Consider the following 57189-nt stretch of genomic DNA (forward strand, 5'->3'; position numbering starts at 1 on the left):
AACGGACGCTTCCTTCGGACCGCCTTCCAGCGGACCCTCCGGGCTTCGTTCTTTCGTGTTTCCAGCTTACCAGATGTTTTCCGCTCCGTTTCCGGCGCTTCGTTCATCCAACTCGCTGGTGTCTTCTGCGGCTTGACGCCCCGTCCGACGTTTCAAACTCTAGCCGATCCCCGCTCCGAAAAGCGAATCCGACCGCAACCCAATAAAACGAGCACGCCGAATAAGCACCAGCCGTGACGCGAAAAGCGACAACAACCGGCACGAACCGAGAAGTGGTGTTTCAGAGGATTGGCCGCCCCGGGACCGTCCGCGCCGATGCGTGTCCGGTGCTCCCTGCCAGGCAGCTCGAAGAACTGTACGCGCTCCGGCGACCGGATGCAAACGTCGTGCAAAGACCGCCGGCCGGACCCCGGGGGGAGGGGTCCGGCCGGCGAAGCCGTGCGGATCAGCTGTTGGTGGGGAAGCCCAGGTTGATGCCGCCGTGCGACGGGTCCAGCCAGCGCTGGGTGACGGCCTTGCCCCGGGTGAAGAACTGCACGCCGTCCGGGCCGTACGCGTGGGCGTCGCCGAACAGCGAGGCCTTCCAGCCGCCGAAGGAGTAGTAGGCGACCGGGACCGGGATCGGCACGTTGATGCCGACCATGCCGACCTCCACCTCGAACTGGAAGCGCCGGGCGGCGCCGCCGTCGTTGGTGAAGAGGGCGGTGCCGTTGCCGTACGGGTTGGCGTTGATCAGCTCCAGGCCCTCCTCGTACGACGCGACGCGCACCACCGAGAGGACCGGGCCGAAGATCTCGTCGTTGTAGACGGACATGCCGGGCTTCACGTGGTCGAACAGCGTGGGGCCGAGCCAGAAGCCGTCGGCCGTCGGGGAGCCGTTGCGGTCCTCGGCGGTGACCGGGTGCTTTCGGCCGTCCACGGCCAGCTCGGCGCCGTCGGCGACCCCGGACTCCACGTAGGAGGTGACCTTGTCGCGGTGCTGGCCGGTGACCAGCGGGCCCATCTCGGAGTCGCCGTTGCACCCCGGACCGACCTTCAGGGTGGCGATCCGCTGCTTGATCTTCTCGACCAGTTCGTCGCCGATCGGGTCGACCGCGACCAGCACGGACACCGCCATGCAGCGCTCGCCGGCCGCGCCGAAGCCGGCGTTGACGGCGGCGTCGGCGGCGAGGTCGAGGTCGGCGTCCGGCAGGACCAGCATGTGGTTCTTGGCGCCGCCCAGGGCCTGCACGCGCTTGCCGTAGCGGGTGCCGGTCTCGTAGACGTAGCGGGCGATCGGGGTGGAGCCGACGAAGCTGACGGACTTGACGTCCGGGTGCTCCAGCAGGCGGTCGACGGCCGCCTTGTCGCCGTGCACGACGTTGAAGACGCCGTCCGGAAGGCCGGCCTCCTTCCACAGCTCGGCGAGGAAGTTGGCGGCGGACGGGTCCTTCTCGGAGGGCTTCACCACCACGGTGTTGCCGGCCGCGATGGCGATCGGGAAGAACCACATCGGCACCATGGCCGGGAAGTTGAACGGCGAGATGATCGCGACCGGGCCGAGCGGCTGGCGGATCGAGTAGACGTCGACGCCGCTCGAGGCCTGCTCGGTGAAACCGCCCTTGATCAGCTGCGGGATGCCGCAGGCGTACTCCACGACCTCCAGGCCGCGGGCGATCTCGCCCAGCGCGTCGGAGTGCACCTTGCCGTGCTCCGCCACGATGATCGAGGCCAGCTCGTCGCGGCGGGCGTTCAGCAGCTCGCGGAAGGCGAAGAGCACCGTGGTCCGCTTGGCGATCGAGGCGGTGCGCCACCCGGTGAAGGCCGCGGCGGCGGCGGCCACCGCCTGGTCGACCTCGGCGATCTCGGCGAAGTCGACCTGGCCGGAGACCTGGCCGGTGGCCGGGTCGAAGATCTCACCGCGACGGGGGGCCGCACCGGCGGTGGCGACCGGCTTGCCGCCGATCCAGTGAATGATGTGCTTGCTCAAGGTCCGTCTGCCTCCGAAGTCCCGGGCGGCGTCCTGCCACCGGTCCGCTCTGGCGCCGCCCGCGGAGGGCCTGGCGCCGGGAAATCACGGGGCTACCGCGTTCGTCTTCCAGTCTGGTGGCAGGTTCGGCCCGGCTCAACGAACAGGCTGACGGGGATCGTGGATTCAGCCTTACAGGTCGTCCGGTCACACGGCCGAACGGGCGACACCATCGGGCGGCATTACCGTCGACAAGCACCGGGCGCCTCCACCGGGCGGGGTCTCAGGGCTCCCCGTCCTCCGGCTCCTCCAGGTACGGGTCGTGCAGTCCGTCCGCCGCCTCCCGGGTCTCCAGCAGGTCCAGCCGCAGGTCCTGCGCCCAGGCGAGTGCCCACCGCTTCCGGTCGTCCACCTCCCCGGCCGGAACGCCGCGGGCGCGGAACCGCCCGTCGGCCGCCTCGGCGAGCGTCTCCAGCCGGTCGGCCAGTGCCGTGGGCTGGAAGTCCTGGTCCAACTCCCCTGCCAGCGCGATCAGTTCGCCTTCGCGGTAGCAACGGGTGAGGGCGTGCACGTCGATCAGGTCGCGCGGCATGCCCCGGTCCACGAGCAGCGCGGTGGTCAGCGCGGCCGCGTCCTCCAGGGCGACGACCGGCAGCACCACCGGCGGCTCGTCCGGCCCGGGCGCACCGAGGTCGAGGCGGACCGGACGGTGGCCCAGCGGCTCCTTGCGCAGTTCCACCGAGTGCGACCGCCCGCCGAGCGCCAGCCGGACGGTGAGCTGTTCCAGCCGCGGTGTGCCCGGCCGCTCGACGGCCTGGCCGCCCACCGCCCGGTAGGCCTCGGCCAGTGCGGCGGCCACCTCCGGCAGGTCGGCGCCGCCGGTGACCAGGGTCAGCCCGTCCTGCGGGCAGGCCGCGACGCCGTGGGCGCGCAGCGCGTGCCCGCCGGCCAGCGCGAGGCCGTACCGGTCGCAGACGGGTGCGGCCGCCGCGGCCAGGCGCAGCTGGGCGGGGCCCGGGCGGAGGGACGCGTCGACGGCGTGCGGGACGGTGGTCACGCCTCCAGTCTGACGCGACCGACCGCCCGGCGCGCCACCACCGCCGGGCGCCCCCGCGCACGCCGTACACCCCGTGCAGCCCTTGCAGCCCGTGAAGCCCGGATAGCCCGTGAAGCCCGGATAGCCCGGGCGACGCCCGGCCAAGCGCCCGGAAGGCTCACCAGCCGCTGAGCCTCGCCACCGCCTCGTGCAGGGCGAGCTCCAGCAGCACCGGGTCGTTGAGCCGCCCGGAGCCGTCGGGCGGGACCAGCCAGCGCACGCCCCGGCTGCTGCGCTCGGGGTGCGGGACGACGATCCAGGTGCCCTCCCCCGCGCTGCGCACGCCGGTGCCGATCCAGCGGGCCGCCGTGCCGACGGGCACCAGGAAGCTGACCTGCTCGCCGCCGAAATCGGTCAGGACCGGACCGCGGGTGCGCGGGTCCGTGATCTCCAGGGCCGGGCGCCCGAGCCGCCCGGGGACGGAGAGGACGTCCCAGCGTCGGCCGGCCGGCAGCAGCACCAGGCCCAGCCCGGTGCTCTCCCACTGCTCCCGGAAGGACTCCGGGTCCGGTGCCACCTGGGCGAGCCAGTGCAGTCCGGTGGTCTCCATGTCGTGTCCCCGCTTCTTGCCGTTCGATCCGTTCGGAGACGGCGGGAGGAACGAGACCCGCCGTCACCAGGGAGAGGCGGACGGCGGGTCCCGATTACACGACTTGCACGACTTACACGAACTCAACGACCGGGAGTGCCCGGCTGGAGGCGGTCACGCTTCAGCTGTCGAAGCCGAGCCCCAGCCGGTCGAGGGTGCGCAGCCAGAGATTGCGGTGGCCGCCGTTGCGGTCCGCCCGTTCCAGCGACCGGGTGGTGAGTTCGATCCCGGCCCAGCGCACCGGCTCGGGCGGGAACGGCAGCGGCTTGCTGCGCACCATGTCCAGCGAGGTGCGCTCGGTGCGCTCGCCGGTGAGCAGGTCGAGCATCACCTCGGCGCCGAAGCGGGTCGCGCCGACGCCGAGCCCGGTGTAGCCGACCGCGTAGGCGACCTTGCCCCGGTACCCGGTGTCGAAGAACGCCGAGAACCGGCTGCAGGTGTCGATCGCGCCGCCCCAGGCGTGGGTGAAGCGCAGGCCCTCCAGCTGGGGGAAGCAGCGGAAGAAGTGGTTGGCCAGGGTGCGGAAGGTCTCCGGCCGCTGGTCGTACTCGTGCCGGACGTGGCCGCCGAAGTGGTAGACCGCGTCGTAGCCGCCCCAGAGGATGCGGTTGTCGGCGGAGAGCCGGAAGTAGTGGAACTTGTTGGCGCTGTCGCCGAGGCCCTGCCGCCCGCGCCAGCCGATCGAGGCGAGCTGCTCGTCGGAGAGCGGCTCGGTCATCAGCGCGTAGTCGTACACCGGGACGACGTACGGGCGGACCCGCTTGAGCAGCGACGGGAACACGTTGGTGCCGAGGGCGACCTTGCGGGCGAAGACCCGGCCGTACGGGGTGCGGACGGCCATGCCGCTGCCGTGCTCCCGCAGGTCGGTGGCCCGGGTGTGCTCGTGGATCCGCACGCCCTGGCCCAGGCAGGCGTCCTTGAGGCCCCAGGCGAGCTTGGCGGGGTGGACCATCGCCACGCCCTCCTTGTCCCAGAGGCCGCCGAGGAAGGTCGGCGAGTCGACCTCGGCGCGCAGCTGGTCGGCGTCCAGGACGGTGATGTCGAAGCCGTACCGGGCGACCGCCTCGGCGATCTCGTGGAGCTCCTCGACCTGGTGGGGCTGGGTGGCGACGTCGATCTCGCCGGTGCGCTCCCACTCGGCGTCGATGCCGTAGCGCTTGAGGGTGGCCTCGATGCCGTCGAGGTTGGCGGCACCGAGGCGTTCCAGCTGGGCCAGTTCGGACGGCCAGCGGTCCAGGCCGTTGCCGAAGCCGTGGGTGAGGCTTGCCGCGCAGAATCCGCCGTTGCGCCCGGACGCGGCCCACCCGACCTCGTTGCCCTCGACCAGCACGACGTCCAGCGAGGGGTCGCGCTCCTTGGCGATGAGGGCGGTCCACAGGCCGGAGTAGCCGCCGCCGACGACCAGCAGGTCGCAGGTGGTGTCGCCGACCAGGGCGGGCAGCGCCGCCGGCCGGCCGGGATCCTCCAGCCAGAAGGGGGTGGGCCTGGCGTCACTGAGTGCGCGGGCGGAATCCATGCATTATCAGCCACTTTCTACGAATAGATGACGGTATGACGTGCCACCGCTGTCGACCGTACGTCAGGCGGTGGCCTTCCGACGGTTGCCCAGCCACTGGCCGACGACCGTCAGCACGACGGCGGCGAGGAACATCGCGGTGCCGATGACGTTCACCTGCACCGGGATGCCGCGCTGCGAGGCGCCCCAGACGAACATCGGGAAGGTGACCGTGGTCGGCCCCGAGTTGAACTGGGTGATGATGAAGTCGTCGAAGGAGAGCGCGAAGCTGAGCAGCGCGCCCGCCGCGATGCCGGGCGCCGCCAGCGGCAGGGTGACCCTCAGGAAGGTCTGGGTGGGGGTCGCGTAGAGGTCCTGGGCGGCCTGTTCGAGCCTCGGGTCCATGCTCATCACGCGTGCCTTGACCGCCGTCACCACGAAGCTGAGGCAGAACATGATGTGCGCGATGAGGATGGTGGTGAAGCCGAACGGGATGCGCATGTTGAGGAAGAGCGTCCCCAGCGAGGCGGCCATGACCACCTCGGGCATGGCCATCGGCAGGAAGATCATCGCGGTGGTGGCCGACCGGCCGCGGAAGCGGTAGCGGGCCAGCGCGAAGGCGACCATGGTGCCGAGCACGGTGGCGCCGATGGTGGCGAGCACCGCGATCTGCAGGCTGAGCGAGAGCGACTGGCACATGTCGGCCACGCCGCAGGGGTTGGTCCAGGCGTCGGTGGAGAACTCGTTCCACTCGTAGTTGAACTTGCCCACCGGCTTGTTGAACGAGAAGGCGAGCACGACCAGGTTGGGCAGCACCAGGTAGGCGAGGGCCAGCAGGCCGGCCAGCACCACCAGGTGGGCGCGGATCCACTTGAACATCCGGGACATCAGACCAGATCCTCCGTCCCGGCCTTGCGCATGTAGACCGTCACCATGCCCAGGATCAGGGCCATCAGGATGAAGCTCAGCGCGGCCGCCGTGGGGTAGTCGAGCACGTTCAGGAACTGCTTCTGGATGCCGTTGCCGACCATCTGCTCGCTCGGCGAGCCCAGCAGCTGGGCGTTGATGTAGTCGCCGGAGGCGGGGATGAAGGTCAGCAGGGTGCCCGCGACCACGCCCGGCAGCGAGATCGGGAAGGTGACCTTGCGGAAGGTGGTGAACGGCCGGGCGTAGAGGTCGCCGGCCGCCTCGTGCAGGCGCGGGTCGATCCGCTCCAGCGAGGTGTACAGCGGCAGGATCATGAACGGCAGGAAGTTGTAGGTCAGGCCGCAGACCACCGCGAGCGGCGTGGCCAGCACCCGGTCGCCGTCGGTCAGGCCGAGCAGGTTGGTGACGTCCAGGACGTGCAGCGCGTTCAGCGCGCCGACCACCGGGCCGCCGTCGGACAGGATGGTCTTCCAGGCCAGCGTGCGGATCAGGAAGCTGGTGAAGAACGGCGCGATGACCAGGATCAGGATGACGTTGCGCCAGCGCTTGCTCGCCTTGAAGGCGATCGTGTACGCGAGCGGGTAGCCGACGGCCAGGCAGAGCACGGTGGCGACGGCCGCGTAGGAGAACGAGCGCAGGAAGTGCCACTTGTACTCGACCAGGGCGTCCCAGTAGGTCGAGAAGTGCCAGGTGACCTTGAAGCCCTCCTCGAGCGAGCCGGTCTGCAGCGAGGTCGACCCCTGGTAGAGCATCGGGACGGCGAAGAAGATCACCAGCCAGGCGATGCCGGGCAGCAGCAGCCAGTACGGGGTGAGCTTGCGCCGGGGCTTCGACGCCGGTTGCTCCAGGGGGCTGCCGTCGGGGGGTATCGCCTGGGACGGCGCGGCCGGGGCGGTGGCGGTCATGCGGCCTCCTCCCCGGTGCCCGCGTCGATCGCCTGCGCGGCGTCCAGCGCGAAGGAGTGCGCCGGGTTCCAGTGCAGCTGGACGGCGGCGCCGGGGACGATCCGGGCGTCGCGCTCCATGTTCTGCTCGAAGACGGTGACCTCCTGGCCGCCGTCGGTGCGCACCACGTACTGGGTGGAGACGCCGATGAAGCTGGAGTCGAGCACCGTGCCGGTCAGCCGGTTGCGGCCGTCGGCGACCTGCTCGGAGGCGTGGGTGATGGTGATCTTCTCCGGGCGCACGCCCAGGTGGACGCGCTTGGCGTCGGTGGCGCAGCGCGCCTTCGGCACCGCGAGCCGGGCGCCGGCCGCGCTGAGCAGCAGGTCGCCGCCCTCGGCTCCGGTGACCTCGGCAGGCAGCAGGTTGGACTGGCCGAGGAAGTTGGCCACGAAGGTGGTGGCCGGGTTCTCGTACAGCTCCGCGGGGGCGCCCAGCTGCTCGACCCGGCCGCCGTTCATCACCGCGATGGTGTCGGCCATGGTCATGGCCTCCTCCTGGTCGTGGGTGACGTGCACGAAGGTGATGCCGACCTCGGTCTGGATCCGCTTGAGCTCCAGCTGCATCTGGCGGCGGAGCTTGAGGTCGAGCGCGCCGAGCGGTTCGTCCAGGAGCAGCACCTGCGGGTGGTTGATCAGCGCGCGGGCGACCGCGACGCGCTGCTGCTGGCCACCGGAGAGCTGGTGCGGCTTGCGCCGGGCGTACTGGCCGAGTTCGACCAGCTCCAGCATCTCCTCGACCTGCTTCCTGACGTCCTTCCGGCCGCGCCGGCGCAGGCCGAAGGCGACGTTCTCGAAGATGTCCAGGTGCGGGAAGAGCGCGTAGCTCTGGAAGACGGTGTTCACCGGCCGCTTGTACGGGGGCAGGGCGGTGACGTCCTGGCCGCCGATCAGGACGGTGCCGCTGGTGGGCTCCTCCAGGCCGGCGATCATGCGCAGGGTGGTGGTCTTGCCGCAGCCGGAGGCGCCGAGTAGGGCGAAGAAGGAGCCCTGCGGGACGGTCAGGTCGAGCGGGTGGACGGCGGTGAAGGAGCCGTAGGTCTTGCCGATGCCGGTGAGCCGGACGTCGCCGCCGACGGCCGCGTCGCGCTGCTGGTCTGTCATGGGGTGGTGTCTTCCTGGGTTTCTCTGCCGGGAGGTGGGGTCAGGCGCCGATGAGCTTGGAGAACTTCTGCTCGAAGTCGCTCTCCTCGCTCTCGGAGAGCGTGCGGAACACGTGCGCCCTGACCGCCATCTCGGGGGTGGGTACGACCAGCGGGTTGGCCGCGGTGTCCGGGGCGATGCCGGCGAGCTCGTCCTTCATCCCGGTGACGGCGGAGACGAAGCCGATGCCCGCGACCAGCTGCGCCGCGATCTTCGGCTGATAGTAGAAGTCGATCAGCTTCTCCGCGTTCGCCTTGTGCTGGGCCTTGGCCGGAACCAGCATGTTGTCGGTCGAGGCGATGTAGCCCTTCTCCGGGATGACGAACCCGATGTCCGGGTTGTCGGCCTGCAGCTGGATCAGGTCGCCGCCCCAGGCGATGCAGGCCGCGATGTCGCCGGCGGAGAGCTCCTGGCCGTAGTCGTTGCCGGTGAAGCGGCGGATCTGCTTGCCGTCCACGGCCTTCTGCAGCCGGGCGACCGCGCCGTCGTAGTCGTCGGCGGTGAACCTCGCGGTGTCCTTGCCCTGGTCCAGCAGGACCATCCCGATGCTGTCGCGCATCTCGGAGAGGAAGGTCACCCGGCCCTTGAGGTCGGGGTCGTCCAGCAGCTGGGAGACGCTGGTGACCTCCTTGCCCCTGGTCGCCTTGCGGTTGTACGCGACGACGGTCTGGATGCCGGCCCACGGGTACGAGTAGAGCCGCCCCGGGTCCCAGTCGGGGGCGCGGAAGCGCGCCTCGATGTTGGTGATCGCGGTGGTGACGTTCGCCGGGGTGAGCTTCTGCGCCCAGCCGAGCCGGATCAGCCGGGCGGCCATCCAGTCGGTGAGCACCATCAGGTCGCGGCCGGTGTCCTGGCCCGCGGCGAGCTGCGGCTTGACCTTGCCGAAGAACTCGACGTTGTCGTTGACGTCCTCGGTGTACCTGACCTTGATGCCGGTGGCCTCGGTGAAGGCGTCCAGGGTGCCGTGCTTCTCCTTGTCCTTCTCGTCCGTGTCCACGTACAGCGGCCAGTTGGAGAAGTCGACCTCCTTCTGCGTCTCCGAGAGGTCCGTGGCGGCGTTCGCGGTCGAGTCGCCGGTCGCCCGGGGAGCCGCCGGGATGCCGCAGGCCGCCAGGGTGCCCGCTCCGGCGGTCAGCGCGGCGGCGCGCAGCAGGGTGCGGCGGCCGAGCGCGGCCCGGCCGCTGGTCAGACTGCGTTCCCAGGCCCTGCGGACCGGTTCGGGCAGACCGTCGGTGAGCTCGTTGAACGCCATGGAACGGGCCTCCTGGGGGAGATGGGGTGTGGGGGCACCCGCTTGGTCCGGGGGTTATCTGTCTCCGAAGACGGTGCGGTGCCAGTCCTTGCGGGCCACCGCGGTGGTGTCGAACATGACGTGCTTCACCTGGGTGTACTCGTCCAGCGAGTACTGGGACATGTCCTTGCCGTAGCCGGACGCCTTGTAGCCGCCGTGCGGCATCTCGCTGATGATCGGGATGTGGTCGTTGACCCAGACGCAGCCGGCCGCGATCTCCCGGGTGGCGCGCAGCGAGCGGTGCACGTTGCTCGTCCAGGCGGAGGCGGCCAGCCCGTACGGGGTGTCGTTGGCCAGCCGCAGGCCCTCGTCGTCGCCGTCGAAGGGCAGCACGACCAGCACCGGGCCGAAGATCTCGCCCTGCACGACCTCGCTGTCCTGCGCCGCGCCGGTGATCAGGGTGGGCGGGTAGTACGCGCCCCGGGTGAGGTCGGAGCCGTCGTGGCCCTTCTCCGGGACCCGGCCGCCGGTGACCACGGTGGCGTACGAGCGGGCGCGCTCCACGAAGCCGGCCACCCGGTCCCGGTGGGCGTACGAGACCAGCGGGCCGAGGTCGGTGCGCGGGTTCAGCGGGTCGCCGATCCGGATCGCCGCGAACAGCTCGGCCACCCCGGCCACGAAGGCGTCGTACAGCGGGCGCTGGACGTAGGCGCGGGTGGCCGCCGTGCAGTCCTGGCCGCCGTTGATCAGCGAGGCCGCGACCGCTCCGTGCACCGCGGCGTCCAGGTCCGCGTCGTCGAAGACCACGAACGGGGCCTTGCCGCCGAGCTCCAGGTGGGTGCGCTTGACGCTCGCGGTGGCGATCTCGGCGACCCGCCGGCCGACACCGGTGGAGCCGGTGAAGGAGACCATGGCGACGTCCGGGTGCCCGACCAGGTGCTCGCCCGCGGTGCGCCCGGCGCCGGTGACCACGTTGACCACGCCGTCGGGGATGCCCGCGGCGGTGCAGGCCCGGGCGAACATCAGCGAGGTCAGCGGGGTCAGCTCGGCCGGCTTGAGCACGATGGTGTTGCCCGCGGCGATCGCCGGGAGGATCTTCCAGGCGGCCATCTGCAGCGGGTAGTTCCACGGCGAGATCGAGCCGACCACGCCGACCGCCTCGCGCCGCACGTACGAGGTGTGGTCGCCGGAGTACTCGCCGGCCGCCTTGCCCTCCAGGTTGCGGGCGGCGCCGGCGAAGAAGGCGGCGTTGTCGACGGTGCCGGGCACGTCGAACTCGGTGACCAGCTTGACCGGCTTGCCGGTCTGCGACGTCTCCACCCGGGCCAGGTCGTCGGCCGCCCCGGCCAGGACGGCGGCCAGCCGGGTGAGCGCCTCGGAGCGCGCGCCGGGGGTGGCCGAGGACCAGCCCGGCAGGGCGGCCCGCGCGGCGGCGACGGCGGCGTCCACGTCCTCGGCGGTGGCCAGCGCGACCTGCTCGACCACGCTGCCGTCGGCGGGGTTGACGACCTGGAAGGCTTCTCCGCTCCCCCGGGTCTGGCGGCCCGCGATGTACTGCGCGCCCGGGCCGAAGTCGGTCAGGTCCATCTGGTTCCTCCAAGTGCCGTGGTTCGACCGCTGCGGGATCACGCGTCCGCGCCGGGGGTCTGCGGTCCCGCTGACCTTGCCTGCTGCGGGGTTGGGGTGACAAGGGTCACTTCGCCAACCTCGGCGCGAAGGGCCTTACAGGATGCAAGGGTGCGGGCAGGGCAACACCTCGTCGGGGGGATGGATGATTTACCTGACACTCTGACTGCACCACCCGAACCAGATCGCCCGGAGCCCCCGCTCCGGCTCCCCAAGGCCCCGGAGGCCCGCGATGCTCCCCACCGTCGCCCGAGTCCTCGACCTGGACGTGATGCGGCGCGGCCTGCCCCAGGTGGTGGCCGGCGCCGACCACCTGGAGCGGCCGGTCCGCTGGGTCCACGTCAGCGAGCTGCCCGACGTCGCCGGGATGCTCCGCGGCGGCGAGCTGGTGCTGACCACCGGCATCGCCCTGCCCGAGGACCGCGAGGGCCTGGCCCGCTACGTGCGCGAGCTGGACGAGGTCGGGGTGGCCGGCCTGGTCGTCGAGTTCGGGCGGCGCTACTTCGACTCGCTCCCCCGCGCCCTGGTCAACGCCGCCGAGCAGCGCGGACTGCCGCTGATCACGCTCCGCCGCGAACTGCGCTTCGTCGCCGTCACCGAGGCCGTGCACGCCCTGGTGGTCAACGCCCAGCTGGAGCAGCTGAGGGTCTCCGAGTCCGTCCACCAGGTCTTCAACGAGCTGGTGGTGGAGGGCGCCGAAGCACCCGAGGTGATCCGCCAGGTGGCCAGGATGGCCGGCGCCCCGGTCGTCCTGGAGAACCTGGCCCACCAGGTGCTCGCCCACGACACCGCCGGGCGCCCGGAGGCCGAGGTGCTGGAGGACTGGGAGCGCCGCTCGCGCGGGGTCCGTCCCCCCGGGCGCACCGGCCACGACCCGCGCAGCGGCTGGCTGGTCACCACCGTCGGCGCCCGCGGCCAGGACTGGGGCCGGCTGGTGCTGGTGCAGGAGCCCGGCCCGCTGCCCGGGGGCGAGGCCCACCCCCACACCATGCTGCTGGAGCGCGGCGCCTCCGCGCTGGCGCTCAACCGGCTGGTGGTGCGCGACCGGGAGAGCCTGGAGCGGCAGACCCACCGCACCCTGCTGTCCGGCATCCTCACCCACGCCCTGACCGTCTCCGAGGCGGCGCTGCGCGCCCAGGCCCTCGGCGTGCCGCTGGAGGGCCGCCGGCTGGTCGGCGTGGTGCTGCGGCAGCGGCGCGGGCCGATCCCGGCCGCGCTGGAGGCCCAGGCCCGGCTGCGCGACTTCACCGAGCTGGCCGCCGGCGCCGTCCGGGCCTGCCGGCTGACCGCCCTGGTCGGCGCGCTGGACGACGAGGCCGTCGGCCTGCTGATCGCCCTCGGCACCCAGCAGGACGAGCACGCCGCGCTGGACGCCCTGTCGGCCGCGCTGCGCCGGATGTCGGCCGAGGCCGGACGGGAGGGCGGCGACCCGGCGGGCCCGGTGGTCGCCGTCGGCTCCTCGGTCGGCTCGGTGCGCGACGCCCGGCGCACCCTGCTGGAGGCCACCCAGGTCGCCGACGCCGCCCTGCACGACGCGCCCGGCGGCCGCAGCTCCTCCTACTACCGGCTCCCGGACGTCCGGCTGCGCGGCCTGCTCCACCTGCTGCGCGACGACGCCCGGCTGCAGACCTACGTGGAGCGGGAGCTGGGCCCGCTGCTGGCCCACGACGCCGAGCACAACGGCCAGTTGGTGCAGATGCTGCGGATCTACCTGGAGCAGGGCCGCAACAAGTCGGCCGCGGCGGACGCGGCGCACCTGTCCCGGCCGTCCTTCTACGACCGGTTGCACAAGGTCGAGCGGATCCTCGGCGTCGACCTCGACCAGGTGGAGTCCTGCCTCTCCCTGCACGTGGCGCTGCTCGCGCTGGACGCCGTCCGGCGCTGAGGACGGTGCCGGGAACGGTGCTGAGAACGGTGTCGAGAGCGGTGTCGAGACCAGCGCTGGGAGAGGCGCTCGCCGAGACCGGCCGAGTGAGGCGCCGAGGCCCACGCGCGCCGCGGGGCGCCCGGCCCCGCGCGTCAGACCCCGGTGATGCGTCCCCAGACCTTGTGCAGCTCCGGCCGCTCGGCCGAGGTCACGTCGCGCATGGTGCGCAGCCGGGCCCGCATCTCCTCGGTCGGGAAGACCAGCGGGTTCTCGGCGAGTTCGGCCTTCTCCTTGTCGCCGCTGGCCGCCAGCACCTCGCGGGCGGCCGGCACCGGGCAGATGTACTGGACGAAGGCGGCGAGTTCGGCCGCCACCTCGGGCTGGTAGTAGTAGTCGATCAGCAGCTCGGCGTTGCGCTTGTGGGCGGCCCGGTTGGGGATCATCAGGCTCTCCGCCCACAGCTCGCCGCCCTCCTCCGGCACCACGAACTCGATGTCCGGGTTCTCGGCGGTGAGCTGGACGGCGTCGCCCGAGTAGGCCTGGCAGGCGAGCGCCGCGCCGGAGGCCAGGTCGCTGGTGTAGTCGTTGCCGGTGAAGCGCCGGACGTGGCCACTGTCGACCGCCTTCTGCACCAGGTCCATCGCCTTGCGCGCGTCGTCGTCGGTGAACTTCGCGATGTCCGCGCCCTGGGAGAGCATCAGCAGCCCGAGTGCCTCGTCCATCCCGGCGAACAGCGTGACCCGGCCCTTGAGGTCGGGCGCCCACAGGTCGGCGGTGGACTTGATCTCCCGGCCGAGCGCCTTGCGGTTGTACGCGATGCCGGTGATCCCGGACTGCCAGGGCACGCTGCGCCTGCGCCCGGGGTCGAAGGCCGGGTCGGCGAGCTGCGGGTCCAGGTTGGCCGTGACGTTGGGCAGGTTGGCCCGGTCCATCGCCTGCACCCAGCCGAGCGAGACGTACCGTCCGGCCATCCAGTCGCTGACCACCATCAGGTCGCGGCCGGGGGCGGCGCCCTGGGTGAGCACCGGGCTGATCTTGCCGAAGAACTCGTCGTTGTCGTTGATGTCCTCGGTGTACGTGACCTCGATCCCGGTCTTCTCGACGAAGGCGTCCAGGGTCGGGCGCCCGCCCTCGTCGTCGGTGTCGATGTACTGGGTCCAGTTGGAGAAGGCGAGCCGCTTGTCGCTCTCCGAGCGGTCCGGCGCGGAGCGGCGGTCCTCGGCCACGTACGCGGACGGGATGCCGCAGCCGGTCAGGGTGCCGGCGCCGAGCAGCGCGGCCCCGCCGAGCACGGAACGTCGGCGCAGCGCACGGGAGTCGGCGGAGCGGCGGGTCAGGGTGGTGCTGCTGGGCATGAGCGGCCTTCCGGAGCGTGGGACGGCCCCGGGCACGGGGTGCTCGGGGCCGTCCTGGTAGGTACGTCAGACAGTGTGCGCGTCGGTGAGAGACAGCACCTCGTCGAGCACCGCGAGGCCGGTCTTGGCCTCCTCCTCGGTGACGGTGCACGGCGGGACGACGTGGAAGCGGTTCATGTTGACGAACGGCCAGAGCCCGCGCTGCTTGCAGGCGGCGGCCAGCTCGGCCATCGGCGCGTTGCCGGCACCGGCCGCGTTGTACGGCACCAGCGGCTCGCGGGTCTGCCGGTCCTTCACCAGGTCGAGCGCCCAGAACACGCCGAGGCCGCGGACCTCGCCGATCGACGGGTGCCGCTCGGCCAGCTCGCGCAGGCCGGGGCCGAGCACGGTCTCGCCGATGTGCTTGGCGTTCTCGACGATGCCCTCCTCCGCCATGGTGTGGATGGTCGCCACCGCGGAGGCGCAGGCCAGCGGGTGGCCGGAGTAGGTGAGCCCGCCGGGGAAGGCCCGCTCGGCGAAGGTGGCCGCGATCTCGGCGCTGATCGCCACGCCGCCCAGCGGCACGTAGCCCGAGTTGACGCCCTTGGCGAAGGTGAGCAGGTCCGGGGTGACGCCCCAGTGGTCGGCGGCGAACCACTCGCCGGTGCGGCCGAAGCCGGCCATCACCTCGTCCAGGATGAACACGATCCCGTAGCGGTCGCAGATCTCCCGCACCCCGGCCAGGTAGCCCGCCGGCGGGACCAGGATGCCCGCGGTGCCGACCACGGTCTCCAGGATGACCGCCGCGACGGTGCCGGGGCCCTCGAACGCGATCACCTGCTCCAGGTGCTCCAGCGCGCGCTCGCACTCCTGCGCCTCGTTCTCGGCGTGGAAGTTGGAGCGGTAGGGGTACGGCCCCCAGAAGTGCACCACGCCGGAGACGCCGCTCTCGTTGGGCCAGCGCCGCGGGTCGCCGGTGAGGGCGATCGCGTTGGCGGTGGCGCCGTGGTACGAGCGGTAGGTGGACAGGACCTTCTGCCGGCCGGTGTGCAGCCGGGCCAGCCGGATGGCGTTCTCGTTGGCCTCGGCGCCGCCGTTGGTGAAGAAGATCTTGTCCAGGTCGCCGGGGGTGCGCTCGGCGATCAGCCGGGCGGCCTCGCTGCGCGACTCGACCGCGAAGCCGGGGGCGATGGTGCAGAGCTTCGCCGCCTGCTCCTGGATCGCCGCGACCACCTTCGGGTGCTGGTGACCGATGTTGGTGTTGACCAGCTGCGAGGAGAAGTCGAGGTAGCGGTTGCCGTCGTAGTCCCAGAAGTACGAGCCTTCGGCGCCGGCCACCGCGAGGGGGTCGATCAGCGCCTGGGCGGACCACGAGTGGAAAACGTGCGCGCGGTCGGCGGCCTTGACGGCCTGGCCGGCGGCTGAGTCAGCGGTGGGGATGCTCATGCCGGTAAGGCTAGGGCGGCCCGTCCCGGAAGGGCAGTTCCATCGTGTCAGCCGGTCGCGCCAACCGTCGACAGGGTGCAAAGACGGTGGGCCCGGGTCGAGGAGACCCGGGCCCACCGTCAGTTCAGCCGCTCATCAGATCGCGGTCATGCCGTGCTTGACGGTCATGGCCCGCTCAGATCGCGGTCATACTGCGCCCAACCGTCATGACCCGCTCAGATCGCGGTCATGACGTGCTTCACCCGGGTGTAGTCCTCGAAGCCGTACGCCGACAGGTCCTTGCCGTAGCCGGACTTCTTGAAGCCACCGTGCGGCATCTCGGCGACCAGCGGGATGTGGGTGTTGATCCAGACGCAGCCGAAGTCCAGGCGACGCGACATCCGCATGGCGCGGGCGTGGTCCTTGGTCCACACCGAGGAGGCCAGCGCGAACTCGACGCCGTTGGCGTACGCGACGGCCTGGTCCTCGTCGGTGAACTTCTGCACGGTGATGACCGGGCCGAAGACCTCGTTCTGGATGATCTCGTCGTCCTGGTTCAGGCCGGAGACGACGGTCGGGGCGTAGAAGTAGCCCCGGTCGCCGACCTGGTGGCCACCGGCCTCGACCTTGGCGTGGGCGGGCAGCCGCTCGATGAAGCCGGCGACCTGCTTCAGCTGGTTGGCGTTGTTCAGCGGGCCGTACAGCACGTCCTCGTCGTCCACGCCGCCGGTCTTGGTCTCGGCCGCGGCCTTGGCCAGCGCCTCGACGAAGGCGTCGTGGATCGACTCGTGCACCAGCACGCGGGTGGCGGCGGTGCAGTCCTGGCCGGCGTTGAAGTAGCCCGCCACCGAGATGCCCTCGACGGCCTCGGCGATGTCGGCGTCCTCGAAGACCACGACCGGGGCCTTGCCGCCCAGCTCCAGGTGGACGCGCTTGACGTCCTTGGAGGCGGACTCGGCGACCGAGATGCCGGCGCGCACCGAACCGGTGATGGAGGCCATCGCCGGGGTCTTGTGCTCGACCATCAGCTTGCCGGTCTCGCGGTCGCCGCAGATGACGTTGAAGATGCCGGCCGGCAGCTCCAGCTCCTTGAGCACGCCGCCGATGATCTCGGCCAGCAGCACGGTGGAGGCCGGGGTGGTGTCGGAGGGCTTCAGCACGACGGTGTTGCCGGCGGCGATGGCCGGGGCGAACTTCCAGACGGCCATCATCATCGGGTAGTTCCACGGCGCGACCTGGGCACAGACGCCGACCGGCTCGCGGCGGATGATCGAGGTCATCCCGTCCATGTACTCACCCGCGGCCTTGCCCTCCAGCATGCGGGCGGCACCGGCGAAGAACCGGATCTGGTCCACCATCGGGCCGATCTCCTCGGAGAGGGTCAGCGCGCGGGGCTTGCCGGTGTTGCACACCTCGGTGTCGACGATCTCGTCGGCGCGGGCCTCGACCGCGTCGGCGATCTTGAGCAGCAGCTTCTGGCGGGTGCTGGGGGTGGCGTCGCGCCAGATCGGGAAGGCGGCGTCGGCGGAGGCCATGGCGGCGTCCACGTCAGCGGCACCGGACAGCGGCGACGTCGCGTACACCTCGCCGGTGGTCGGGTCGACGATGTCGAGCGTGCGGCCGTCGGCCGCGTCGACGAACTCACCGTTGATGTAGTTGCGCAGCGTGCGAAGGTCGCTCACGGATCTCTCCTCGGTCTGGGCCTGCGGCATTGCAGATTCCGGCGCAATGGTACGTCGGCGGATCCGGCGTACGAAGGGTCCCGAGTGGCCGCGCCCGGAGCGACGCGGTCCACTGGTGGCGGTACGTGCGCGGGCCCTCGGGGTCGCGCGCGTACCGTGCCAGGGTAGCCGCACGACTGCCGGTATCGACAGGCCGATCCCTGTTCAGCGATGAAATCCGCATGGGTTTTCCAAGATCACGACGAAATCAGCAGCTACCACGCTTGCGAACACGGGAGCGATCAGGCACAGTGGCCGCGTGGCCAACCGCGACCGGAACGCCAGCGTTCCCCTCGACGCCGCCTCCAAGGCGATCATCGAGCAGCTGCAGGAGGACGGGCGTCGCCCGTACGCCGCCATCGGCAAGGCCGTCGGCCTGTCCGAGGCGGCCGTGCGACAGCGCGTCCAGAAGCTGCTCGACCAGGGCGTGATGCAGATCGTCGCCGTCACGGACCCGCTCACCGTCGGCTTCACCCGCCAGGCGATGGTCGGGATCCGGGTCGAGGGCGACATCGAGCCCGTCGCCGACGCGCTGGCCGCCCTCGACGAAGTCGACTACGTCGTCTGCACCGCAGGCTCGTTCGACCTCCTGGCCGAACTGGTCTGCGAGGACGACGAACACCTGCTCGAACTGATCAACAAGCGCATCCGCGCGCTTCCCGGCGTGCGGAGCACCGAGAGCTTCGTTTACCTGAAGCTCCGGAAACAGACCTACACCTGGGGCACCCGATGACAGCCGACCCGGCGCAGAAGGACCTTTCCAAGACCGCCTACGACCACCTGTGGATGCACTTCACCCGCATGTCGTCGTACGAGAACTCCCCCGTGCCCACCATCGTCAAGGGCGAGGGCACGTACATCTGGGACGACAAGGGCCGGAAGTACATCGACGGCCTCGCCGGCCTGTTCGTCGTGCAGGCCGGTCACGGCCGCACCGAGCTCGCCGAGGTCGCCGCCAAGCAGGCCAAGGAACTCGCGTTCTTCCCGATCTGGAGCTACGCGCACCCCAAGGCCGTCGAGCTGGCCGAGCGCCTGGCCAACTACGCCCCGGGCGACCTGAACAAGGTCTTCTTCTCCACCGGCGGCGGCGAGGCCGTCGAGACCGCCTGGAAGCTGGCCAAGCAGTACTTCAAGCTGATCGGCAAGCCGACCAAGTACAAGGTCATCTCCCGCGCCGTCGCCTACCACGGCACCCCGCAGGGCGCGCTGTCCATCACGGGCCTGCCGGGCCTGAAGGCCCCGTTCGAGCCTCTGGTGCCGGGCACCCACAAGGCCCCGAACACCAACATCTACCGCGCCCCGTCCTTCCTCGAGGGCCCGGACGGCACGGTCGACCCCGAGGCGTACGGCCGCTGGTGCGCCGACGAGGTCGAGGTCGCCATCCTCAACGAGGGCGCCGACACCGTCGCCGCCGTCTTCGTCGAGCCGGTGCAGAACGCCGGCGGCTGCTTCCCGCCGCCGCCCGGCTACTTCCAGCGCCTGCGCGAGATCTGCGACCGCCACGACGTGCTGCTGGTCTCGGACGAGGTCATCTGCGCCTTCGGCCGCCTCGGCACCATGTTCGGCGCCGACAAGTTCGGCTACCAGCCCGACATGATCACCTGCGCCAAGGGCATGACCTCGGGCTACTCCCCGATCGGCGCCACGATCATCTCCGACCGCCTGGCCGAGCCGTTCTACAAGGGTGACAACACCTTCCTGCACGGCTACACCTTCGCCGGCCACCCGGTCTCCTCGGCCGTGGCGCTCGCCAACCTCGACATCTTCGAGCGCGAGGGCCTCAACCAGAAGGTCCTCGACAACGAGGCCGCCTTCCTGGGCACCCTGAACAAGCTGCGCGACCTGCCGATCGTCGGCGACGTCCGCGGCAACGGGTACTTCTACGGCATCGAGCTCGTCAAGGACAAGGTCACCAAGGAGTCCTTCAACGACGACGAGGTCGAGCGCGTGCTCTACGGCTTCCTGTCGAAGGCCCTGTTCGACAACGGCCTGTACTGCCGCGCCGACGACCGTGGCGACCCGGTCATCCAGCTGGCCCCGCCGCTGATCTCCGACCAGTCGACCTTCGACGAGATCGAGCAGATCCTGCGGACCAGCCTCACCGACGCGTGGGCGAAGCTCTGATCCCCTGAGCCCTCTTCCCCACCCTCCGCCGAAGGGCGGTCCCGCTCCCCGCGGGGCCGCCCTTCGGCGTACCCGCCCGGTGCCCCGCCCCTTGATTCGCCCGTCCCGTCCCCTTGTCCGCCAAGCGGAACATCACAGTCGTACGACCAAACATGCCTGAATGCGGGTGATTTGCCCGTGATGGACCAGAGCGCCGCAACCGCGACCCGCACCTGTCGTTCTAATCTGACGACTGTCATATCCCTGCGGCCACCCAGGATGGATCCTCATGTCAGCGGCACCGCCTGACAACGACGTGCTGTGGGCCCGAGGGATCGTCAAGTCCCATGACGGCACCCCCGCCCTGCGCGGCATCTCGATCGGCGTCCGCGAGGGCGAGGTGCTCGCCGTCACCGGCCCGCGCGGCTCCGGCAAGAGCACCCTGCTCGGCTGCCTCTCCGCGCAGCTCCCGGTCGACGAGGGCGAGGTCTGGTTCAACAGCGCCCCCGTGCACACCCTCGCCCGGGCCGGCCGCGAGCGGCTGCGGCGCGACCGTTTCGGCTTCGTCGGCTCCGAGCCCCACCTGGTGCCCGAACTGACCGCCCGGGAGAACGTCGCCCTGCCGCTGCTGCTCGCCGGAGCCGGCAACAAGGCCGCCTACACCGCCGCCGACGAGTGGCTGCAGCGCCTCGACGTCGGCGACTGCGCCCGGCTGCGCCCCGACCGGCTGGTGCAGAGCCGGCGCCAGCGGGTCGCCGTCGCCCGCGCCCTGGCCCCGCTGCCGCCCGTCGTCTTCGCCGACGACCCCACCGCCCCGCTGCACCGCGAGGCCGCCGACCAGGTCATGCGGATACTGACCAGCGCCACCCGGTCCCACCAGCTCACCCTCGTCCTGGCCACCCACGACCCCGAGCTCGTCCGGTTCGCGGACCGCTCCGTCGCCCTCGTCGACGGACGGCTCACCGCCCCCGCCGCCCCCGTCCCCCGCGGCACCACCGCCCCCGGGGCCGCCGGAGCGCCCGCCGTCACGGCCAACCGTCGCTGACGACGCCGAGCCGCTGAAAGAGTCGACGTGTTCTATCTCCGTCTGGCCCGGGGCTACCGGGTGCCCGATCTCGGCCGCTGGCTGCTCACCGCAGTGGCCGCCGCCGTGGTCGCCGCCTTCCTGCTGCGCTCCCTCGGCCGGGCGATGAGCGAGCCGATCGGCGGCGCCGACCCCCTGGTCCGACTGCTCTGGTGCCTGCCCCCGCTCGCCGCCCTCGCCTGGTTCGCGGCCGTCGCCGCCCGCTCGGTGCCCGCCCGGCGGCCCGCACGGATCGCCGGACTCACCGCCGCCGGGGCCGGGGCCCACCGCATCCGGACGCTGATCGCCGGCGAGGTCGCGCTCGCCTGCACCCTCGGCAGCGTGCTCACCCTGCTGCTCTTCCTGGTGCTGCGCAACGACGTCGCCGGGCCGGCGCTCGCCGCCGACCTCGGCATGGGCGTGCCGCTGCCGGCCGCCGCACCCGTCGCCCTGCTCGCCCTGGTCCCGCTCACCGCCGGCAGCGCCGCCGCCTGCGCGGTGCCCGTCGCCGAGACCCTGCCGGGCGGCCGCGCCTCCACCCCGACCGCCTTCGGCGTCTGGCGGATCGCCCTGGCGATCGGACTGGGCGTGGTCGGCGCCGCGCTCGAACTCATCGCCCTGCGGCCCGGGGCCGCCGCCGACGGCCGGCCGATCCACCTGCCCGCCGGACTCGGCTCCACCAGCACCGCCGCCCTCTTCGGCTGGGCCGCCAGCGCGCTCGGTCTCGCCCTGCTCACCGGCCCGCTGCTGGCTTGGGCCGGGCGGCTGCTCGCCGTCGGACGGCCCACCCCGCTGCGGCTGCTGGCCGGGCGCGGCCTCACCGCCCAGGCCCGCCGGCTCGGCGCGCCGCTGGCGGTGCTCACCCTCGCCGTCGCGCTGGTGCTCACCACCGTCCGCTACTGGATCGGCACGCCCGACAGCGCCGACGCGCTGCCCGCCGTCGAGGCCTGCCTGGTGCTCGGCTGCGCGGCCGCCGCGGTGATCTCCCGGCTCGCCGAGGTCCGCACCGACCGCCGCGAGGTCACCGACGCGCTGCTGCGCCTCGGCACCTCGCCCCGGCTGCTGTTCGGCGCGGTCGCGCTGCGCACCCTCGCGGTGGGCAGCACGCTGCTGCTGACCGGCGGGGCGACCGCCGCGCTGGCGGCCGCCGGACTCCGGTAGCGGGCTCCCGCGGCGGGCCTCAGCCCGCCGCGGCGAGCTGGCCGCAGGCGCCGTCGATCTCCTGGCCGCGGGTGTCGCGGACGGTCGTCGGCACACCGTGCGACTGGAGGCGGCGGACGAACTCGCGCTCGTCCTCGGGCCGGGAGGCCGTCCACTTGGACCCGGGGGTCGGGTTCAGCGGGATCAGGTTGACGTGCACCCGGCGGTTCTTGATCAGCCGGCCGAGCAGGTCCGCCCGCCAGGCCTGGTCGTTGATGTCCTTGATCAGCGCGTACTCGATGGAGATCCGGCGGCCGGACTTCTCGGCGTAGTTCCACGCCGCGTCCAGCACCTCGGCGACCTTCCACCGGGTGTTCACCGGCACCAGCTCGTCGCGCAGCTCGTCGTCCGGGGCGTGCAGCGACAGCGCCAGGCGGCAGCTGAGGCCCTCGTCGGCGAACCGGTGCATCGCCGGGACGAGACCGACGGTCGAGACCGTGATGCCGCGCTGCGACAGGCCGAAGCCGTCCGGCGCCGGGTCGGTCAGCCGGCGGATCGAGGCCAGCACCCGGTTGTAGTTGGCCAGCGGCTCGCCCATGCCCATGAAGACCACGTTGGACAGCCGTGCCTCGCCGCCGGGGATCTCCCCGCTCTTGAGCGCGCGCATCCCGGCGGCGATCTGCTCGACGATCTCGGCGGTGGAGAGGTTGCGGGTCAGCCCGGCCTGGCCGGTGGCGCAGAACGGGCAGTTCATGCCGCAGCCGGCCTGCGAGCTGATGCACATGGTGACCCGGTCCGGGTAGCGCATCAGCACGGACTCCACGAGCGTGCCGTCGAAGAGCTTCCAGAGCGTCTTGCGGGTGGCGTCGTCGTCGCAGGAGACGTGCCGGACCACCGACATCAGCTCGGGCAGCAGGCCCTCGGTGAGCTTCTCCCGGCTGGCGGCGGGGATGTCCGTCCAGCTCGCCGGGTCGTTCGACATCCGGCCGAAGTAGTGGTTGGAGAGCTGCTTGGCGCGGAACGGCTGCTCGCCCAGCTCGGCGACGGCCTCCTTGCGCTCGGCGGGGCTCAGGTCGGCGAGGTGTCGCGGGGGCTTGGCGCCGCGCGGCGCGACAAAGGTGAGTTCTCCGGGCTTAGGCATGGTTGTTCCAGTGTCGCAGACGCGCGAGGGCCCCGGACGCCAGGCGTCCGGGGCCCCGCCTCGTACGTCTCGTACGCGCCGGTCAGCTGCCGACGAAGGCGGCCAGCAGCAGCCAGACCACCGGGGCGGTCGGCAGGAGCGAGTCCAGCCGGTCCATGATGCCGCCGTGGCCGGGCAGCAGCGTGCCCATGTCCTTGATCCCGAGGTCGCGCTTGATCATCGACTCGCCCAGGTCGCCCAGGGTCGCGGTGACCGCCGCGCAGCCGCCCAGGATCAGGCCCTGCCACCAGCTGCCGCCGTCGATGATCAGCTCCATCAGCAGCGCGCCCGCCAGCATCGACAGGCCGATGCCGCCGGCCAGGCCCTCGCGGGTCTTGCCCGGGCTGATCGTCGGGGCCAGCTTGGTCTTCCCGAACTTGTAGCCCACCGCGTACGCGCCGGTGTCGCTGCAGATCGTCACGATCAGGAAGAGCACGATCCGCTGGGGGCCGTCGTCGGCCGCCAGCATCATCGCCACGAAGGTGGCCAGGAACGGCACGTAGAACGCCGTGAACACGCCTGCCGTTATGTCCCGCAGGTAGTCCTCCGGCGGCTCGGCCATCCGCCAGACCATCACCGCCAGCCCGGTCAGCGCGAGCGAGGCGGCGGCCCACTGGATGCCGGACCAGTAGCCGGTGGCCACCATGGCGATGCCGCCCACGACCAGCGGGATCAGCGGTGCCTTGATCTGCTTGCGCTCGGCGAGCCGGCTGGTCAGCTCCCAGACGCCGACCGCGGCCGCGGCCATCACGACGACCAGGAACAGCGCCTTCACCACGAACAGCGAGGCGACGATCACCGCGCCCAGGCCGACGCCCACGCCTATGGCGGCCTGGAGGTTACGGCCACCGCGCTGCTTGCGCGGCTGCGGCTGCGGGGCGGGCTGGGCGGCCACGGGTGTCTCCTGCCCTGGGTGGGACGACGGCACGAAGTGGGGCTGCCCGGCCGCCAGGTGGTTCGCCGACGGCGCGGGATGCACCGGTGCCCCCGGGTGCGGCGGGGCGCCGTGGCCGGGGGCGGGAGGGGCGTCGTCGGATATCGCGCGCAGCACGACCGTCTCCGTCACGCCCGGCGGCGCCGGCTCGGGCTGATCACCCCGGAAGAGCGGACCGCTCGGCCTGGACTCCCTGCCCAGCCCCTCGGCGGGCTCGGCCGGACCGCCGGTGGCGGGCCGACCGTGGGCCGAGGGCCGGCCGTGGGCGGCGGGCCCACCGCGGGCGGCACGCCGACCGGGGTCGGGCGTGCCGGGCAGCGGCCCGGCCTCGGCCGGTACGGGAGGCATGACCTGAGTCTCCTCCGCGTCGCCGCCCCAGTACACCGGAGGCTGCTGCGACTGATCCGAACGGAGGCCCGGCGCCCCGTGGACGGCACCCGGCGCGCCCGGGGGCACGGCGTGGCCGCCCGGGTGGCCGGGGTGTCCCTGGGCCACCGGCGCCGGCTGCGCGCCGTACCCCGGCGCCGGGTGGGCCGGGGTACGGGCGCCCTGCGGGTGCGGCGCCGGGCGGTAGGGCTGGAACTGCTGGTCGGACGGGCCCCAGTAGCCGGGGGCGTCAGGGGCGTCGTTCATCAGACCTCGAGCAGCTCGGCTTCCTTGTGCTTCAGCAGCTCGTCGACCTGGGCCACGTACTTGGCCGTGGTGTCGTCGAGCTCCTTCTCGGCGCGGCGGCCGTCGTCCTCGCCGGTCTCGCCGTCCTTGACCAGCTTGTCGATGGCGTCCTTGGCCTTGCGGCGCACCGAACGGATCGAGACCTTGGCGTCCTCGCCCTTGGTGCGGGCGATCTTGATGAACTCCCGGCGGCGCTCCTCGGTGAGCTCCGGCAGCACCACGCGGATGATCGAGCCGTCGTTCGACGGGTTGACACCCAGGTCGGAGTCGCGGATCGCCTGCTCGATGGCCTTCAGCGCGGTCTTGTCGAACGGCGAGACGACCGCCATCCGCGGCTCCGGCACCGAGAACGAGGCCAGCTGGTTGATCGGCGTGATGGCGCCGTAGTACTCCGCGACGATCTTGGCGAACATCGCCGGGTGCGCACGGCCGGTGCGGATGGCCGCGAGGTCGTCCTTGGCGACGCTGACGGCCTTCTCCATCTTCTCCTCGGCCTCGAGGAGGGTCTCTTCGATCACTGTGGTCTCCCTGTCCGGTTCATCTGCTGTTGTCCCGACCGGTGTCGGCCCGGTGGCCGGTCGCGGCACCGGGCCGTCCGGTACGGCTGGTTACTGCTCAGGCCCGGACAGAATCCTGGCTGATGAGTGTGCCGATCTTCTCACTCTTCACCGCGCGCGCGATATTGCCCTCCGCCAGCAGTTCGAAGACCAGCATCGGAAGGTTGTTGTCCTTGCACAGCGTGATCGCGGTGAGGTCGGCGACCTTGAGGTCGCGCGCGATGACCTCGGAGTACTCCAGCGCGTCGAACTTGACCGCGTCCGGGTTGGTCCGCGGGTCGGAGTCGTAGACGCCGTCCACGCCGTTCTTACCCATCAGCAGGACGTCGGCGTGGATCTCCAGGGCGCGCTGGACGGCCGTGGTGTCGGTGGAGAAGTACGGCATGCCCATACCGGCGCCGAAGATCACCACGCGGCCCTTCTCCAGGTGCCGGACGGCCCGCAGCGGCAGGTACGGCTCGGCGACCTGGCCCATGGTGATGGCGGTCTGGACCCGGGTCTCGATGCCCTCCTTGACCAGGAAGTCCTGCAGCGCCAGGCAGTTCATGACGGTGCCGAGCATGCCCATGTAGTCGGAGCGGGCCCGGTCCATGCCGCGGACCTGGAGCTCGGCACCCCGGAAGAAGTTGCCGCCGCCGATGACCACCGCGACCTCGGTACCGGCGCGGACGACCGTGGCGATCTCCCGGGCGATCGCGTGCACGACGTCCGGGTCGACGCCGAGCCCGCCACCACCGGCGAAGGCCTCACCGGACAGCTTGAGCAGCACCCGGCGGCGCGAGCCGACCTCGGGGTCCTGCGCGGTCTCCTGCGTCTCCTGCATGGACTTCTCCTTTTTGCACCTACTGGTCACAGGCGCGGGTGTGCGGATGCCCCGCCTGCGCGTACACGCGAGGAGGCCACTGCCGCGGGAACCGGTTCGGTGTCCTGCACGGCAATGGCCTCCTCGTCGTTCATGGTGCCGACGCGAGCCCGCCCGTTGGGGTAGGCGCGGGGTGAGCCCGTTCGGCGTTCCTCCCGCCCAGGTCAGCGGGCGGGGGCGGTTCCCAGCCTAAGGGGGCCGGGGACCAGGTGGAACGTGGCTCAGGCGCCGACGCGGAAACGGGCGAAGCGCTTGAGGGCGACGCCGTTCTCCTCGAGGACCTTGGCGACGGACTTCTTGTTGTCCTTCGCGAAGGCCTGCTCCAGGACGGAGTTCTCCTTCACGAAGCCGGTGACGCGGCCCTCGACGATCTTCGGCAGGGCGGCCTCCGGCTTGCCCTCCTCGCGGGCGGTGGCCTCGGCGACGCGGCGCTCGTTCTCGAGCTCCTCGGCCGGGATCTCCTCGCGGGACAGGTACTTCGGCGCGAAGGCGGCGATGTGCTGCGCGACGTCCTTGGCGACCTCGGCGTTCTCCTTGTCCAGCTCGACCAGGACGCCGACGGCCGGCGGCAGGTCGGGGCTGGTCTTGTGCAGGTAGACCGCGACGAAGCCGTCACCGTCGAACTGGGCGAAGCGACGGAAGACGATCTTCTCGCCCAGGGTCGCGTTGGCCTCGTCCACGAACTGCTGGACGGTCTTGCCGGCCTCGATCTCGGAAGCCAGGGCGGCGTCCAGGTCGGCCGGGGCGGTCTTGGCGACGTGGGCGGCGATCGCGTCGGCGACCTTGACGAAGTTGTCACCCTTGGCGACGAAGTCGGTCTCGCAGTTCAGCTCGACCAGAACGCCGGACTTGTTGTCCTCGGCGATCAGCGCGGCGACGGCGCCGTTGGAGGCGTCACGGCCCTCGCGCTTGGCAACGCCCTTCTGGCCCTTGATGCGGAGGAGCTCGACGGCCTTCTCGACCAGGCCCTCGGCCTCGTCCAGGGCCTTCTTGCAGTCCATCATGCCGGCGCCGGTGAGCTCACGGAGCTTCTTGACGTCCGCGGCGGTGAAGTTCGCCATGGTGTGAATCTCTTCTCGCGTCTCGCGTGTCTGCGTGGAGTGGCGCCGGGACCGATGGTTCGGTCCCGGCGCGGGAGAGAGGGGCACCTACCGGCTTCGTACCGGCGGGTGCCCCTCACCCTTGGTACGTCAGGCCTGCTCGGCCGGAGCGTCGGCAGCGGGGGCCTCGGCGGCCGGAGCCTCGGCGGCGGGGGCCTCGGCAGCGGGGGCCTCGGCGGCGGCGGGGGCCTCCTCAGCCTTCTTCTCGCCCTCGAGGAGGTCCTTCTCCCAGGCGGCCAGCGGCTGGTCGGCACCCGGCTCGGCCTTGGCGTCGCCCTTGGCGACACCGGCGCGGGACTTGAGGCCCTCGGCCACGGCGTCGGCGATCACGCGGGTCAGCAGGGTGACGGAGCGGATCGCGTCGTCGTTGCCCGGGATCTTGTAGTCGACCTCGTCGGGGTCACAGTTGGTGTCGAGGATGGCGACGACCGGGATGTTGAGCTTCCGGGCCTCGCCGACCGCGATGTGCTCCTTCTTGGTGTCCACGATCCAGACAGCGCTGGGAACGCGCTGCATGTCACGGATACCGCCGAGGGTCTTCTCCAGCTTGTCGTGCTCGCGCTGCAGGACCAGGAGCTCCTTCTTGGTGAGGCCGGAACCGGCCACGTCCGAGAAGTCCAGCTCGCCGAGCTCCTTCAGGCGCTGGAGGCGCTTGTAGACGGTCGAGAAGTTGGTCAGCATGCCGCCGAGCCAGCGCTGGTTCACGTAGGGCATGCCCACGCGGGTGGCCTGCTCGGCGATGGCCTCCTGGGCCTGCTTCTTCGTGCCGACGAAGAGGACGCTGCCGCCGTGGGCAACGGTCTCCTTGATGAACTCGAAGGCGCGGTCGATGTAGTTCAGCGACTGCAGGAGGTCGATGATGTAGATGCCGTTGCGCTCGGTGATGATGAAGCGCTTCATCTTCGGGTTCCAGCGGCGGGTCTGGTGACCGAAGTGGACGCCGCTCTCCAGCAGCTCCCGCATCGTGACGACGGCCATTGCCGTGCTCCTTGGTGTTACGGCCCGGCGGCGGCACTGCCTCGCAGCGATCGCCCACAGCCGGGTCAGGCTCGGTTTGTCCGTGGCGGCCAGGTGACAGCCACGCCTGACGCCCCGAACGTGCCGAGCCGCTTGAACCCTTCAGGCCCGGGGGCCGGTCGGGCTCGGCGGACCGAGCGGCACTCGCACCTGGCGGGGCTGCGGACGAACCGCGTCCGACCGCCGGTGGCGGGGCGTGCGAAGTCGACCCGGCGGACCGGGTCGCGTGTGAAGTGTACGGGAAGCGCCGAGGCGCGAGCGACTCCACGCGTGGCCGGGGGCCCGCCGAGGACCTGGGGGGAGCCCGGGGAACGGCTGGGGAGAGCGGGCTGCGGCGGGGTTGCCGCAGGGTTGCGACGGGGGTCGGGCGGGGGGCGCGGGGCGGCCACGGGAGTGCGCGGGGGCGGCTACGGGGGCGCGCGCCGGCTGGTTGGCCGCCGGTTCGAGCCCGTCGACTCGGAGCCCGTCGGCGGCTGGTGCTTTTACACCGGATGGCGGCGTTCGTACACCCGCCAGGGGGATGGCAGTCGGGCGTGAGGACGGTTTGTCCACAGGTATCCGGATCCGGGTGGTGTGGGGGCGGCGGAGCGGCGAGCCTGCGGGCATGACTGGTCGCGGGTGGTTCGGCGGGGTGTCCGTGGTGGTGACGGTGGAGCTCGTGCTCGCGTTCGTGCTCGGGTTGTCGGGGGCAGCGGGGGTAGCGGGGGCGGTGGGGGCAGCGGGACGCACGGGTGCGGCCGGCGACCCGGGCTCCGGGTCGGGCGGCGGGGCCGGGTGGGGTGGAGCGCGGGCCTGGCCGGTGGGCGGACCGGACGGGGTACTGAGCCGCTTCGAGCCGCCGGCGAAGGTCTGGGCCGCCGGGCACCGAGGAGTGGACCTCGCCGCCGCACCGGGGATGGAGGTCCGGACGGCGGCTCCCGGAGTGGTCACCTTCTCCGGGCTGGTGGCAGGACGGCCGGTGGTGACCGTCTCCCACCCCGGCTCGGGCTCGCCCCCGCTGCGGACCACCTACCTGCCCGTCACCGGCACGGTCCCGGTCGGCACCCCGGTGGCCGCCGGGCAGCCGATCGGACTGCTCGCTCCGAACGGGCGGCACTGCGCCGGGCACGACTGCCTGCACTGGGGGCTGCTGCGCGGAAGCCGCTACCTGGATCCGCTGGCCCTGTTCGGCGCGGGCACGGCCCGGCTGCTGCCGTTGGGGGGCGCAGCCGGGTAGGGCGCACCTGCTCGACGCGCGCCGGCGAGGGGCGGACCGGCGTCGGGGTCCAGGCTGCGGTCGAGGCCGGGGCTGCGGCCGAAGCCGGGGTCGGGACCGGGTTGAGGCTGCGGTCGAGATCTGGCTCGGGCCGGGGCCGGGCGGGGGCCGGGGTCAGGGGCGGACGAGTCCGTGCAGCACCAACGCGACGGCGGCGTCCGCGATCTCCTCGGGGCTCTCCGCCGCACAGCCCGTGCGGCCGCCGGCCGCGGCCTGCTCGGCCCGACGGGTCGCCGCCTCCACGACGCCCTGGACCAGGGCCGCGGCGAGCCGGGGCTGCGCGTGGCCGAGGTCCTCCAGCGTCCGGCCGATCAGACCGGCCAGCCTGCCGTGGGCCGCCCTGATCCGCTCGCGCGCGGCCTCGTCGAGCTCCAGCGCCGAGATCGCCACCACAGCCCGGTGCCGGGGGTCGGCGGCCAGCGCCAGCTGGCCCCGGACGTAGGCCTCGATCCGCTCGACGGCGGTGTCGCAGCTCTCCATCCCGGCCTCGATCTCGGCGGCCCAGAGCGGGAGGTCCACCTCGCACAGCGCCTCGACCACGGCGGCGCGGGAACGGAAGTACTCGTAGACCGAGGAACGCGCCAGCCCGGTGCGCGTCGCGAGCGCGGGGAAGGTCAGGGCCTCCATGCCACCCTCGGTGAGCAGGATGCGGGCAGCGTCGAGAAGCGCTGCGCGCTGGAGCTGGCGATGCTCGGCCACCGTGGCCGCTCGGATCTTCGGCACGCCCCCACTGTACGGAGCCATACCTCCGGCCGGTACGGCGCCGCGCATCGGGAGGAGGTTCGGGCCTGACGGCCGGCTTTCGGAGGCCAGGTGTCAACGCCCGAGTGCCGACGCCCTATCGGATGTCCGACAGCTTGGCGCGCAGCTGGAGGACGGACTTGGTGTGGATCTGACTCACCCGGCTCTCCGTCACCCCCAGGACCTGCCCGATCTCGGCGAGGGTGAGGCCCTCGTAGTAGTAGAGCGTCACCACCGTCTTCTCCCGCTCGGGGAGGGTGTTGACCGCCTGGGCCAGCAGCCTGCGCAGTTCGCGGTCCTCGGCCACCTCGACCGGGTTGTCCGCGCCGTGGTCCTCCAGGGTGTCCATCAGGCTCAGCCGGTCGCCGCCCTCCCCCACCGGGTGGAGCAGTTCGTCCAGCGCCACCACGTTGGCCAGCGACAGCTGACTGAAGATGGCGTGCAGGTCCTCGATCGCGATGCCCATCTCGGCCGCGACCTCCGGCTCGTGCGGCGTGCGGCGCAGCCGGGCCTCCAGCGTCGCGTACGTCCGCTCGACCGCCTTCGCCTTCTGCCGGACCGAGCGCGGGATCCAGTCCAGGGCCCGCAGCTCGTCGATGATCGCGCCGCGGATGCGGCTGATCGCATACGTCTCGAACTTGATGGCGCGACCGATGTCGAACTTCTCGATCGCGTCGATCAGCCCGAAGACCCCCGAGGAGACGAAGTCCGCCTGCTCCACGTTCGAGGGCAGACCGACCCCGACCCGCCCCGCCACGTACTTGACGAGCGGTGAGTAGTGCAGGATCAGCTGCTCGCGCAGCCTCTGGTCCCCGGTCTCCTTGTAGGAGCGCCAGAGTTCCTCCAGCGCGGTGCGGCCCTGGGCCGCGGCCTCCCTGGCGTCCTGCCCCTGGTCTCCGCCCGCCACCCTCTCCCGGCGGGGCGGCGACACCGGCGAGGCGAGCGCCGGGGACGCACCGCTCCGGGCCGGCGCGCTGCCGGGCGACCGGGGCGCGCCGGCCGCCCCCGCGCCGGGGGGCGCACCGGCGGGTGCACCGCCGGACGCGCCGGCGGGGCCTGCCGTGTCCGCGCCCTGGGCCGGCTCCGCACCCCGGGCCGCGTCCGCAGGCTGGGGCACCACCGTCGGCCGGCCGCCCTGGCGCGACAGGCCTCCCATCGTCCCCGCCGACTTGGCCGGGAGGTCGGGCACGGGGCGCCGCTCGGTCCGCGGCCCTCCCGAGGACCGAGCGCCACCGGTCACTCTGTGTCCGGGAATGTGTGTGGGCATGCGTTGGTCTGCGCCGTTCTGCCGAGTCATGTGCTGATAGGGAAGGCATGTGGAGCGTAGCGTGACCGACTCGCTGCGAAGCGCTACCACCGCTCGGTCGTCCCCCGATCCGGTGGCGTTCGCGCACCGGATCCGGGCGACGAACAGCAGAACCGGATCGGCAGGTCATCAGGGCGGCTCCGACGTGCGTTCCCTCGGCGCGAGCGCGTTCTCCGTTCCGACGTTCACCTCCTCCGCACCACGCGCCAGTGCGCACCGTGCCGCTCCACGTAGCCGAGCGCGCCCAACTCGTAGAGCCGTTGTAGGACTTCGTCCGGCGGGAGACCGGACTGCCGGGCCAGTCGCTCGACCGGGGCACCCTCCGCGGTCGCCGGTACGGCCTCCAGCACCCGGGCCACCGCCGGCTCCAGCAGGTCGCGCGGGAGCACCGGGCCGCTGCGCTGCGGTGCCAGGTCGTCCCCGATCGCCCCGATCAGCTCGGTGATCTCGGCCGCGTCGGTGACCAGGGTGGCGGCACCGCTGCGGATCAGGGCGTGCACCCCGGCGGAGAGCGCCGAGGTCACCGGGCCCGCGACGCCCATGGTGTGGCGGTTGAGGTCCCGCGCCCGCCTGGCCGTGCTCAGGGCGCCGCTGCGCACCGCCGCCTCGACCACCACCGTGCCCCGGGTCAGCGCGGCGATGACCCTGTTGCGGAGGACGAAGCGGAAGCGGTTCGGGTGCTCCCCGGGCGGGAGTTCACTGACCAGCAGGCCCTGGACGCCGATCCGCCGGATCAGTTCGGCGTTGCCCTTGGGGTAGGCCACGTCGACGCCGCAGGCGAGCACGGCGGCGGTCATCCCGCCGACCGCGAGTGCCCCGCGGTGTGCGGCCGCGTCGATCCCGTAGGCGGCTCCGGAAACCACCATCCAACCGCGCTCGGCCAGTTGGGCCGACAGCTCCCCCGCGACATGGGCGCCGTAGGCGGTGCAGGCCCGGGAGCCCACCAGCGCGACCGAGCGGAGCGCGAGCAGCCGCAGCGAGCCGGTGCCCGCCACCCAGAGCCCGACCGGACGTCCGTCACCCAGGTCGTCGAGTTGGCTGGGCCACTCCGTGTCCCCCGGAATGATGAACCGTCCACCGACGTCCCGTACCCGTTTCAGGTCCGTCTCCGGGTCCAGGCCCGGGAGCCTCGCCTGGTACCCGGCCAGGCGGGTGGCGTCCAGTCCTGGGTGGTCGGGCACCGTCCCGTCCCGGATCGCCTCGACCACGTCGACGGCGGGGAGTTGGCCGAGCCACCGACCGACCACCGCGTCCCCCGGTTCGCTGAGCCGGCCCAGCAGCACCCGGGCGAGGCGCTCGGGCTCGGGTCCGGCGTCGGTTGCGGCACCGGCCCCGGCCTCGGCCGCGCCGGGAATTCTAGGTTGCCTCAGCAGCTGGTTCATGCCTCACCCTTCTGGTTCCGCGGATGCTCGTCGAGCGCCTCGGGCTTCCCGGGCCAACCGTCCTCCGGGCTGCCGCGCTGCGCCGGGATGCCGCCGAGCCGGCCGAGGGCCCGCTCGGTCAGCGGCAGTCCGTGCTCCACCCCGGTGCGCAGGACCAGCGCGGTGCGCACGTCCCGCTGGTCCGGCCGGTCGCGTCCGGCGAGATCGGCGACCGTCCAGGCGACCCGGAGCACCCGGTCCAGGCCCCGGGCGGTCAACAGCCCCCGCTCCAACTGCCGCGCGGCGTCGTTGAGCGCCCCGGGCGCGAGCTGCCAGCGGGTGCGCAGCTCGTGGCCCGGCACCTCCGCGTTGGTCCGCCACGGGGTGTCCGCCAGCCGGGCCGCCGCCCGCTCACGCGCGGCCAGCACCCTGGCCGCGACGGTCTCGGTGTTCTCCGCCGTGGTGTCCCGTTCCATGAGCTCGACCCTGGTCACCGGGGCCACCTGGACCTGGAGGTCGACCCGGTCCAGCAGCGGCCCGGAGAGCCGCCCCTGGTAGCGGCTGACCATGGCCGGGGTGCACTCGCAGCCCTCGCCCCGCCGCGAGTACCGGCCGCACGGACAGGGGTTGGCCGCCAGGCAGAGCAGGAAGCGGGCCGGGAGCCGCAAGGAGCCGGCCGAGCGGGCGATCACCACCTCGCCCGACTCCAGCGGTTGGCGCAGCGCGTCGAGCACCCGGACCGGGAACTCCGGCGCCTCGTCCAGGAAGAGCACGCCCCGGTGGGCCAGCGAGACCGCCCCCGGTCTCGGCAGACCGCTGCCGCCGCCGACGATGGCCGGCATCGTCGTGGAGTGGTGCGGGGCGCAGTAGGGCGCGGTGTCGATCAGTGGACGCCCGGCCGGGAGCAGCCCCGCCACCGAGTGGACGGCGGTGACCTCCAGTGCCTCCTTCTGGGTCAGCGGCGGGAGCAGCGCGGGCAAGCGCTCCGCCAGCATCGTCTTGCCCGCCCCGGGCGGGCCCTTCAAGTAGAGGTGGTGACCCCCGGCGGCGGCGATCTCCAGGGCCCGCCGGGCCTCGTACTGACCGGCCACATCGGCCATGTCGAGCCGGGCCGTCCGGTCGTCGGGCAGGCCCCGCACGCCCGCGCTGGGCAGCATCAGGCCGGCCATCAGCGGATCCGGCCGACCGCCGATCGGGTCGGGCGGCTCCTCCGGTGCCGCCGCGCCGGTCAGGATGGCGACGAGCTGGCGCAGACTGCGGACGCCGATCACCGTCACCCCGGGAACGAGCGAGGCCTCGGGCGCGGTCTGCTCGGCGACCACGACCCGCTCGTACCCCGCGTCGGCGGCGGCCAGCACCGACGGCAGCACCCCTCTGACCGGCCGCACCCGGCCGTCCAGCCCCAGCTCGCCGATGATCAGCAGATCGGCGATGGCGGAGGGGTCGAGCCGTTCGGCGGCGGCCAGCACGGCGCAGGCGACCGCGAGGTCGAAGCCGCTGCCGCTCTTGGGCACCGAGGCGGGGCTGAGGCCGACCGTCAGCTTGCGCTGCGGCCAGGCCTCGCCGCTGTTCACGACCGCGGCGCGGACCCGGTCGCGGGCTTCGGTGAGCGCCTTGTCGGGCAGGCCGACCAGGGTGAACGCGGCCACCCCGGGCTCCAGATCGGCCTGGACCTCGACGATCACTCCGTCGACGCCGACCAGCGCGACGGAACAGGTTCGGGCGAAGGCCATCTCAGACCACCCCCCGCAGGTGGTCGACCAGGGCCGCGCCCCGCGCCCGGTTGACCACCGCGACCAGGTCGATCCGCACCCCGCCCGGCGGGGCGGGCGGCCATTGCGGATCGGTGGGCCCCGGATCGTAGCCGGGCCCGGCCAACTCGGCGAAGTGACCGGGCCAGCGCTCGGCCATCCAGCGCTCGGCCAGGCGCTGCAACCGGGCGGCCTTGGCCCGGTCGATGGCCTCGGTGGGCTGCTGGAATCCCCGCTCGGAGCGGGTCTTCACCTCGCAGACCGCCACGGTGTCGCCGTCGAGGGCGACGATGTCCAGCTCGCCCTCGACGCAACGCCAGTTGCGGTCCAGGATGCGGAGCCCGGCCTCGGCGAGGCGGCGGGCGGCGACCCGCTCCCCGTATCGGCCGAGCCCGTTCTTGGTACTGCGCTCGGGGATCGCCCGCGAGGGCTTCCCGGCTGTGGACGTGTCCGGTACGGCCTGGTCCGGTACGGCCTGGTCCTGCACGACGGTGTGCTGCATGGTGACCACCTCCGCCGAGGAGGCTGCACCAAGGCGCACGACGAGGCCCGGGAATTCCCGTTCCCTGTGGATAACCCGGGCCTGTGGACAACTTTTGTCACCCGCAGGAGTGAGAAGCCCCGTGCCCGCCGAATTCTGCTGGACAACGCGGGACGGAGTCGTCCAACGTCAGTTCCCGAAGCCGGACTCGTCCGAGGGCAGCTCCAGATCGCTCTTCGCGAGTTCCTCGATGTTCACGTCCTTGAAGGTCAGCACCCGGACCTTGCGGACGAACCGGGCCGGCCGGTACATGTCCCAGACCCACGCATCCGCCATCGACACCTCGAAGAACACCTCGCCCTGGACCGAGTGCACCTGCAGCTCGTAGTCGTTGGTGAGGTAGAACCGTCGCTCGGTCTCGATCACGTACTTGAACAGGCCGACGACGTCCCGGTACTCCCGGTAGAGCTTGAGCTCCATCTCGGTCTCGTACTTCTCGAGATCTTCGGCACTCATCCAGGCGTCCCCTCAACTTGTCAGTCCACCCATTGTGGACCACCGCACCCACGGTCAGAGCCGTACCGGATCCACCGGCGGGCCCTCGGCCAGCAGCCGCTCCAGGAACTCCGCCAGACCTGGCGGATAGACCGTCTCGGCGGTCCCCCTCAGTTCCTCGACCGTCCACCAGCGCGCCGCGAGCAGCTGGGCGTGCTCGTCCGCGCCCATGCCCGAATGGTCCAGCCCCGTCTCCGTGGTCCGGGCCAGGTGGAACCACTGCTCCTGCTCGTAGCGCTGTCCCTGAAAGGAGAACGACACCGTGCCGTACGCCACCAAGGGCCCCAGGTCCACACCCCGCAGGCCGGTCTCCTCCGCGAGCTCCCGCTCGGCGGCCTCGCGCACGTCCTCCCCCGGCTCCAAGCCGCCCCCGGGCGTGAACCACCACGTCTCCCCCGGGGTGGCCGGGTCGGCCCCCAGGAACAGGAGGATGCGGTCCAGTCCGTCCAGCAGCAGGATCCGCGCGGCCCTGCGACGCCGTGCTGTCATGGCGGCGCTCCACGCTCCTTCCGTCCGCATCGGTGGCGCTACCGATCCTGCCACCCGACGCGGTCGTCCGGGGCGATGTTCGGCAGAGCGGCCCGCCCGGCGACGCTCCCGCTCAGGCGCCGCGCCCCCGGAGCCGGCGGGCCAGAGCCGCCACCCCGCCCACCGCCGAGGTCACGAGAATCAGCGCCGCGCCCGCAACGGCGGCGTAGGCGAGCGGCCCCAGCGGCCCCGGCTGCGAGGCCTTCGGGCCCGCGAAACCGTCGAAGTCCGTGACCCGGTCGAGCAGGCCCATCCGGCCGAAGGGCAGCACGGTGGCCTCGACCCTGGCCTCGACGGCCTCGGCCGGGACGGTCCCTCCGGCGACCTCCAGGTGGGTGCGGGAGTCAAGCGAGGCCACCCGGTTGTCGCCGAGCAGGAACAGCCGGCCCTGCGGCACCGTCACGCTGAACTCGTCGCCCTGGCGGCCCTGCGTCGCGAGGTAGGGCTCGTCCACCGGCTGCCCGTTGACCGTCAGCCGGTGCTCGGCCCCGGTCGTGGCGACGGTGTCCCCGCCGACCGCGACCACCCGCTTGACCATGAGCTCGCCGCCCCAGGCCTGATCCCGGAAGACCACCACGTCGCCCCGCCCGATGCCGCCGCCGTCGACCTTGCGCGCGAGCACGGTGTCCCCGATGCGCAGCGTCGGGTGCATCGAGGCGGTGGGGATCTTGTACGGCCGGTAGTCGATCGCGATCAGGGCGAAGCCGCCGACCATCAGCACCAGCCCCAGCGCGAGGGCGACGCCCTGCAGCACCGCGGCGGGCCCGCGGCGCGCACGGGCGGGCACGGGCGGGCGGTCGACCGTCTGCTCCACGACACTGCTCATCGACACCGTCCACCTCTGGCCGACCGGAGAACACCACTGGCACGCCGGAGGCACGGGCGGAAAAGCCGGCGGGCCGTGGCACGTCCGAGCAGATTACTCGTCGGTACCACGGCCCGCGCAAGAGCCGGGGCCAACCCGGCGGAACACGATCCGGTGGAGCTCAGGACTCCTTGCGGTGCTCCGCCCGACCCCGCACCCGGCGCACCAGCGGGAGCAGGGCGACGGCCCCCACCGCATCGGCCACGGGGGGCGCCATCGGCGCGGCCGCCGCCAGGCCCTTCTGGTCGAAGGTGTCCGGCACCGGCAGCGTCGACCAGTGGCTGATCGGCCAGGCCACCACGAAGGCGCGCCCGATCACGTTGTCCACCGGGACGGTGCCGCCACCCGGCTGGTCCATGTGGAAGCGGGAGTCCAGGGAGTTGGCGCGGTGGTCACCCATCACCCAGATCCGGTCCTTGGGCACCTTGACCGGGCCGAAGGGGTGGTCGCCACAGGGGGTGTTGCCCGGGTAGACGTACGGCTCGTTGAGGGCGACACCGTTGACCTTGACCGGCCCGTCGCCCTCGCACTCGACGGTGTCCCCGCCGACCGCGATGACCCGCTTGATCAGGTCCTTCTCGTTGGCGGAGGGCATCAGGCCGACGAAGCTGAGCACGTCCTGCACGCCACGGAGGAAGGAGTTGCTGCTCTGCGGGGTCGGCTCGTCGTTGAGCCAGCCGCCCGGGTCGTGGAACACCACGACCTCGCCGCGCTCGGGCTCGGCCCCGAACCACGGAGTCAGCTTGTCCACCAGCACGCGGTCGCCGACCTGCAGCGTGTTCTGCATCGATTCCGACGGAATGGAGAACGCCTGGACGAAGAAGGTCTTGATCACCAGCGCGAGGATCAGCGCGATGCCGATCAGGATCGGCAGTTCCTTCCAGAACGAGCGCGGCTTGCGCGGCTTGGAGGGAACCTCCGACTCCGACTCGTCCACGGGCTCGGCCCCCGCGTGCGAGGAGTCCGGGGCGTCCTCCGACCCGGCGCCCTGCCCGTCAGCGGTCTGCGCCGCCGCGTCCTCGACCGAGGCCGAGGAGGCCGCGGACTCGGCGGACCGGTCCGCCCGACGGCCCGGGCCCTCGGGCTCTCCGGCGCCTGATCGGGCGCCGATCACCAAATCCCCCACAACGTCTCCTCCCTGCTGTGCGGACGCCCGCGCGTCCGCGCTCAGAGTGCCGCACAGCGGGCACCACGCTCACCACGACCATGAACGCCTCAGGGCTGCCCACCGCGGACTCCCCTGACACCAGCACAGCCTCGGCCCGCGACCGGGACCACTCCCGGCCGCACCTGCACTTCTCTATCACTCCCAGGCATCCGGCTCGCGGTCCCACACGCGACGCCCGTCCGGTCGACGGCCGGCGCGGCTCACTCCGGAGGCCGTCCCGACCTGCGCGCGACGAGCGGAAGGACGCCCAACACACCCATAACGAGCGGGGGTTCCGCAGGAACCGGCCCAACGCCCACCGACTCCGCGGCAGTTCCGCCGGCCTGCGGCATCCGGGCGAGAGAGGAGAGTGAACCGGGCGCATCGAGTTGATGGAACCGGTCCAGCGGCCAGGCGATCACGAACGCGCGACCGACCACGCCGCTCAGCGGGATCGTCCCCTGGTCCGGATTGCCCATGTGGAAACGGGAGTCGGCGGAGACGTCCCGGTGGTCGCCCATGACCCACAACCGCCCCTGCGGCACCTGGACCCTGAAGGTCTGCCGGGACGGCGGGTTGCCGGGCGCGAGGTAGGGCTCCTCCACCGGACGGCCGTTGACGCTGAGGCGCCCCTGCGCGTCGCAGCACTCCACGGTGTCCCCGCCGACGCCGATCACCCGCTTGATCAGGTCCTGCTCGTTGTCGGAGGGCAGCAGGCCGACGAAGGTCAGCACCTTCTTGGCCCCGCCCAGCACCAGGCCGTCGTCGGACGGCTTCCGGTCGTGCTCCAGCCAGCCGCCCGGGTCCTTGAACACCACGATGTCGCCGCGCTGCGGCTCACTGCCGAACCAGGGGGTCAGTTTGTCCACCAGTACCCGGTCCCCGATCAGGATGGTCTGCTCCATCGAGCCCGAGGGGATCACGAACACCTGGACCAGGAAGGTCTTCATCACCAGCGCCACCAGCAGGGCCACCAGGATGATCAGCGGCACCTCGCGCACCAGCGAGCGCTTGCGCCGACGGGCCGCCTTGCGGGCACTGCGCCGGCGCTCGGCCCGGCCGCGCGCCGGCGGGGCCCCGTCCGGCCCGGAGCCCTCCGCGCCACCCGTCTCCGGCCCCGCGGTCGCCGCTCCCCCGGCGGCCGGGCGGTCGGCGAGCCGCCCCCTACCCCTGGCCCCCATGACCACCCGTCCCCGCAGTCGCGGCGAAGGCCGCGGGCCGCTCCAGGCCGGTCAAGCGCGAGAACGGGTAGACCACCCAGTCCGCCCTGCCGATCACCTTCGCCTCGGGCACGAAGCCGCCACCGGGCTCGCCGAGGTGGTCGCGGGAGTCCCGGGAGGCGCTGCGGTGGTCGCCCATCACCCACAGCTTGCCGGCGGGCACGACGATGTCGAAGGCCACGCTCGACGGGTCGTCGCCCGGGGACAGGTAGGAGGTCTCGTCGATCGGCACGCCGTTGACGGTGATCGGCGCACCCGGACCGGTGCTGGTCACCCGGTCCCCGCCGACGCCGATCACGCGCTTGACGTAGACGGTGTCCCCGGCCGGGGCCAGGCCGAGGTCCTGGGCGAACGAGCGCAGGCCGTCCCAGAAGCCGGGCGGCTTCGCCGACCCGCGCAGGAAGGAGCCGGTCCCGTCGAAGACCACGACGTCACCCCGCTGGGGGTGGCCGCCGAAGGCGTAGGCGAGCTGGTTCGCGACCAGCCGGTCCCCCGGGCGCAGGGTCTCCTCCATCGACCCGGAGGGCACCGAGAACGGGCGCGCGACGAAGGCGTTCACCAGCAGCAGGGCCGTCAGGCAGATCCCGACCACCAGCAGCAGGTCCCGCGAACGCGAGCGCCCTGGCTCCTCGTCCTGGTCGGAGCCGTCATCACCGTCCGAGCCGTCATCGCCGCGACCGCCGGTCCGCTCCTCGACGCGTTCGGGGCCCTCGACGCGGTCAAGGCCCTCGGCCCGCTCCGGCAGCTCGGCGCGCTCCGGCCCGTCGGCGGCCTCCGGGTCGTCGACGCCGGCCGCCGCGGTGCGCCCGCCGCCGCCGGCCCGAGCGGAACCGTCCCCGGAAACGACCGCAGAAACGACCCCGGAAACGACCGCAGAACCGTCCCCGGAAACGACCGCGGACCGCGACAGCGAGTCCGCACCGGTGGGTGCGGGACTGCCGTCGCGGTCCGCGGGTGGTTCGTGCGTGCTCATCGGGGGGTGAGCTTACCTTGCGGCCGTTCGGCCCCCTCGGAGCGTTCCGATCCCCGGCGAGGCCGGGGGCCGGTGGATCAGCGGTCGCGCTTCTCCTTGATCTTCGCGGCCTTGCCGCGGAGGTCACGCAGGTAGTACAGCTTGGCGCGGCGAACCGCACCGCGGGTCACGACCTCGATCTTCTCGACGACCGGGGTGTGCACCGGGAAGGTGCGCTCCACGCCGACGTTGAAGCTGACCTTGCGAACGGTGAAGGTCTCACCGATGCCGGCGCCGTGGCGGCGGATGACGACGCCCTGGAAGACCTGGACACGGGAGCGGTTGCCCTCGATGACCCGGACGTGAACCTTCAGGGTGTCACCGGCGCGGAAGGCCGGGATGTCGCTACGCAGCGAGGCCGCGTCGACAGCAGCGAGCTTGTTGCTCATGTTGCTCTCCATCGCAGGCGCCACGGGCCGCCCACGGAAATCGTCACAATGGGGTCTGCTGCGGGCCGCATCGGCTGACGACGAACCCCCCGTGGCGGGGGCGTCGGTCCACGTGCCCCCTACGGAAGGGAACCAGCGACAGACAGCAGCCGCCTATTCTTCCACATCACCGGCCACGGACCGAAATCGGCCGAGCCGCTCGTCCCAGGCCAGGCCGAGGATGCTCAGCGCCTCCCGCTCCTTCTTGTCGAAGGCGCCGTACTGCCAGCGCTCGACCAGGTCGGGCCGGTTCGCCAGGGTCCGCGCGAAGGCCTGCTCACGGCGCCAGCGGGCGATCCGGCCGTGGTTGCCGCTGAGCAGCACGTCGGGCACCGTCCGGCCGCGCCACTCGGCGGGCTTGGTGTAGACCGGGCCCTCCAGCAGGTCGGCCATCGCGCCCGGCGCGAAGGAGTCGTCGCGGTGGGACTCGGCGTTGCCGAGCACCCCGGGCAGCAGTCGGGCGATCGCCTCGACCATCACCAGCACGGCGACCTCGCCGCCGGCCAGCACGTAGTCGCCGATCGAGGCCTCGACCACCGGCATCCGGGTGGCCGCCTCCTCGATCACCCGGCGGTCGATGCCCTCGTACCGGGCGGGGGTGAAGGCCAGCCAGGGGCGCCCGGCCAGCTCCTGGGCGAGCGCCTGGGTGAACGGTCGCCCGCTCGGGGTCGGCACGACCAGGGTGGGCACCTGCCCCTCCGGCCCGCCGGCGATCACCGCGTCCAGCGCCTCGCCCCACGGCTCGGGCTTCATCACCATGCCGGGGCCGCCGCCGTACGGGCTGTCGTCGACCGTGCGGTGCACGTCGTGGGTCCACTCGCGCAGGTCGTGGACGTGCACGTCCAGCTGGCCGCGGGCGCGGGCCTTGCCGACCAGCGAGACGTCCAGCGGCTCCAGGTACTCGGGGAAGATCGTGACGACGTCGATCCGCATGCCGCTCTGCACGCCGTCGGCCGCCGGAACGCCCGCCCCGGCGCGGTCCACTCCGGTGCCCTCCGACCCGGTATCCCCCGCCTCGGTGCTCTCCGCCGCGGTCACTTGGACTCCTCCGAGCCCTCGGAGCCCTCGGAGCCCTCGGAGTCCGATCCCTGAGCCTCCGATCCCTCGGAGTCCGAGCCCTCGGCGGGCTCGGCCGAGGAGGTCCCCGCGACCTCGGCCTGCTCCGGGTCGATCAGCCCGGCCGGCGGGGTGATCACGGCGCGCTGGTTCTCCAGGTCGATGGTCGGCACGATCTGGCTGACGAAGGGCACCAGCACCTCCGTCCCGTCGGCCTTCTTGACCGTGAGCAGGTCCTGGTAGGGCAGGTGGAGGACCTCGGTCAGCTCGCCGACCGGGGTGCCGTCGAGCAGCACCACGTCCAGGCCGATCAGCTGGTGGTCGTAGTACTCCTCCGGGTCGTCGGGGCTCTCCTCCGGGTCGACCTCGGAGATGAGCAGGGTGCCGCGGAGGGCCTCGGCCGCGTTGCGGTCCTTGACGCCGGCGAAGCGCAGCAGCAGTCGGCCGCTGTGCACCCGGCCGGACTCGACGGTCAGCGGTCCGACCGACGCGGGGTCGGTGAGCACCACGGCACCGGGGCCGAGCCGGAGTTCCGGCTCGTCGGTGCGGACCTCGACACTGACGTCCCCCCTGATGCCGTGGGCACGGCCGATCCTGCCGACGACGAGCTGCACGGTGATCGTTCTCCTGGAGTTCCTGAGCCGATACGAAAAGCGACGGGCTGCGAAGCGATGATGTGCGGGAAATGCGGGTGGAAATGCGAAAAGGCCGACCGGGACGACATGCGTCCCGGTCGGCCTCACAAGCCCTGACGGCTGAACGAGCAGCAGCGTCAGCGAATGTTGTCCACGTCGACCAGGTCGACCCGGACGTTGCGACCGCCGAGGGCGCCGACCACGGTGCGCAGCGCGCGCGCCGTACGGCCACCCCGGCCGATCACCTTGCCGAGGTCATCGGGGTGCACTCGCACCTCGATGGTGTTACCCCGACGCAGGTTGCGCGAGCGCACCTGCACCTCGTCGGGGTGCTCGACGATGCCCTTCACCAGGTGGTCGAGGGCGTCCTCGATCACGATCAGGCCTCGGCAGCGGCGTCGGCCTCAGCCTCGACCTTGTCCGACTTCTTGGCCTTCGGGGTGATGGCGACACCGGTGGTGGCGTCCTCGAAGCCGGCGACGGCCTTCGCGAACAGGTGCGAGAAGTCCTCGACCTTCGGCTCGGCGACCTTCAGCGGCGCCGGAGCCGGCAGGCCCTTGAACTTCTGCCAGTCGCCGGTCAGCTTCAGGATGGCGAGCACCGGCTCGGTCGGCTGGGCGCCGACGGACAGCCAGTACTGGGCGCGGTCGCTGTCGACCTCGATCTTCGAGGGGTTGTAGGTCGGCTGGTAGATGCCGATCTCCTCGATCGCGCGGCCGTCACGCTTGGTGCGGGCGTCGGCGACGACGATGCGGTAGTGCGGGGAGCGAATCTTGCCGAGACGCTTCAGCTTGATCTTGACTGCCACGGGAGTGGATTCTCCTGGTGTTGACGTGGGTGAGCGGGCTCGCCATCGCGTGGGGTTGCGCGGCGGACCGTTCAAGGGACACGCCAGCCGTAGGAGAGAGGGGTCCTGCTCGGCTGCCGAGTACTCAGCTGTCCATTCTGCCACATCGGCGAGAACCGCCTGTACGCGGGCCCGGGCGCCCGGTCAGGGCTCGACCGGGAGCCCCCGCTCCCGGTCCAACCCGAAGACATCACCGCTGTCCTGCCGTACCGCTCGATCGGTGCTGCTCGATCCGCTCACTCGGTACCGCTCGCTCGGCACTGCCGGTACTGCTGGTACTTCCGGTACTGCCAGTACTTCCGGTACTGCTCACTCCGTGCCGCTCATTCCGGCCGGACCGCCGCCCGCACAGCAGCCCGCCGGGACGTCGACCGACTACGCGATCTTGAACGGCTGCTGGCACGCGCCGCAGACGATGGACGCCTGCGCGAGCACCGACGGGACGACGCGGACGTTGCGCCCGCAGCCGCAGACCGCCTTGACCCGCACGCCGCCCCCGGAGGAGCCGTGCCGGGCCGCCGGGCCGCGGAACGCGCGCGTCGCACCGTCACCGGCCACCGCCTCCTGGTGCGCCCCGAGGGCGCGGTCCAGTCGCTCGATGGTCTCGGCGTACCGCTCCTGCGTCTCCTTGAGCATGGTCACCTGGGAGAAGCCGCTGCTCGCGTGCGGCTCGATCGGGTGTGCCAGGCCCAGCTCGGAAGCGAGCATCAGGAAGCGCCGGTTGTGGTAGCGGCCGGCCCGCGAGGTGTCCCGGATGTCCCGGGCCGCGGCCAGACCGTGGGCAGCCTCGTGGAGGAGCCGCTCGAAACCGAGCCGCGTCCCACAGGCCGAGGAGGACTCGCCGATCAGGGCCTCGGGCGAGGCCAGGTCGGGAAGGTCCTGGTGGTAGGCCTGGATGTCACTCCAGGCGGCGGCCAGTTCGGCCGCGAGAACGAGGGGCTGTGTCGTGCTCACGCTAGACCAACGATGGAGTGCGAGCCGATGTTCCGCATGTTCTCGTTCCCGGGGAATTCACAGGGAACTCCCAGGAATGCAAGGCCGCGCGCGAATTGCGCGTTCCGGATCTGACGCAAGACCAACCCCCTGCCGGTTTCGGCCCGTCGCAGCGTCGACGGGCCTGGAGAATTCCGTCCGGGGAGCGGGCTGTCGCCACCCGGGACGTACGGCCCGTGGGCCTGCCGGATTGACAGGGCCACGGGCCGTACACCGTACCGCTATTCCGTTAATACCGGGAGTTGACCGGCCAGTAGGGATGTCCACCGCGGGGACGCACCGGAGGAGTTACCGGATTCTTACCCTTCCGCATTCCGGGCAAATGTCGCCGGTGTCCGTCATTACCCGCGGACCACGGACGCCCGGCGGACATCAACAGGACATCCGCCGGGCACCGAACGGCCGCGGGCACGCCCCGGACGGGCACGCCGGGGACGACCGTCGGTACACCCGACGGACACGCCCCGACGGACACGCCCCGGAGGGCCGTCAGTACGCCCGGGCGACGATCGCGACGTTGCCGTCCTGGTCGTCCGCCGCCGGCACCGAGCCGTCGGCCGCGACGATGCAGCGCACCGTGACGCCCTGCTCGGCCAGCTTGGCCTCGCCCTCCGCGCCGAGGTCGGCCCAGGAGATCCGGCCCCAGCCGGTGGCGGCGGCCTCGATGGCCTCGTCGATGGTCTTGACGTCGACGGTGCGGGACTCGCGGCGCTCGCGGGACTGGCGCAGCAGCAGCGCCTGGTCCTCCTCCAGCACGCCCGGCAGCAGCGTGGCGAGGGCGTCGATGGAGACCGGCTCCTTGCCGCCCGGGATGCGGCGGGCCAGCATCGCGGTGCCGTTCTCCAGGTCGCGCGGGCCGACCTCGATGCGCAGCGGAACGCCCTTGAGCTCCCAGTCGACGGCGCGGCGGCCGAACGGGGTGTCGGTGCGGTCGTCGACCACGACCCGGATGCCGGCGGCCTCCAGCTGCGCGCCGATCTCGCGGACCTTCGCGATGACGGCGTCGTCGCCCTTGATGGCGAGCACGACGGCCTGGACGGCGGCCAGGCGCGGGGGCACCCGCAGGCCGTTGTCGTCGCCGTGGGACATGATCAGGCCGCCGACCATGCGGGTCGAGACGCCCCAGGAGGTCTGCCAGACGTGCTCGCGCTCGGCGCCCTGCAGCTGGTAGGTGGTGTTGAACGCCTTGGCGAAGTTCTGGCCCAGCTCGTGGCTGGTGCCCATCTGCAGGGCCTTGCCGTCGCCCATCATGCCCTCGAGGGTGAGGGTGTTGATGGCGCCGGCGAAGCGCTCCTTGGCGGTCTTGCGGCCGAGCACGACGTCGATGCCGAGCACGTTGGTCATGAAGTCGCCGTAGACCTGGGTGTGGATCATCGACGCGTAGGCGCGGGCGTCCTCGTAGGTGGCGTGGGCGGTGTGGCCCTCCTGCCAGAGGAACTCGGTGGTGCGCAGGAAGACGCGCGGGCGCAGCTCCCAACGGACCACGTTGGCCCACTGGTTGATCAGCAGGGGCAGGTCGCGGTGGCTCTGCACCCACTTCGAGAAGTACTCGTTGATGATCGTCTCGGAGGTCGGCCGGACGACGACCGGCTCCTCCAGCTGCTTGCCGCCGCCGTGGGTGACCACCGCGAGCTCGGGGGCGAAGCCCTCGACGTGCTCGGCTTCCTTGGTCAGGTAGGACTGCGGGATGAACATCGGGAAGTAGGCGTTCTGCGCGCCGGCCTTCTTGATCCGCGCGTCCATCTCCTGCTGCATCCGCTCCCACAGGCCGTAGCCGTACGGTCGGATGACCATGGTGCCGCGCACCGGACCGTTGTCGGCCAGCTCGGCCTTGTTGATGAGGTCCTGGTACCAGCGCGGGAAGTCTTCCGCCTGAGGGGTGAGAACGGGTGCCTTAGCCATGGGGCGAATGGTACGGGGCGCGGGGCCCCGGTTTCGAATCGGTATCACCGGACGGGGGCGCACCACCGCGACACGCGCGCACCACCCTGCACCCCTCTGGACGCCGGGCCCGACCCGCTGTTCGCTGGTGTGGGGCGGGACTTTGGGGGAGCCGTAGCAGCACACCGAAGGACCGGATGGGAGGCCGCCATGGCTTCAGCTCGGACGACCGGCACGACCGCACGACCGACGGGCGCACGCCCGCACCACCCGCGGACCGGGGCCGCCCGCCCCGCGCGGGCGCGCGACTGGGCGGAGATCCAGGAACGCATGCTGGTGCCGCTCTACGAGGCGGTCTACGACCGGCTCGAGGTTGGCCCGGCGAGCAGCGTGCTGGGCCTGGGCTGCCGGTCCGGGCTGGCCCTGCTGCTGGCGGCCGGGCGCGGCGCCCAGGTCGCCGGGCAGGAGCCGCGGGACGAGCTGCGCGCGCTGGCCCACGACCGTCGGCTGCGGGTGTGCGCGGGGGCCCGGACACCGTCCGCCGTCCCCCGCTCGGCCCATTCGCTGGTGACGGTTTTCGAGCAGCTGCCCGGTGCCGCCGGGTCCGGCCCGGTGGTCGCCGAGGCCGCCCGGCTGACCCTCCCGGGCGGGCACGTGGTGCTGGCCGCCTGGGGCCCGCCGGAGCGCTGCGAGAGCGCCGCGGTGCTGGACGTGGCCCGGCGGATGGCGGGCCGGACCACCGCACGCGACCCGTTCGAGCTGAGCGCGCCGGGCGCCCTGGAGGACCTGCTCGCCCCGGCCGGCCTGCACCCGGCCGGCAGTGGCCGGGTGAGCTGCCCGTTCGCCTACGCCGACCTCGACAGCGCGGTGCGCGGCCTGCTCTCCACCGGCCTGTTCGAGCCGGCCGAGGAGTTCTCCGGCGCCTCGCTGGTGGCCAAGGAGCTGGAGGAGGCCCTCCAGCCGTACCTGCGCGCGGACGGCTCGGTGCGGATGGAGAACCTGTTCCGCTACCTGGTCGCCGAGCGGCCGCGCTAGTCCGCCGCCCGGGAAGGGGTGGGCGAACCCTCGCGGCGGAACCCCCTCGGTGAACCCCTTCAGGTGAACCCCCTGAAGGGGCGGGTGAACGCAAACCGGGGGCGCCCGCCACCATGGCGAGCGCCCCCGGCACCGGACCTCACGCCCGGTCGATCGACTTCCCGTCGGAGCCGTCGGAGTCATCGGAACCACTGGCGCCGTCGGAACCACCGGCACCGTCGGTGCCGCGGGAACCCCCAGACCCTGCCGAAGTCCCCGCGGAAGCCCCTTCAGCACCCTCCGAGGCCGCCTCCCGCGGCACCCCCGCCGCCCGGTACGCCTCCTCCTCGTCCAGCGTCTCCGCCTCCAGCAGCGCCGCCGCCAGCGCGTCCAGCCGGTGCCGCTGCTCGTTCAGGATCCGCACGGCGTCGCCGTAGCACTCGGAGACGATCCGCCGGGCCTCCTCGTCCACCGCGTCCAGGGTGGTCGGCGCGGCGGAGAGCCCGTACGCGCCCTGCGGGTCGGAGGGCACCGCGGTGAGCCGGCCGACCCGCTCGCTCATCCCCCAGCGTCCGGCCATCCCGCGGGCGATGCTGGTGACCTGCTCCAGGTCGCTCTCCGCACCGGTGGTGATCACCCCGTAGACCACCTGCTCGGCCGCCATGCCGCCGAGCGCGCCGATGATCCGCCCGCGCAGGTAGGGCTCGGTGTACGAGTAGCGGTCGTTCTCCGGGGTGGAGAGGGTGACGCCGAGCGCCCGGCCGCGCGGCACGATGGTGATCTTGCGCACCGGGTCCGCGCCGGGCTGGAGCATGCCCAGCAGCGCGTGCCCGCTCTCGTGGTACGCCGTCCGCTCGCGCTCCTCCTGCGGCATGACCAGCGGCCGCACCGCGCCGAGCTGGACCTTCTCCAGGGCGTCCGAGAGGTCCCGCTCGTTGACCGCGTCCTGCTCGCGCTTGACGGCCAGCAGCGCGGCCTCGTTGACCAGGTTGGCGAGCTCGGCGCCGGTCATCCCCGGCGTGACCTTGGCCAGCTGGTTGAGGTCGGTGCCGCCGGCCAGCGGGACGCTGCGGCTGTGGATGCGCAGGATCGCGGCGCGGCCCTCCCGGTCGGGCGGGCTGACGGTGATCCGCCGGTCGAAGCGGCCGGGGCGCAGCAGCGCCGGGTCGAGCACGTCCGCCCGGTTGGTCGCGGCGATCACGATGACGCCCTCGGAGCCGGTGAAGCCGTCCATCTCGGTGAGGATCTGGTTGAGGGTCTGCTCGCGCTCGTCGTGCCCGCCCATGCCGCCGCCGGCGCCGCGCTGGCGGCCGATGGTGTCGATCTCGTCGATGAAGATGATCGCCGGGGCGACCTTGCGGGCCTCGGCGAACAGCTCGCGGACCCGGCTGGCGCCGACGCCGACGATCATCTCGATGAACTCGGAGGCGGAGGCGGAGAAGAACGGCACGTTCGCCTCGCCGGCCACGGCCCGGGCCAGCAGGGTCTTGCCGGTTCCGGGCGGGCCGCTCAGCAGCACGCCGCGCGGCATCTTGGCGCCGAGCCTGCGGTACCGCTCGGGGTTCTTCAAGTAGTCGACGACCTCGGTGAGTTCGGCCTCGACCTCGTCGATGCCGGCCACGTCGGCGAAGGTGGTGCGCTTGCCCTCCTCGGCGAGGACCGGCTTCGGCGGAGCCTTGCGGCCGAGCGGTCCGCCGCCGAGTCCGCCGGCCATCCGGCGGGCGAGCAGCACCCAGATGAAGATCAGCAGCAGCATCGGGGCGAGCGAGAGCAGCAGGTTGGTGAGGAAGCTGCGCTGCTGGACCGGCGAGGTGGCGGTGACCTCGACGCCCTGCTGCTGCAGGGTGGCCCAGAGGTTGTCGTTCGCGAAGGAGGGCCGCTGGGTGTCGAACTCGGTGTAGTCGCCCTTGCCGCCGTCCGGCTTGGGCTGGGCGGTCTTGAGGGTGCCCTCGATCGCGTCGCCCTTGGCGTAGATCTTGGTGATGTTGCCCTTGTTCAGCTGGTTGTTGAACTCGGTGTACGAAATCGTGGTGGCGCCCGCGGGGCCGAAGAAGGACAGCAGCAGGTCCGAGATCAGGAACACCACGAGGGCGGTGAGGGCGAGGCCCACCCAGCCTCCGGGCATCCGGCGCTTGGGCGGCGGGGGCGGGGCACCCTCCGAACGCCAGGGCTGTTCGGGGGTCTGACGTGGCGGCACGGGTTCGGTCACCCATCGGACAATACGGACAGCTGCTCGGACGAGCCAATCGCAACGCCGCGCCCGGATCGCCGTACGCCCGTGCCACCCCCTCCCACCAGCGGCTATGCCGTCACGCCCGGCCACTCCTCGGCGGTCAGCGCGAACCGCTCGTGGTCGCGCCATTCGCACTGGAGGAAGAGCATCCGCGGGGAGAAGCCCTCGTGCCGGAAGCCGAGCCGCTTGGCCATCGCGATCGAACGCTCGTTCTCCGGCTGGACGTTGATCTCCAGCCGGTGCAGCCCCAGCCCGTCGGCCGACTGCGGGGAGAAGCAGCGGTCGACGACCAGCCGCATGCCCTCGGTCATCCGGCCGGTGCCGTTGAACGGGAGGTACGAGTCGTAGCCCAGCGTGGCGCTGCAGAAGCGGCTCATCACGATGTTGGCGACGTTCACCTTGCCGACCAGCCCGCCGGTCTCCCGGTCGAGGATCAGGAAGGTGCGCAGCCCGGAGCCCTGGCGCTTCAGCAGGTCGGGCAGTCCGTCCGGCTCGACCGGGTTCCACCGTCCGATGTGTTCGGCGGACCGCCGGACCGCCTCGGCGTACGCGGCCGTGTCGTCGGCCCTCGGGGCCCTGATCATCACTCGCATGCCCCCATCATCGGACACGCGATCGGCCCGCCGCCCGGAAACACCGGGCGACGGGCCGACCAGAAGCGATCAAGGCCGATGGCGCGTCGAGGACCGCCAAGGACCATCGAGGACCATCGAAAACCGCCAAGGACCGTCAAGGACTACAGCATGTCCTTGAACTCCTTGGGCAGCTCGAAGTCGGCCGGGCCCTTGCCCGCGCCGAGGCCGAAGGCGCCGCCGTCCGCCGGACCCTGGCCGGTGCCCGGGCCGAGCGCGCGGCGCTCGGCGGCCGCGGCCTCCTCCTGCGCCCGCTTCAGCGGGTTGCCGCTCTTGCGCTTGCCCTTGGCCTGCGGGGCCTTCTTGGCGGACTTCTTCGCGCCGCCGCCCATGCCCGGGATCCCCGGCATACCGGGCATGCCCTTGCCGGAGGCCATCGCGGACATCATCTTGCGGGCCTCGAAGAACCGCTCGACCAGGTTCTTCACCTCGCCGACCTGGACGCCCGAACCCTTGGCGATGCGGGCCCGGCGGGAGCCGTTGATCAGCTCCGGCTCGGCGCGCTCGGCCGGGGTCATCGACTTGATGATCGCGCCGACCCGGTTGACGTCCTTGTCGTCGATGTTGTTGATCTGGTCCCGGATCTGGCCCATGCCGGGCAGCATGCCGAGCAGCTTGGAGATCGAGCCCATCTTCTGGACCTGCTCCAGCTGGGACAGGAAGTCGTCCAGGGTGAACTGCTTCGGGCCGCCGCGCAGCTTGGCGGCGATCTTCTCCGCCTCGGCCTGCGAGAAGGTCTGCTCGGCCTTCTCGATGAGCGAGAGGACGTCACCCATGCCGAGGATGCGCGAGGCCATCCGGTCCGGGTGGAAGGCGTCGAAGTCGTCGACCTTCTCGCCGTTGGAGGCGAACATGATCTGCCGGCCGGTGACGTGCGCGACCGACAGGGCGGCACCGCCGCGGGCGTCGCCGTCGAGCTTGGAGAGCACCACGCCGGTGAAGTCGACGCCGTCGAGGAAGGCCTGGGCGGTGGTGACCGCGTCCTGGCCGATCATCGCGTCGACGACGAACAGGACCTCGTCCGGGTTCACCGCGGCGCGGATGTCCGCGGCCTGCTGCATCAGCTCGGCGTCGATGCCCAGGCGGCCGGCGGTGTCGACGACGACGACGTCGTACTGCTTCTGCTTGGCGTACTCGATCGAGTCCTTGGCCACCTGCACCGGGTCGCCGACGCCGTTGCCCGGCTGCGGGCCGTAGAAGGCCACGCCGGCGCGATCGGCGACCACCTGGAGCTGGTTGACCGCGTTGGGGCGCTGGAGGTCGCAGGCGACCAGCAGCGGGGTGTGCTTCTGCTGCTTCAGCCAGTGGCCGAGCTTGCCCGCGAGGGTGGTCTTACCGGCACCCTGGAGACCGGCCAGCATGATCACCGTCGGGCCGCTCTTGGCGAACCGCACCCGACGGGTCTCGCCACCGAGGATCGCGATGAGCTCCTCGTTGACGATCTTGATGATCTGCTGCGCCGGGTTCAGCGCGCCGGAGACCTCGGCACCGAGCGCCCGCTCCTTGACCTGCTTGATGAAGGCCCGGACGACCGGCAGCGCGACGTCCGCCTCCAGCAGCGCGATGCGGATCTCGCGGGCGGTGGCGTCGATGTCCGCCTCGCTCAGGCGGCCCTTGCCCCGGAGGTTCTTGAACGTCGCTGCGAGGCGATCGGAAAGGGTGTCGAACACGTCGTCGCGGGTCCTCTGCGGCATCGGTATCGGTACGGTCGTCGCCCCCCAGGGTATCCGGCCGCCCCGGGTGAGGTCTCCACCCCCGGTCGGAATGCCTGCCCGGCCTCCTGTCGGGCCTCCTGCCTGGGCCGCTGTCCGCGTCCCGTCCGCGGCCCCGGTCCGGCCCGGGCCAGGCGCTCGGCAAGGCCCTCAGCCAGGCGCTCAACCCCAGCGCTCAGCCCAGCGCTCAGCCCAGCGCGGCCCGGACCGCCGCCGCCACCTCGCCGGCCCGCCCGGCGGTCAGCGGCCGGCCCGCCCCGTCGGTCAGGTAGAACGAGTCGACGGCCTCCGCGCCCAGCGTGGACACGTGCGCGGTGCGCACCCGCACGCCCGCCCCGTCCAGCGCCCGGCCGATCCGGTGCAACAGCCCGGGGGCGTCGTGCGCGCGGACCTCCAGCACGGTCGCGGTCGCCGAGGCCACCGCGGGCGCCACCGCGACCAGCGGCGGCGGGGTGGGGATGCCCCGGCGGCGCGGGGCGGCGGCGTCCCGCTCGGCGAGCCGGCGGGCGACGTCCAGCGAGCCGTCCAGCGCCCGGCGCAGGTCGGCCCGCAGCCGGGCCGCCTCCGGCAGCTCGCCGTACTCGGCCGCCACCCGCCAGGACAGCAGCAGCACCGGCCCTGCGCCCACCGGGTCCAGCTCGCGCAGCCCGGCCGAGCGGACGGCCAGCCGATGCAGCGCGAGCACCCCGGCGGCGGTGCCGAGCAGTCCGGGGCGGTCCGGGACCGCCAGGTTCAGCTCGACGCCCATCGGCTCGGCGCCCGGCTCCGCCCCCTCCGACCGGGCCCGCAGCGACAGCGCCGGCTGCCCGGTCCGGGCGGCCTCGACCGCCAGCCGCTCCTGCTCGGCGGTCGGCGCCGTCTCCACCGGCGGGACTCCCGCCCCGGCCAGCCGGTCCGCCACCCGGGCCACCAGGGCGTCCACCAGCGAGGCCCGCCAGCCGCTCCAGGCGGCCGGCCCGGTGGCCAGCGCGTCCGCCTCGGTGAGCGCGTGCAGCAGCTCCAGCTCCGGCCGGGTGGTGACCACCTTGGTGATCGCCTCGACGGTGGCCGGGTCGTCCGGATCGCGCCGGGTCGCGGTGTCCACCAGGGTCAGGTGGTGGCGGACCAGTACCGCCAGGGTCTCGGTGTCCTCGGGGCCGAAGCCCATCCGGGCGCCGAGGTCGCGGACGATCACCTCGCCGGAGGCGCTGTGGTCCCCCGGCCAGCCCTTGCCGATGTCGTGCAGCAGCGCCGCGACCAGCAGCAGGTCCGGCCGGGCCACCCGGCGGGTCATCGCGGCGGCCCGCACCGCCGTCTCCACCAGGTGCCGGTCCACCGTCCAGCGGTGCACCGCGTTGCGCTGCGGACGGCAGCGCACCCGTTCCCAGTCCGGCAGCAGTCGGCGGACCAGCCCCTCCGCCTCCAGCGCCTCCCACACCGGGACGGCCGACTCCCCCGCGCCCAGCAGGGTGACCAGCTGCTCGCGCGCCTCGTCCGGCCAGGGCACCGGCAGCGGGCGGCACTCGGCGGCCAGCCGGCGCACCGTGGCGTACGAGACGGTCAGCCCGTTCTGCGCGGCGGCGGCCGCGGCGCGCAGCGGCAGCACCGGGTCGGCGGCCGGGCGCGCGCCCTGGGCGAGCACCGCCTCGCCGTCCTGCTCGACCACGCCCTCGGCGAGCGGCCGCCGCTCGACCGCGCCCCGGGCCACCGCGCCGGACCCGCGCCCGGAGCCGGCGAACGGGATGCCCGGCCTGCGCACCCGCCGGCCCCGGCCGCTGCGGGCGGCGAGCACCCGGTCCACCGCCCGCCAGGTGACGTCGCCCGCGTACGCGATGGTGCGGGCGGCCTCGTAGACCTGGCGCAGCAGGGTGTCGGCGTCCAGCACCCCGAGCCGCTCGGCGACCTGGTCCTGGTCCTGGAGGCCGAGCCGCTCGGTGGCCCGGCCGGTGACCAGGTGCAGGGCGTCGCGCACGTCGGCCAGCCGCTGCGCGGCGGCGTCCAGGCCGTCCCGGGGCGCGTCGGCCAGCCAGGTGGCGGCGATCGCGTCCAGCGCCACGACGTCGCGCAGGCCGCCGCGGGCCTCCTTGAGGTCGGGCTCCAGCAGGAAGGACAGCTCGCCGTGCCGTTCGGCCCGCTCGCGGCCCAGCTCGCGAAGCTCCGGCAGGCGCGCGGGGGCGCTCGCGCGCCAGTCGGTGAGCACCGCGGAGCGCAGCTCGTCGGTGAGCGCCCGGTCCCCGGCGAGGTGACGGGCGTCCAGCAGGCCGAGCTGGGCCTTGAGGTCGGTGGCGGCGACCGAGCGGGCCTGTGCGACGGTGCGCACGGAATGGTCGAGCTTGGCGCCCGAGTCCCAGACCGGGTACCAGATCCGCTCGGGCAGGTCCCGGGCGATCGGGCCGTCGTGCAGCAGCAGGACGTCCAGGTCGCTGCGCGGGGACAGCTCGCCGCGCCCGTACCCGCCGACCGCGACCAGGGCGACGCGGGGCGGGGCGCCGGCGGCCGCGAACAGTCCGGCCAGCCGGTCGTCGGTGAGCCGGGCGAGCGCCCGGCGCCGGGGGCGGCCGCCCGGGCCGGGGTCGGCGAGCAACGCGGCCCGGGCGGCGGCCCAGCCCGCGAGGTCGAAGGGGTCGGCGGGGTGACCGGGGTCGCGGGGGCTGGTCTCGGAGGTCATGCGCGTGGTCCCGTCCGTCGTGCTGCTGAGCCGTCGTGCTGGTGGAGCCCTCGCGCCGCGCGGGCCGCGGCGCCCCGCGAAGCCTCCCGCCCCGCGAACCGTCCCGCCCGGTGGAGCCGTCGTGCTGCGCGAGCCGTCCTGCCGCGCGAGCGTCGTGCCGCCGCCCCGGCTCCGCGCGCGGGGCCGTTCGGCCGGCCGGAGGACGCCGGTGCGCCGTCGGGCGGACCCTCCACCCCCGGGGTGTGCGGGTCCGCCCGACGGCGCGGGACTACAGGGCGTCCGGGCCGCGCTCGCCGGTGCGGACCCGTACCGCGGTGTCGACCGGGACGCTCCACACCTTGCCGTCGCCGATCTTTCCGGTCCGGGCGGCCTTCACCAGGACGTCGATCAGGTCCTCGGCGTCCTCGTCCTCGACCAGGACCTCGATCCTGACCTTCGGGACCAGGTCCACGGTGTACTCGGCCCCCCGGTACACCTCGGTGTGGCCGCGCTGGCGGCCGTAGCCGCTGGCCTCGGTGACGGTCAGGCCGTGCACCCCGAAGGCCTGGAGGGCGGCCTTCACCTCGTCCAGTCGGTACGGCTTGATCACGGCGGTGATGAGCTTCATCGGGCGTCGACCTCGGTCCTCTTCTCGGCGGGCTTCTCGGCGGCCTCCGCGGCGGCGGTCCGCTCGGCGACGGGCTTCGCGGCGCCGGGCTCCGCGGTGCCAGGCTCCGCGGCAGCGACGGCCAGGCCCGGCAGGGCCCGGGCCAGGCCCGCCCCCACGGCGCTGAAATCGTAGGCGGACTCGGCGTGTTCGGCCTGGTCGATGCCGGCCACCTCGACCTCCCCGGAAACCCGGAACCCGACCAGCCGGTCGACCGCCTTGGCCAGCAGCCAGGACAGCACGAAGGAGTACGCCGCGACCACCGCCACGCCCATCGCCTGCTTGCCCAGTTGCCCGATCCCGCCGCCGTAGAACAGGCCCTTGACGCCCTGGCCCACCCCGCCGGTGGCGAACAGGCCGACCAGCAGCGAACCGATCGCCCCGCCGACCGCGTGCACGCCCACCACGTCGAGCGAGTCGTCGAAGCCCCAGCGGTACTTGAGCGAGACCGCGGCGCAGCAGACCGCACCCGCCACCAGCCCGATCGCCACCGCGCCGAGCGGGCTCACCGAGCCGCAGGCCGGGGTGATCGCGACCAGCCCGGCCACCGCGCCGGAGGCGGCGCCCAGCGTGGTGCAGGCGCCGTGCTTGAACCGCTCGTAGACCAGCCAGCCGACCAGCGCCGCGCCGGTGGCGACCTGGGTGTTGACCATCGCCATCGCGGCGACGCCGTTGGCCGCCAGCGCCGAGCCCGCGTTGAAGCCGAACCAGCCGAACCAGAGCAGCCCGGAGCCGAGCATCACCAGCGGCAGGCTGTGCGGGCGCATCGGGTCCTTCTTGAACCCGATCCGCTTGCCCAGCACCAGGCAGAGCGCGAGGCCGGCGACACCCGCGTTGATGTGCACGGCGGTCCCGCCGGCGAAGTCGATCACACCGTTGCGGTCGCCCAGCCAGCCGCCGTGGCCGCCGTCGAAGAAGAACACCCAGTGCGCGACCGGGAAGTAGACGATCGTCACCCAGAGCGCGATGAACAGGCCCCAGGCCGCGAATCTCGCCCGGTCCGCGATGGCGCCGCTGATCAGCGCCGGGGTGATGACCGCGAACATCAGCTGGAAGAGCGCGAAGGCGGTGACCGGGATGGAGCCGGTCAGCTCGTCGAGGCCGACGCCGCGCATCCCGAGGTGGTCCAGGTCGCCGATCAGCCCGGCGAAGGAGTCGGACCCGAAGCTGAGCGAGTATCCGTAGAGGACCCACAGCACGCTGACGATGCCGAGCGAGAGGAAGCTCATCGCCAGCATGTTCAGTGTGCTCTTGGCCCTGACCATGCCCCCGTAGAAGAAGGCGAGCCCTGGGGTCATCAGCATGACCAGGGCCGCGCTGATGAGTACGAAGGCGGTGTCGCCCGCACTGAAGCCGTCCGGCATCGGCGTCTCCTCTGCGTCCAGGCCGATCCGCACCCGGGTACCCGTCCCGTGGTGCCACCCGGGGTGTCGGCGATGAGGAGGAGCCTGCCGAAGGCTGGTTTCGGCCAGTGCGGCCGGTTGTTTCACCGCCGTGACGCGTGCGACGCGCGGGTTACGGCTGCGTGAACCGCGGCCCGCGGTCCGGTCACGCGGTTCACGCGGTCCGGTCGCACGGCGCGCGCGGCGCCGGCGGACGCCCTACGCCGGACATGCCACCGACCGTGACGGCGGCGGCCGCCACGGTCGGTGGAGCTTCCCCCGGAGGGCCTGACCGGTCGGAGGGCCTGACCGGTCAGGGACTCCGACCGGTCGGATGGCCTGAGCCGTCAGACCACCGAGACGAACTCCGGGATGTCCTGGACCACCCGCTCCTTGAGCCGGCTCACCGCGTCCACGCCCTTGAACCGGGCCGCCGCGGCCTCCGTGGTCTTGCGCACCCGGGAGTTCAGCCGCTCCGAGCGCACCTTGGTGGCGATGTCCACGGCCTGCTCGGCCATCACCGCGGCCTGCTCCGCCTCCTTCTGCAGCAGGTGGACGCTGGCCATGCCGATCAGGTTGAAGGCGTACGAGCGCACGTGGTCGGCGTCCTGGCGGAACAGGTCGACCGCGCGCTCCATCACCGGCGCGGACATCGACGCGTAGAGCTGGGCGTTGTCCGAGTGGTAGGCGAGGTCACGGAAGGAGTGCGCGTTCTCGGCGTTCAGCTCGGCCGGCGAGAAGAACTTCAGCCAGTCCGGGTCGTGGTCCCCGTCCCGGATGTCGGTGAAGGTGTCCTCGGCCAGCCGGACCGCCCGGGCGCAGCGGTTGACCTCGCCGATGGTGGCGTAGGCGCGCGCCTCCATCGCGTACAGCAGGGACTGCTGGCGCGCG

Annotated in this window: 50 protein-coding genes (1 of these 50 only partly in view); 7 read left to right on the forward strand and 43 right to left on the reverse strand. The window is 72.4% G+C overall.

Translation table 11 applies throughout. From position 1 onward, the window contains the following. Window positions 1-445: 445 nt before the first annotated feature. The 9 genes from ACFWP2_RS27775 to ACFWP2_RS27815 all read right to left on the reverse strand — a co-directional run bounded on the left by ACFWP2_RS27775 (window position 446) and on the right by ACFWP2_RS27815 (window position 10956). The gene (locus ACFWP2_RS27775; RefSeq protein WP_380456322.1) at window positions 446-1969 is read right to left on the reverse strand and encodes a CoA-acylating methylmalonate-semialdehyde dehydrogenase; all 1524 of its coding nucleotides are present in this window, start codon (window positions 1967-1969) and stop codon (window positions 446-448) included. A gap of 262 nt (window positions 1970-2231) precedes the next feature. Next, window positions 2232-3005, reverse strand: coding sequence for a nucleotidyl transferase AbiEii/AbiGii toxin family protein (locus ACFWP2_RS27780; RefSeq protein WP_380456324.1), 774 nt, complete (start codon window positions 3003-3005; stop codon window positions 2232-2234). A gap of 157 nt (window positions 3006-3162) precedes the next feature. Continuing rightward, window positions 3163-3594: a hypothetical protein gene (locus ACFWP2_RS27785; protein WP_380456327.1), complete on the reverse strand. Its 432-nt coding sequence runs from the start codon at window positions 3592-3594 to the stop codon at window positions 3163-3165. Window positions 3595-3754: 160 nt separating this feature from the next. Further along, window positions 3755-5149 carry an NAD(P)/FAD-dependent oxidoreductase gene (locus tag ACFWP2_RS27790; protein WP_380456329.1) on the reverse strand — a complete coding sequence of 465 codons (1395 nt, stop codon included), beginning with the start codon at window positions 5147-5149 and terminating at the stop codon, window positions 3755-3757. A gap of 63 nt (window positions 5150-5212) precedes the next feature. Next, complete coding sequence (locus tag ACFWP2_RS27795) at window positions 5213-6016, reverse strand: ABC transporter permease (RefSeq protein ID WP_224280157.1); 804 nt, start codon at window positions 6014-6016, stop codon at window positions 5213-5215. Beyond that, on the reverse strand, window positions 6016-6960 hold the full coding sequence (locus tag ACFWP2_RS27800; RefSeq protein WP_380456332.1) for an ABC transporter permease: 945 nt from the start codon (window positions 6958-6960) through the stop codon (window positions 6016-6018). Before ACFWP2_RS27800 ends, ACFWP2_RS27795 begins: the two co-directional genes overlap by 1 nt. Continuing rightward, entirely contained in the window at window positions 6957-8099 is a 1143-nt protein-coding gene (locus ACFWP2_RS27805) for an ABC transporter ATP-binding protein (RefSeq protein WP_380456334.1), read from the reverse strand. Before ACFWP2_RS27805 ends, ACFWP2_RS27800 begins: the two co-directional genes overlap by 4 nt. A 40-nt stretch (window positions 8100-8139) precedes the next feature. After that, complete coding sequence (locus ACFWP2_RS27810; protein WP_380456337.1) at window positions 8140-9390, reverse strand: spermidine/putrescine ABC transporter substrate-binding protein; 1251 nt, start codon at window positions 9388-9390, stop codon at window positions 8140-8142. A gap of 54 nt (window positions 9391-9444) precedes the next feature. Further along, on the reverse strand, window positions 9445-10956 hold the full coding sequence (locus ACFWP2_RS27815) for a gamma-aminobutyraldehyde dehydrogenase (RefSeq protein ID WP_380456339.1): 1512 nt from the start codon (window positions 10954-10956) through the stop codon (window positions 9445-9447). Between the two features lie 271 nt (window positions 10957-11227). On the opposite strand from ACFWP2_RS27815, the gene ACFWP2_RS27820 reads away from it, so the two are divergent. Next, on the forward strand, window positions 11228-12880 hold the full coding sequence (locus tag ACFWP2_RS27820; RefSeq protein WP_380456344.1) for a PucR family transcriptional regulator: 1653 nt from the start codon (window positions 11228-11230) through the stop codon (window positions 12878-12880). 134 nt (window positions 12881-13014) lie between these two features. Here the strand turns inward: ACFWP2_RS27820 and ACFWP2_RS27825 are convergent, their stop codons facing one another. The 3 genes from ACFWP2_RS27825 to ACFWP2_RS27835 form a co-directional block, all read right to left on the reverse strand. Then, entirely contained in the window at window positions 13015-14217 is a 1203-nt protein-coding gene (locus ACFWP2_RS27825) for a spermidine/putrescine ABC transporter substrate-binding protein (protein WP_380456346.1), read from the reverse strand. Between the two features lie 66 nt (window positions 14218-14283). After that, a complete protein-coding gene (locus ACFWP2_RS27830) occupies window positions 14284-15642 on the reverse strand; it encodes an aspartate aminotransferase family protein (RefSeq protein ID WP_380456348.1) in 1359 nt (452 codons plus the stop codon). A gap of 215 nt (window positions 15643-15857) precedes the next feature. Beyond that, window positions 15858-17303, reverse strand: coding sequence for a gamma-aminobutyraldehyde dehydrogenase (locus ACFWP2_RS27835; protein WP_380456350.1), 1446 nt, complete (start codon window positions 17301-17303; stop codon window positions 15858-15860). A 298-nt stretch (window positions 17304-17601) separates the two neighbouring features. Here ACFWP2_RS27835 and ACFWP2_RS27840 point away from each other — a divergent pair, with 298 nt between their 5' ends. From ACFWP2_RS27840 to ACFWP2_RS27855, 4 genes are all read left to right on the forward strand, one after another. Further along, window positions 17602-18075: an Lrp/AsnC family transcriptional regulator gene (locus ACFWP2_RS27840; RefSeq protein WP_030243538.1), complete on the forward strand. Its 474-nt coding sequence runs from the start codon at window positions 17602-17604 to the stop codon at window positions 18073-18075. Beyond that, a complete protein-coding gene (locus ACFWP2_RS27845) occupies window positions 18072-19466 on the forward strand; it encodes an aspartate aminotransferase family protein (protein WP_380456352.1) in 1395 nt (464 codons plus the stop codon). Before ACFWP2_RS27840 ends, ACFWP2_RS27845 begins: the two co-directional genes overlap by 4 nt. A gap of 268 nt (window positions 19467-19734) precedes the next feature. Then, window positions 19735-20490 (forward strand): ABC transporter ATP-binding protein, encoded by a 756-nt coding sequence (locus ACFWP2_RS27850; RefSeq protein ID WP_380456354.1) that lies wholly within the window; start codon window positions 19735-19737, stop codon window positions 20488-20490. A 27-nt stretch (window positions 20491-20517) separates the two neighbouring features. Further along, window positions 20518-21669, forward strand: a complete 1152-nt coding sequence (locus ACFWP2_RS27855; RefSeq protein ID WP_380456356.1) for a hypothetical protein — start codon at window positions 20518-20520, stop codon at window positions 21667-21669. Window positions 21670-21688: 19 nt separating this feature from the next. Here the strand turns inward: ACFWP2_RS27855 and rlmN are convergent, their stop codons facing one another. From rlmN to rpsB, 6 genes are all read right to left on the reverse strand, one after another. Beyond that, on the reverse strand, window positions 21689-22789 hold the full coding sequence (gene rlmN / locus ACFWP2_RS27860; RefSeq protein WP_380456358.1) for a 23S rRNA (adenine(2503)-C(2))-methyltransferase RlmN: 1101 nt from the start codon (window positions 22787-22789) through the stop codon (window positions 21689-21691). Window positions 22790-22871: 82 nt separating this feature from the next. Further along, window positions 22872-24110: a phosphatidate cytidylyltransferase gene (locus tag ACFWP2_RS27865; RefSeq protein WP_380456471.1), complete on the reverse strand. Its 1239-nt coding sequence runs from the start codon at window positions 24108-24110 to the stop codon at window positions 22872-22874. A gap of 284 nt (window positions 24111-24394) precedes the next feature. Further along, window positions 24395-24952, reverse strand: a complete 558-nt coding sequence (gene frr, locus ACFWP2_RS27870; protein WP_380456360.1) for a ribosome recycling factor — start codon at window positions 24950-24952, stop codon at window positions 24395-24397. Between the two features lie 97 nt (window positions 24953-25049). Further along, on the reverse strand, window positions 25050-25814 hold the full coding sequence (gene pyrH, locus ACFWP2_RS27875; RefSeq protein ID WP_316526060.1) for a UMP kinase: 765 nt from the start codon (window positions 25812-25814) through the stop codon (window positions 25050-25052). 260 nt (window positions 25815-26074) lie between these two features. Beyond that, entirely contained in the window at window positions 26075-26914 is an 840-nt protein-coding gene (gene tsf / locus ACFWP2_RS27880; RefSeq protein WP_380456363.1) for a translation elongation factor Ts, read from the reverse strand. Between the two features lie 129 nt (window positions 26915-27043). Next, on the reverse strand, window positions 27044-27931 hold the full coding sequence (rpsB, locus tag ACFWP2_RS27885; RefSeq protein ID WP_380456365.1) for a 30S ribosomal protein S2: 888 nt from the start codon (window positions 27929-27931) through the stop codon (window positions 27044-27046). Window positions 27932-28769: 838 nt separating this feature from the next. Here rpsB and ACFWP2_RS27890 point away from each other — a divergent pair. Further along, window positions 28770-29186 (forward strand): peptidoglycan DD-metalloendopeptidase family protein, encoded by a 417-nt coding sequence (locus tag ACFWP2_RS27890; protein ID WP_380456367.1) that lies wholly within the window; start codon window positions 28770-28772, stop codon window positions 29184-29186. Between the two features lie 153 nt (window positions 29187-29339). Here ACFWP2_RS27890 and ACFWP2_RS27895 read toward each other — a convergent pair whose 3' ends face one another. From ACFWP2_RS27895 to proS, 18 genes are all read right to left on the reverse strand, one after another. Continuing rightward, a complete protein-coding gene (locus ACFWP2_RS27895) occupies window positions 29340-29924 on the reverse strand; it encodes a TetR/AcrR family transcriptional regulator (RefSeq protein ID WP_380456473.1) in 585 nt (194 codons plus the stop codon). A gap of 139 nt (window positions 29925-30063) precedes the next feature. Continuing rightward, a complete protein-coding gene (whiG, locus tag ACFWP2_RS27900) occupies window positions 30064-30873 on the reverse strand; it encodes an RNA polymerase sigma factor WhiG (protein WP_380456369.1) in 810 nt (269 codons plus the stop codon). Window positions 30874-31457: 584 nt separating this feature from the next. Then, window positions 31458-32654, reverse strand: coding sequence for a DNA-processing protein DprA (gene dprA / locus ACFWP2_RS27905; RefSeq protein ID WP_380456371.1), 1197 nt, complete (start codon window positions 32652-32654; stop codon window positions 31458-31460). Next, window positions 32651-34366: a YifB family Mg chelatase-like AAA ATPase gene (locus tag ACFWP2_RS27910; protein WP_380456373.1), complete on the reverse strand. Its 1716-nt coding sequence runs from the start codon at window positions 34364-34366 to the stop codon at window positions 32651-32653. The genes dprA and ACFWP2_RS27910 overlap by 4 nt, the downstream gene beginning before the upstream one ends. Window position 34367: 1 nt before the next feature. Beyond that, window positions 34368-34802 carry a YraN family protein gene (locus ACFWP2_RS27915; RefSeq protein ID WP_380456475.1) on the reverse strand — a complete coding sequence of 145 codons (435 nt, stop codon included), beginning with the start codon at window positions 34800-34802 and terminating at the stop codon, window positions 34368-34370. Between the two features lie 252 nt (window positions 34803-35054). Beyond that, window positions 35055-35381 carry a DUF2469 domain-containing protein gene (locus tag ACFWP2_RS27920; protein WP_030056781.1) on the reverse strand — a complete coding sequence of 109 codons (327 nt, stop codon included), beginning with the start codon at window positions 35379-35381 and terminating at the stop codon, window positions 35055-35057. Window positions 35382-35435: 54 nt separating this feature from the next. Further along, window positions 35436-35909 (reverse strand): NUDIX hydrolase, encoded by a 474-nt coding sequence (locus ACFWP2_RS27925; RefSeq protein WP_380456375.1) that lies wholly within the window; start codon window positions 35907-35909, stop codon window positions 35436-35438. A gap of 112 nt (window positions 35910-36021) precedes the next feature. Continuing rightward, the gene (lepB, locus tag ACFWP2_RS27930) at window positions 36022-36774 is read right to left on the reverse strand and encodes a signal peptidase I (protein WP_380456378.1); all 753 of its coding nucleotides are present in this window, start codon (window positions 36772-36774) and stop codon (window positions 36022-36024) included. Between the two features lie 160 nt (window positions 36775-36934). Beyond that, window positions 36935-37939 (reverse strand): signal peptidase I, encoded by a 1005-nt coding sequence (gene lepB / locus ACFWP2_RS27935; protein WP_380456380.1) that lies wholly within the window; start codon window positions 37937-37939, stop codon window positions 36935-36937. A 242-nt stretch (window positions 37940-38181) separates the two neighbouring features. Beyond that, window positions 38182-39141 carry a signal peptidase I gene (gene lepB, locus ACFWP2_RS27940; protein ID WP_380456382.1) on the reverse strand — a complete coding sequence of 320 codons (960 nt, stop codon included), beginning with the start codon at window positions 39139-39141 and terminating at the stop codon, window positions 38182-38184. Beyond that, complete coding sequence (lepB, locus tag ACFWP2_RS27945) at window positions 39125-40153, reverse strand: signal peptidase I (RefSeq protein ID WP_380456385.1); 1029 nt, start codon at window positions 40151-40153, stop codon at window positions 39125-39127. Before lepB (ACFWP2_RS27945) ends, lepB (ACFWP2_RS27940) begins: the two co-directional genes overlap by 17 nt. Window positions 40154-40230: 77 nt before the next feature. Then, entirely contained in the window at window positions 40231-40581 is a 351-nt protein-coding gene (gene rplS / locus ACFWP2_RS27950) for a 50S ribosomal protein L19 (RefSeq protein WP_030306736.1), read from the reverse strand. 153 nt (window positions 40582-40734) lie between these two features. Then, window positions 40735-41553 (reverse strand): tRNA (guanosine(37)-N1)-methyltransferase TrmD, encoded by an 819-nt coding sequence (gene trmD, locus ACFWP2_RS27955; protein ID WP_380456477.1) that lies wholly within the window; start codon window positions 41551-41553, stop codon window positions 40735-40737. A 101-nt stretch (window positions 41554-41654) separates the two neighbouring features. Continuing rightward, window positions 41655-42290 (reverse strand): ribosome maturation factor RimM, encoded by a 636-nt coding sequence (gene rimM / locus ACFWP2_RS27960; protein WP_380456387.1) that lies wholly within the window; start codon window positions 42288-42290, stop codon window positions 41655-41657. A 158-nt stretch (window positions 42291-42448) separates the two neighbouring features. Further along, the gene (locus tag ACFWP2_RS27965; protein WP_030056773.1) at window positions 42449-42688 is read right to left on the reverse strand and encodes an RNA-binding protein; all 240 of its coding nucleotides are present in this window, start codon (window positions 42686-42688) and stop codon (window positions 42449-42451) included. A gap of 2 nt (window positions 42689-42690) precedes the next feature. Continuing rightward, window positions 42691-43119 carry a 30S ribosomal protein S16 gene (rpsP, locus tag ACFWP2_RS27970; RefSeq protein WP_350631329.1) on the reverse strand — a complete coding sequence of 143 codons (429 nt, stop codon included), beginning with the start codon at window positions 43117-43119 and terminating at the stop codon, window positions 42691-42693. 414 nt (window positions 43120-43533) lie between these two features. Next, entirely contained in the window at window positions 43534-44112 is a 579-nt protein-coding gene (locus ACFWP2_RS27975) for a hypothetical protein (RefSeq protein WP_360348932.1), read from the reverse strand. Window positions 44113-44640: 528 nt separating this feature from the next. Beyond that, the gene (proS, locus tag ACFWP2_RS27980; protein WP_380456390.1) at window positions 44641-46053 is read right to left on the reverse strand and encodes a proline--tRNA ligase; all 1413 of its coding nucleotides are present in this window, start codon (window positions 46051-46053) and stop codon (window positions 44641-44643) included. 189 nt (window positions 46054-46242) lie between these two features. Here proS and ACFWP2_RS27985 point away from each other — a divergent pair, with 189 nt between their 5' ends. After that, window positions 46243-47067: a class I SAM-dependent methyltransferase gene (locus tag ACFWP2_RS27985; RefSeq protein WP_380456392.1), complete on the forward strand. Its 825-nt coding sequence runs from the start codon at window positions 46243-46245 to the stop codon at window positions 47065-47067. Window positions 47068-47206: 139 nt separating this feature from the next. On the opposite strand, the gene ftsH is transcribed toward ACFWP2_RS27985, so the two are convergent. The 7 genes from ftsH to ACFWP2_RS28020 form a co-directional block, all read right to left on the reverse strand. Then, the gene (ftsH, locus tag ACFWP2_RS27990) at window positions 47207-49255 is read right to left on the reverse strand and encodes an ATP-dependent zinc metalloprotease FtsH (RefSeq protein ID WP_380456394.1); all 2049 of its coding nucleotides are present in this window, start codon (window positions 49253-49255) and stop codon (window positions 47207-47209) included. Between the two features lie 92 nt (window positions 49256-49347). After that, window positions 49348-49872, reverse strand: a complete 525-nt coding sequence (locus tag ACFWP2_RS27995; protein WP_380456396.1) for a GNAT family N-acetyltransferase — start codon at window positions 49870-49872, stop codon at window positions 49348-49350. 143 nt (window positions 49873-50015) lie between these two features. Further along, window positions 50016-51581: a signal recognition particle protein gene (ffh, locus tag ACFWP2_RS28000; protein WP_380456479.1), complete on the reverse strand. Its 1566-nt coding sequence runs from the start codon at window positions 51579-51581 to the stop codon at window positions 50016-50018. Window positions 51582-51810: 229 nt separating this feature from the next. After that, the gene (locus tag ACFWP2_RS28005; RefSeq protein ID WP_380456398.1) at window positions 51811-54270 is read right to left on the reverse strand and encodes a [protein-PII] uridylyltransferase; all 2460 of its coding nucleotides are present in this window, start codon (window positions 54268-54270) and stop codon (window positions 51811-51813) included. A gap of 268 nt (window positions 54271-54538) precedes the next feature. Continuing rightward, entirely contained in the window at window positions 54539-54877 is a 339-nt protein-coding gene (locus tag ACFWP2_RS28010) for a P-II family nitrogen regulator (protein WP_359829808.1), read from the reverse strand. Continuing rightward, window positions 54874-56280 (reverse strand): ammonium transporter, encoded by a 1407-nt coding sequence (locus ACFWP2_RS28015; protein ID WP_380456400.1) that lies wholly within the window; start codon window positions 56278-56280, stop codon window positions 54874-54876. The genes ACFWP2_RS28010 and ACFWP2_RS28015 overlap by 4 nt, the downstream gene beginning before the upstream one ends. A 365-nt stretch (window positions 56281-56645) precedes the next feature. Beyond that, window positions 56646-57189, reverse strand: the 3' end of a protein-coding gene (locus ACFWP2_RS28020) for a hypothetical protein (protein ID WP_380456402.1). 911 nt of this gene lie beyond the right edge of the window; only the last 544 of its 1455 coding nucleotides appear in the window; its start codon lies off the right edge, out of view; it ends in the stop codon at window positions 56646-56648.

It is taken from the genome of Kitasatospora sp. NPDC058444 (assembly GCF_042721415.1).
Classification (GTDB): Bacteria; Actinomycetota; Actinomycetes; order Streptomycetales; family Streptomycetaceae; genus Kitasatospora.

Excerpts from the sequence above, each read along its gene's own strand:
- ACFWP2_RS27830 (WP_380456348.1), bottom strand. The coding sequence starts at position 15,642 with ATGAGCATCCCCACCGCTGACTCAGCCGCCGGCCAGGCCGTCAAGGCC.
- ACFWP2_RS27795 (WP_224280157.1), bottom strand. The coding sequence starts at position 6,016 with ATGTCCCGGATGTTCAAGTGGATCCGCGCCCACCTGGTGGTGCTGGCC.
- ACFWP2_RS28010 (WP_359829808.1), bottom strand. The coding sequence starts at position 54,877 with ATGAAGCTCATCACCGCCGTGATCAAGCCGTACCGACTGGACGAGGTG.
- trmD (WP_380456477.1), bottom strand. The coding sequence starts at position 41,553 with ATGCGGATCGACGTCGTCACGATCTTCCCCGAGTACCTGGAGCCGCTG.
- ACFWP2_RS27820 (WP_380456344.1), top strand. The coding sequence starts at position 11,228 with ATGCTCCCCACCGTCGCCCGAGTCCTCGACCTGGACGTGATGCGGCGC.
- rplS (WP_030306736.1), bottom strand. The coding sequence starts at position 40,581 with ATGAGCAACAAGCTCGCTGCTGTCGACGCGGCCTCGCTGCGTAGCGAC.
- tsf (WP_380456363.1), bottom strand. The coding sequence starts at position 26,914 with ATGGCGAACTTCACCGCCGCGGACGTCAAGAAGCTCCGTGAGCTCACC.
- ACFWP2_RS27825 (WP_380456346.1), bottom strand. The coding sequence starts at position 14,217 with ATGCCCAGCAGCACCACCCTGACCCGCCGCTCCGCCGACTCCCGTGCG.
- ACFWP2_RS27785 (WP_380456327.1), bottom strand. The coding sequence starts at position 3,594 with ATGGAGACCACCGGACTGCACTGGCTCGCCCAGGTGGCACCGGACCCG.
- lepB (WP_380456382.1), bottom strand. The coding sequence starts at position 39,141 with ATGGGGGCCAGGGGTAGGGGGCGGCTCGCCGACCGCCCGGCCGCCGGG.
- ACFWP2_RS27845 (WP_380456352.1), top strand. The coding sequence starts at position 18,072 with ATGACAGCCGACCCGGCGCAGAAGGACCTTTCCAAGACCGCCTACGAC.
- lepB (WP_380456385.1), bottom strand. The coding sequence starts at position 40,153 with ATGAGCACGCACGAACCACCCGCGGACCGCGACGGCAGTCCCGCACCC.
- ACFWP2_RS27910 (WP_380456373.1), bottom strand. The coding sequence starts at position 34,366 with ATGGCCTTCGCCCGAACCTGTTCCGTCGCGCTGGTCGGCGTCGACGGA.
- proS (WP_380456390.1), bottom strand. The coding sequence starts at position 46,053 with ATGGCTAAGGCACCCGTTCTCACCCCTCAGGCGGAAGACTTCCCGCGC.
- rpsB (WP_380456365.1), bottom strand. The coding sequence starts at position 27,931 with ATGGCCGTCGTCACGATGCGGGAGCTGCTGGAGAGCGGCGTCCACTTC.
- pyrH (WP_316526060.1), bottom strand. The coding sequence starts at position 25,814 with ATGCAGGAGACGCAGGAGACCGCGCAGGACCCCGAGGTCGGCTCGCGC.
- lepB (WP_380456378.1), bottom strand. The coding sequence starts at position 36,774 with ATGAGCAGTGTCGTGGAGCAGACGGTCGACCGCCCGCCCGTGCCCGCC.
- ACFWP2_RS27925 (WP_380456375.1), bottom strand. The coding sequence starts at position 35,909 with ATGACAGCACGGCGTCGCAGGGCCGCGCGGATCCTGCTGCTGGACGGA.
- ACFWP2_RS27850 (WP_380456354.1), top strand. The coding sequence starts at position 19,735 with ATGTCAGCGGCACCGCCTGACAACGACGTGCTGTGGGCCCGAGGGATC.
- ACFWP2_RS28015 (WP_380456400.1), bottom strand. The coding sequence starts at position 56,280 with ATGCCGGACGGCTTCAGTGCGGGCGACACCGCCTTCGTACTCATCAGC.
- ACFWP2_RS27805 (WP_380456334.1), bottom strand. The coding sequence starts at position 8,099 with ATGACAGACCAGCAGCGCGACGCGGCCGTCGGCGGCGACGTCCGGCTC.
- ACFWP2_RS27995 (WP_380456396.1), bottom strand. The coding sequence starts at position 49,872 with ATGCGAGTGATGATCAGGGCCCCGAGGGCCGACGACACGGCCGCGTAC.
- ACFWP2_RS27865 (WP_380456471.1), bottom strand. The coding sequence starts at position 24,110 with ATGCCTCCCGTACCGGCCGAGGCCGGGCCGCTGCCCGGCACGCCCGAC.
- ACFWP2_RS27920 (WP_030056781.1), bottom strand. The coding sequence starts at position 35,381 with ATGAGTGCCGAAGATCTCGAGAAGTACGAGACCGAGATGGAGCTCAAG.
- rlmN (WP_380456358.1), bottom strand. The coding sequence starts at position 22,789 with ATGCCTAAGCCCGGAGAACTCACCTTTGTCGCGCCGCGCGGCGCCAAG.
- ACFWP2_RS27790 (WP_380456329.1), bottom strand. The coding sequence starts at position 5,149 with ATGGATTCCGCCCGCGCACTCAGTGACGCCAGGCCCACCCCCTTCTGG.
- ACFWP2_RS27815 (WP_380456339.1), bottom strand. The coding sequence starts at position 10,956 with ATGGACCTGACCGACTTCGGCCCGGGCGCGCAGTACATCGCGGGCCGC.
- dprA (WP_380456371.1), bottom strand. The coding sequence starts at position 32,654 with ATGAACCAGCTGCTGAGGCAACCTAGAATTCCCGGCGCGGCCGAGGCC.
- ACFWP2_RS27800 (WP_380456332.1), bottom strand. The coding sequence starts at position 6,960 with ATGACCGCCACCGCCCCGGCCGCGCCGTCCCAGGCGATACCCCCCGAC.
- ACFWP2_RS27810 (WP_380456337.1), bottom strand. The coding sequence starts at position 9,390 with ATGGCGTTCAACGAGCTCACCGACGGTCTGCCCGAACCGGTCCGCAGG.
- ACFWP2_RS27985 (WP_380456392.1), top strand. The coding sequence starts at position 46,243 with ATGGCTTCAGCTCGGACGACCGGCACGACCGCACGACCGACGGGCGCA.
- ACFWP2_RS28005 (WP_380456398.1), bottom strand. The coding sequence starts at position 54,270 with ATGACCTCCGAGACCAGCCCCCGCGACCCCGGTCACCCCGCCGACCCC.